The 49,020-nt window shown below is 46.6% G+C and carries 34 protein-coding genes; 12 read left to right on the top strand and 22 right to left on the bottom strand.

The annotated features are described in order from the left end of the window. Positions 1–169: 169 nt before the first annotated feature. The 6 genes from HNR77_RS26225 to HNR77_RS26200 all read right to left on the bottom strand — a co-directional run bounded on the left by HNR77_RS26225 (position 170) and on the right by HNR77_RS26200 (position 9,246). On the bottom strand, positions 170–2,953 hold the full coding sequence (locus HNR77_RS26225) for an alpha-mannosidase (RefSeq protein WP_184190575.1): 2,784 nt from the start codon (positions 2,951–2,953) through the stop codon (positions 170–172). A gap of 12 nt (positions 2,954–2,965) precedes the next feature. After that, on the bottom strand, positions 2,966–3,790 hold the full coding sequence (locus tag HNR77_RS26220; protein ID WP_111273418.1) for a carbohydrate ABC transporter permease: 825 nt from the start codon (positions 3,788–3,790) through the stop codon (positions 2,966–2,968). 22 nt (positions 3,791–3,812) lie between these two features. Continuing rightward, positions 3,813–4,679: a carbohydrate ABC transporter permease gene (locus tag HNR77_RS26215; RefSeq protein WP_184190573.1), complete on the bottom strand. Its 867-nt coding sequence runs from the start codon at positions 4,677–4,679 to the stop codon at positions 3,813–3,815. A 298-nt stretch (positions 4,680–4,977) separates the two neighbouring features. Further along, positions 4,978–6,357: an extracellular solute-binding protein gene (locus HNR77_RS26210; protein ID WP_184190571.1), complete on the bottom strand. Its 1,380-nt coding sequence runs from the start codon at positions 6,355–6,357 to the stop codon at positions 4,978–4,980. A gap of 130 nt (positions 6,358–6,487) precedes the next feature. Further along, positions 6,488–7,789, bottom strand: a complete 1,302-nt coding sequence (locus HNR77_RS26205; RefSeq protein ID WP_184190569.1) for a glycoside hydrolase family 125 protein — start codon at positions 7,787–7,789, stop codon at positions 6,488–6,490. A gap of 269 nt (positions 7,790–8,058) precedes the next feature. Then, positions 8,059–9,246, bottom strand: a complete 1,188-nt coding sequence (locus HNR77_RS26200) for a GntR family transcriptional regulator (protein ID WP_311768679.1) — start codon at positions 9,244–9,246, stop codon at positions 8,059–8,061. A gap of 656 nt (positions 9,247–9,902) precedes the next feature. Here HNR77_RS26200 and HNR77_RS26195 point away from each other — a divergent pair. Further along, positions 9,903–10,094 (top strand): hypothetical protein, encoded by a 192-nt coding sequence (locus HNR77_RS26195; RefSeq protein ID WP_184190565.1) that lies wholly within the window; start codon positions 9,903–9,905, stop codon positions 10,092–10,094. A gap of 709 nt (positions 10,095–10,803) precedes the next feature. On the opposite strand, the gene HNR77_RS26190 is transcribed toward HNR77_RS26195, so the two are convergent. Together HNR77_RS26190 and HNR77_RS26185 are read right to left on the bottom strand one after the other, a co-directional pair. Beyond that, positions 10,804–16,125 carry a S8 family peptidase gene (locus HNR77_RS26190; protein WP_184190564.1) on the bottom strand — a complete coding sequence of 1,774 codons (5,322 nt, stop codon included), beginning with the start codon at positions 16,123–16,125 and terminating at the stop codon, positions 10,804–10,806. 720 nt (positions 16,126–16,845) lie between these two features. Further along, entirely contained in the window at positions 16,846–18,303 is a 1,458-nt protein-coding gene (locus HNR77_RS26185) for an alpha-L-fucosidase (RefSeq protein ID WP_184190562.1), read from the bottom strand. A gap of 119 nt (positions 18,304–18,422) precedes the next feature. Between HNR77_RS26185 and HNR77_RS26180 the strand changes: the two genes are divergently transcribed. After that, entirely contained in the window at positions 18,423–19,259 is an 837-nt protein-coding gene (locus HNR77_RS26180; RefSeq protein ID WP_184190560.1) for an AraC family transcriptional regulator, read from the top strand. 104 nt (positions 19,260–19,363) lie between these two features. After that, positions 19,364–19,504 carry a hypothetical protein gene (locus tag HNR77_RS26175; protein ID WP_184190558.1) on the top strand — a complete coding sequence of 47 codons (141 nt, stop codon included), beginning with the start codon at positions 19,364–19,366 and terminating at the stop codon, positions 19,502–19,504. 131 nt (positions 19,505–19,635) lie between these two features. On the opposite strand, the gene HNR77_RS26170 is transcribed toward HNR77_RS26175, so the two are convergent. Both HNR77_RS26170 and HNR77_RS26165 read right to left on the bottom strand, forming a co-directional pair. After that, entirely contained in the window at positions 19,636–19,929 is a 294-nt protein-coding gene (locus HNR77_RS26170) for a DUF3817 domain-containing protein (RefSeq protein ID WP_111273416.1), read from the bottom strand. Between the two features lie 221 nt (positions 19,930–20,150). Continuing rightward, the gene (locus tag HNR77_RS26165) at positions 20,151–21,125 is read right to left on the bottom strand and encodes a LacI family DNA-binding transcriptional regulator (RefSeq protein ID WP_184190556.1); all 975 of its coding nucleotides are present in this window, start codon (positions 21,123–21,125) and stop codon (positions 20,151–20,153) included. 166 nt (positions 21,126–21,291) lie between these two features. Between HNR77_RS26165 and HNR77_RS26160 the strand changes: the two genes are divergently transcribed. Next, on the top strand, positions 21,292–22,725 hold the full coding sequence (locus tag HNR77_RS26160) for a glycoside hydrolase family 1 protein (protein WP_184190554.1): 1,434 nt from the start codon (positions 21,292–21,294) through the stop codon (positions 22,723–22,725). Between the two features lie 127 nt (positions 22,726–22,852). Here the strand turns inward: HNR77_RS26160 and HNR77_RS26155 are convergent, their stop codons facing one another. Together HNR77_RS26155 and HNR77_RS26150 are read right to left on the bottom strand one after the other, a co-directional pair. Further along, positions 22,853–24,016 (bottom strand): MFS transporter, encoded by a 1,164-nt coding sequence (locus HNR77_RS26155; protein ID WP_184190553.1) that lies wholly within the window; start codon positions 24,014–24,016, stop codon positions 22,853–22,855. 122 nt (positions 24,017–24,138) lie between these two features. After that, positions 24,139–24,891: a TrmB family transcriptional regulator gene (locus HNR77_RS26150; protein ID WP_184190583.1), complete on the bottom strand. Its 753-nt coding sequence runs from the start codon at positions 24,889–24,891 to the stop codon at positions 24,139–24,141. A gap of 193 nt (positions 24,892–25,084) precedes the next feature. Between HNR77_RS26150 and HNR77_RS26145 the strand changes: the two genes are divergently transcribed. The 3 genes from HNR77_RS26145 (at position 25,085) to HNR77_RS26135 (ending at position 27,457) form a co-directional block, all read left to right on the top strand. After that, a complete protein-coding gene (locus HNR77_RS26145) occupies positions 25,085–25,213 on the top strand; it encodes a DUF4023 family protein (RefSeq protein ID WP_090924048.1) in 129 nt (42 codons plus the stop codon). 197 nt (positions 25,214–25,410) lie between these two features. Continuing rightward, positions 25,411–26,073, top strand: a complete 663-nt coding sequence (locus tag HNR77_RS26140) for a potassium channel family protein (RefSeq protein ID WP_184190551.1) — start codon at positions 25,411–25,413, stop codon at positions 26,071–26,073. A 43-nt stretch (positions 26,074–26,116) separates the two neighbouring features. Then, complete coding sequence (locus HNR77_RS26135) at positions 26,117–27,457, top strand: TrkH family potassium uptake protein (protein WP_260410920.1); 1,341 nt, start codon at positions 26,117–26,119, stop codon at positions 27,455–27,457. 89 nt (positions 27,458–27,546) lie between these two features. Here HNR77_RS26135 and HNR77_RS26130 read toward each other — a convergent pair whose 3' ends face one another. After that, complete coding sequence (locus HNR77_RS26130) at positions 27,547–28,104, bottom strand: helix-turn-helix domain-containing protein (protein ID WP_184190547.1); 558 nt, start codon at positions 28,102–28,104, stop codon at positions 27,547–27,549. Positions 28,105–28,243: 139 nt separating this feature from the next. On the opposite strand from HNR77_RS26130, the gene HNR77_RS26125 reads away from it, so the two are divergent. After that, a complete protein-coding gene (locus tag HNR77_RS26125; RefSeq protein ID WP_184190545.1) occupies positions 28,244–28,834 on the top strand; it encodes a LysE family transporter in 591 nt (196 codons plus the stop codon). A 46-nt stretch (positions 28,835–28,880) separates the two neighbouring features. Here the strand turns inward: HNR77_RS26125 and HNR77_RS26120 are convergent, their stop codons facing one another. Then, positions 28,881–29,858 (bottom strand): MBL fold metallo-hydrolase, encoded by a 978-nt coding sequence (locus HNR77_RS26120; protein WP_184190543.1) that lies wholly within the window; start codon positions 29,856–29,858, stop codon positions 28,881–28,883. A gap of 231 nt (positions 29,859–30,089) precedes the next feature. Between HNR77_RS26120 and HNR77_RS26115 the strand changes: the two genes are divergently transcribed. Next, positions 30,090–31,070, top strand: a complete 981-nt coding sequence (locus HNR77_RS26115) for an alpha/beta hydrolase (protein ID WP_184190541.1) — start codon at positions 30,090–30,092, stop codon at positions 31,068–31,070. A gap of 118 nt (positions 31,071–31,188) precedes the next feature. Here the strand turns inward: HNR77_RS26115 and HNR77_RS26110 are convergent, their stop codons facing one another. Together HNR77_RS26110 and HNR77_RS26105 are read right to left on the bottom strand one after the other, a co-directional pair. Further along, positions 31,189–32,670, bottom strand: a complete 1,482-nt coding sequence (locus HNR77_RS26110) for a DHA2 family efflux MFS transporter permease subunit (RefSeq protein ID WP_184190581.1) — start codon at positions 32,668–32,670, stop codon at positions 31,189–31,191. Between the two features lie 63 nt (positions 32,671–32,733). Continuing rightward, on the bottom strand, positions 32,734–33,321 hold the full coding sequence (locus HNR77_RS26105; RefSeq protein WP_184190539.1) for a TetR/AcrR family transcriptional regulator: 588 nt from the start codon (positions 33,319–33,321) through the stop codon (positions 32,734–32,736). Positions 33,322–33,580: 259 nt separating this feature from the next. On the opposite strand from HNR77_RS26105, the gene HNR77_RS26100 reads away from it, so the two are divergent. Then, positions 33,581–35,203 (top strand): collagen-like domain-containing protein, encoded by a 1,623-nt coding sequence (locus tag HNR77_RS26100; RefSeq protein WP_184190537.1) that lies wholly within the window; start codon positions 33,581–33,583, stop codon positions 35,201–35,203. 149 nt (positions 35,204–35,352) lie between these two features. Here the strand turns inward: HNR77_RS26100 and HNR77_RS26095 are convergent, their stop codons facing one another. Then, positions 35,353–36,294: an NAD(P)/FAD-dependent oxidoreductase gene (locus tag HNR77_RS26095; protein ID WP_184190535.1), complete on the bottom strand. Its 942-nt coding sequence runs from the start codon at positions 36,292–36,294 to the stop codon at positions 35,353–35,355. 441 nt (positions 36,295–36,735) lie between these two features. On the opposite strand from HNR77_RS26095, the gene cyoE reads away from it, so the two are divergent. Next, entirely contained in the window at positions 36,736–37,665 is a 930-nt protein-coding gene (gene cyoE, locus HNR77_RS26090) for a heme o synthase (RefSeq protein WP_260410914.1), read from the top strand. A 94-nt stretch (positions 37,666–37,759) separates the two neighbouring features. On the opposite strand, the gene HNR77_RS26085 is transcribed toward cyoE, so the two are convergent. The 3 genes from HNR77_RS26085 to HNR77_RS26075 all read right to left on the bottom strand — a co-directional run bounded on the left by HNR77_RS26085 (position 37,760) and on the right by HNR77_RS26075 (position 43,088). Continuing rightward, complete coding sequence (locus tag HNR77_RS26085) at positions 37,760–39,529, bottom strand: ABC transporter ATP-binding protein (protein ID WP_184190533.1); 1,770 nt, start codon at positions 39,527–39,529, stop codon at positions 37,760–37,762. Then, complete coding sequence (locus HNR77_RS26080; protein ID WP_184190532.1) at positions 39,526–41,271, bottom strand: ABC transporter ATP-binding protein; 1,746 nt, start codon at positions 41,269–41,271, stop codon at positions 39,526–39,528. Before HNR77_RS26080 ends, HNR77_RS26085 begins: the two co-directional genes overlap by 4 nt. A 578-nt stretch (positions 41,272–41,849) precedes the next feature. Beyond that, positions 41,850–43,088: an MDR family MFS transporter gene (locus HNR77_RS26075; protein WP_184190530.1), complete on the bottom strand. Its 1,239-nt coding sequence runs from the start codon at positions 43,086–43,088 to the stop codon at positions 41,850–41,852. A 163-nt stretch (positions 43,089–43,251) separates the two neighbouring features. Between HNR77_RS26075 and HNR77_RS26070 the strand changes: the two genes are divergently transcribed. After that, positions 43,252–45,021, top strand: coding sequence for an ABC transporter substrate-binding protein (locus HNR77_RS26070; RefSeq protein ID WP_184190528.1), 1,770 nt, complete (start codon positions 43,252–43,254; stop codon positions 45,019–45,021). Positions 45,022–45,156: 135 nt separating this feature from the next. On the opposite strand, the gene HNR77_RS26065 is transcribed toward HNR77_RS26070, so the two are convergent. Next, entirely contained in the window at positions 45,157–47,565 is a 2,409-nt protein-coding gene (locus HNR77_RS26065; protein WP_184190577.1) for a polyprenyl synthetase family protein, read from the bottom strand. Positions 47,566–47,667: 102 nt separating this feature from the next. Beyond that, positions 47,668–48,468, bottom strand: a complete 801-nt coding sequence (locus HNR77_RS26060) for a sulfite exporter TauE/SafE family protein (protein WP_184190526.1) — start codon at positions 48,466–48,468, stop codon at positions 47,668–47,670. Positions 48,469–49,020: the final 552 nt, after the last annotated feature.

Raw genomic sequence — 49,020 nt, 5'->3', positions numbered from 1 at the left:
GACGGACACCCTTGCCCTTGGCTAACAGTTCCTACTGCCAAGCCTGTAGCGGACTTTCACCGCCAAGTTATCGCCCGTGCCGGGCGCACTATAAAAAGCCGCACATAGGCGGCTTCTTATATGGTCTGGATCATCAAGCTTCTGGCAATTGTGATTGCCCTTCAAGGCCTTAACGCAGTTTATAACCTTGTGTAACAATTTTATGTCCCGATACCGTCTGAGAAATCTCTTCGAGTGTAACCTTCACCCGCTCAAGCACATCGCTCTCATATGCGGCAGTACACTCAAAACCTGTCTGCACTTGCAGCTCGGCCGGATCAGCAGTTAAGTTAAACCAGCGAGCAATAACATCGCCCGTTTCTTCTGCGATTTTGAAGGTGGAGAAAGCGAGTGTTGAACGTTCGCTGTTCCAGTCAAGCCACTGTTTGCAAGGCGGTAATATCGTTTTGTCTCCGTTCATTCCGTCTACCAGCTGCGCTTCCTTCGCATACGTATGAGCAAGGGCCCCCAGCTGCACCGACGTCCAAGGTATAGGGTACATATAGGCGCTTGCACAAGCACCTGATTTCGCTGCATCTCCTGCAAACGGAATAATCGCATATTCCACCGACTGAGGGCCTTGGCATTGGGCTTCCGGTGTCTCAAATACTCCCCAATCTCCCAGCTCGGACGAAGCTCGAAGCAAAGTGACAGCAATGGTGCTTCCCGAAGAATTCTGCAAAATCTCGTATTCATTCAGTCCTTTGCTCGCAACCATCAGCCCTGTGCTTCCATCCGTCACATATACAAATGCCTGCTGATGCTGCGCATTGCTGGGATTCACCCATTCCTTCGCCGGAGCATTCGGACGTTTGGCGACTTCAAAGATGGAATCGGCATAATGACTATCGGTCACAAGGCCGGACGGGAACAGTGCACGCAGACGATGATCCGTAGCCTGATTATCAAAATCAGTTCTTACCTTGAGCAGATCGCTGCCAGCTTCCAGTATATACGTGGTTGTGATCTTGAGGGGAACCGTCTGCTGAACACGCTGCGCCTTCCGCTCCGTAAACGGAACCATATAGCGCTTCTCCTGCTCGAACAGCTCATCTGCCCCGGCCGGAATGTTCCAGTGCAGTACACTTTCGATAACAGCACGATATGGTGGATACTGCACAAGACGGAGCTCAGCCTTGAGATGTTCCGTTGTAATTGCCTGCTCCCCTTCTGGTTGGCGGTATACATACTCGTTACCGATATCACCCGTATTTTCATAGGCATTCAGTCCATCATATTCCTTGCCGGACCGTTTATCCAGCAATGTGACCGTTCCGTTATCCTCCACGGTGACACGCAGATATTGATTTTCCATCACATTCCCTTGAGCTTGCACTGCGTGCACCGAATGGCTTTCCTGTTCCCTGGCCGGCACCAGACCATAGGTCTGATAACCCAGTGCGGGAACCTGCTTCGCCTGGAAAGTCACCTTGACCTTACGAGCCATATATGGCTGCCGGAAGCGGTCTTTCGGAAGCTCATAACCGAAGTGAACCCCAAGATCCTCAATCTCTGCTTCATATAGATTACCTGCTGAATCGACGACCTGATATGCTGGCAGCGCGGCTTCTTCAAGTTTGCGCGCAAGCGCCTGCGGATTCGGTCCTTCCGGGAAAAAGGCTTTATCTACAACAAGTTCCTGTTCAATGATGCCGTTTCTTGTCCACCCCGCTGTGTTCAAAACGGTGAACAGCACCGCATCCTCTCCCCAGGCTTCGCTCTGCTGCACATTAATGGATTCGCCAATCGCCTGAGCGGTCTGGGACACCAGCTTCTCTGCCAGCTGCCTGCTCTTGGCAAACCGGGTGACCATCTCGCGGTGCACCTCATCTACACTGCAGCCGCAGATGCTGTCATGCGGATGATTCTGCATAAGCATCTTCCAGGCATGGGTGAGCAGATGATGCGGGTATGACTTTACCCCGGCGGCATGAGCTATGGCTGCAAGGGGCTCCGCTACCTTTTCCAATAACGTCTGGCCTTGCTGGTTTAGCTGCTTCAGATATACCCGCGCAGAGGCTGTATTCACCAGTGTTCCCCATCCATCCGTATGCTGACTGCGAAGCTCCCCTTCAATGGTTGCCAGGTTGTCTGGTACGTGCCGGGATACCGCCTCAATGTAATCATCAAAATTGGAATGTATAAATTTCACGTCAGGATACAGCTCGGAAGCGGTACGAAGAGCCGCAGGCAGATCCGTCTGAATCGGCTGGTGATCACATCCGTTCATGAAGAGCAGATGTGGTGTCGAAGCAAACTTCTCGGCATCCTGCAGATTTTTGTCCCAATACACTTTGGCCTGCTCCAGGTCCACAGGAACCTCCATTCCGTTGCAGTACCAGTTCGCAAACAGAATACCGAGCACCTCCGAGCCGTCCGGGGAACGCCAGATCATCTCTGAATACGGGGATTCATACGCTTCTGCATCCACAACAGCGTTGTTGAATCCGGTCGGCTTCACGCCGCGCCCGAAGATTGCATTCTGAATGTCGGCCTGCTGCAAAATCTGGGGAGCCTGTCCCATATTACCGAATGAATCGGGGAAATAACCGGTTTTGGAGATAACCCCGAAAGGTTTGGCATCCCGATGCCCGATAAGCAAATTTCTCAGATTGGCTTCACTGCTCGTCAGAAACTCATCCTGCAGGACATACCACGGTCCAAATTGAATGCGTCCCTCACGAATATAACGATCCAGTCTCTCCTGCTGCTCCGGTCTCACCTGTAAATAATCCTCACGGATAATCGTCTGCCCATCCAGATGGAAATAACGATATTCCGGGTCCTGATCGAGTGTATCCAGCAGCTTGTCCATCAGCTCCACCAGCAACACATGATGATGCTCATAAGGCATATACCATTCCCGATCCCAGTGAGTGTGTGAGATCAGATGTGCTGTTTTTTGGTTTGTCATCTGTGTTTCCTCCTATCCTTTTGTTGCGCCGCCCATGCTGAAGCCTTTGGACATATAACGCTGGGAGAAAATATAAAGCACAACGGAAGGCATCGTATACAGCATCGAGAAAGCGGCAAGTCTGCCGTACTCTACCATGCCGTGGCTGCCGAAGAATTGATAGATCGTAACGGAAGCAGGCAATTTCTCCGGAGTCTGAAGCAGTATATACGGTACAAAAAAGTTACCCCAGCTGCCTGAAAAGGTAAAGATGGCGATCGTTGCAATGCCTGGCAGCATCAATGGAGCGACAATACTGCGCAAGCCTCTCCAGACTGACGCACCGTCAATCCAGGCGGATTCCTCCAGATCAATCGGAACCGAATCCATGAAATTTTTCATCATCCAGATACCATAAGGAAGAGAGGAAGCCGTCAGAAACAGCATCGTCGCCAGGATGGAGTTCTGCATTTTGAAGAATAGAAACATCTGAAATACGGGAACCATCACCGCTGTAATCGGCAGGGCCGTCATAAACAAAATGGATAACAAAAAGCTTTTCTTAAACCGCATCTCGTAACGGGAAAGTGGATAAGCCGCCAGAACAGATACAGCCACCACAAGTACCGCCTGTCCTCCTGACAGAATCAGACCTACACCGAACGAGCGCAGATTGCTTTCATCACCAAGCACATCCTTGAAATTTTGCAGCGTCCAGGTTGCAGGCATTTTGATGCCTTGCTGTGCATTGGGATCAAAGGACGCGAGAATAATCCAGAGCAGCGGCAGCAAGAAGCACAGGCCGAGGAAAACGAGAATGCCGTACTGTATTTTACGTTGCAGACCGTGTTTGACCATCATAAGCACACCTCCTTCATCGTTACACTTTCACTTTCATGGAACGGATATAGAACAGGCTTGCAATAATGCCGATAAACAGCAGCACAAGGGATATCGCCGTTCCGTAGCCAAATTGATAATTTACAAATGCCTGATTATACATAAAGATAGGCAGGGTCTGTGTAGACGTGCCAGGGCCGCCCCCGGTCATTGTATAGATCAGAGTAAAGACTCCCAGCGTCTGCAGCGTAACCAGCATCATATTCGTGACGATAGAGCCTTTCACCATCGGAACGGTGATGTGGCGTATAATCTGAAATCCGGTGGAGCCGTCAATAATCGCGGCCTCTTCGACTTCCTTGGGGATATCATCCAGTGCCGACTGATATACCATCATGGAAAACGCCGTTCCGTGCCAGATGTTGGCGATAATGACACTGACCATCGGGAAGCTGAACAGCCAGGAGATTGGACTCACGCCGAACCAGCCCAGAATCTGATTCAAGGAGCCGTTATCACTGAAAAAAGCGACCATACAGAACGCCACAACAATCTCGGGCGTTACCCAGCCAGCGATAACGATAATGCCGATGATGCGGCGAAACGTTATATTTTTTTCCTTCATTAGCAGGGCAAGAATAAATCCGAGCACGACCTGACCGATGACCGCGGAGAAGATTAGAAATACAAGTGTACGCCACACGCTGATTCGAAAATCCGGGTCCTGAAACATGTTTACAAAGTTCTGGAATCCGACGAATTCCAGGCTTTTGGCTGCTGCACCGGTCAAAGCCATATTAGTAAAAGCAAAACAGATCGTTAATACAATCGGCACGATAAAAAACACCAGCAGCAGTGTAACGGAAGGCATCAGAAACAGAAATGCTCCCGGGGCTTTTCTTTTCATACGTCACTCTCCATTCGAACCGGAAAAAGGGGAGTTGTTCGCTCCCCCTCCGACTATATCGATGTTGTTATCACCCCTATATAAGTTGAACCAACGATATATTTACACATCCACTCCGATGACAGAATAACCTTCCAATCGCTGTTATCCCCGGATTTTTTTGATTCCCTTTTTCAAAGGGGAAAATCCGTTGATAAAGGCGAACACTTCGTTTTTTCAGTTTTTTCTGCCTCTCCGTTATTGTGTAAATGAGTAGTCCAACTTATATAGACATCTACTTTACATCTTTTGCAAGTCATTACTTCTCTTCGATATGTTCCGCACCCACTGCACGTGAGACATTATCCTTAAACTGCTTGATTGCATCTTCTGGCGTCAGTTTGCCCGAAGCGATGCTCTCCACAATGCTCTGCAACTGTGCCGATACCGCTGCATATTGATCGTTCGTTGGGCGGAAGTGAGCCACATTCAACAGCTCCTGTGCTTCCTTCGTGTACGGACGATCCGTATAACCTGCCACCTCTGTTGAATCATTGCGTGAACTCAGACTGCCTTCGGCTACAACACGTGCCGTTGCATTTTCTTTATTCATGAGGAACTCCATAAACTTCCAGGCTGCTTCCTTGTTTTTGGATTGGGCAGGAATAGACCACGCCCAGCCTCCCGACATGGTTGTTGATCCTGGCGCCTGACCATTCTGTGTCGGGAACGGTGCAAATCCGATTTTATCCTCCACATTCGGAATCGGAGCAGCGCCATTCTCCGCCCAAGTTGAACCAGCCCAGCTTCCGTCTACCGCCATCGCCAGCTTGCCTTGCGGAAATTGCTGCTGGAACGCTATGCTTCCTGCTTGTCCGTTAAGCGCCACTTGCATTGTAGGTCCTGTTTTATCCTTATTGAACACTTGATCAATGAATTTGAATGAGTCCAGCAGGCCAGGGCTGTTCACAATCCATTTCTTCGCTGCATCGTCATATAAGGTGTCGGCCGTTCCGTACAGCAGCATTTCGAGCGTCTGCATCGTAACGCCTTCGCCGTTTGCTTTGCCTACAATGAGGTTCAGCGGTGTTACACCAGGAAGCTTCTGCTTGATAGTACGTGCTGCTTCAAGAACCTCATCCCAGTTCGCAGGCTTGAAAGGAACAGGCAGTCCCGCCTGCTGGAACAGCTCTTTGTTATACCAGATGCCGCGTGTATCCGATGTCGCCGGAATACCGTAAACTTTGCCATCTTCCCCGGTGACTCCAGCCTTGAGGTTGTCAATGATCTTGCCGTTCCAGTCGGACCATCCTTTCACCTGCTCGTCCAAAGGCTGCAGATAACCTGCCGCTGCATCCGATTTCAGGATGGAAGTATCCTCGGCAATAACGTCAGGCGCAGTATCCGGCGACTTCATCTGTAATACCATTTTGGAGGTGTAGTCACCTTCGCTTGCAAGCACTGGCGCGATATTGATCTCAATGTCGGGATTGTCCTTCTCAAATTGCTCTACGAGTCCAGACTTGAAAAACTTCGTCAGTGTATCCTCCGACCCGGAGGAACGGAATGACACGGTCACTTGTTGTTTGCCATCGCTGGACGCACCCGTGGAAGAGCTGCCGCTTGAGCATGCAGTTGTCAGAATAAGCAAAGAAGTCATTACAGCTGCCACTGGCATTTTCATCGAAAATTTTCTCATGTCTCGGTCTCCCCTTGCCCGGAATTATCCGAATTCCGAACGATATGATATACTCGCAGGTCCTCTTCTCTCCGCTTTACAACTTCTCTTTTTTCGTCTATACGACATTAATTCATCCAGTTTCTAACGGTTATTTCTTGATGCGGAAGCCGCAGTAATCCATCACAAGCTCGCAGTATAACATATTGGACCAGGAAAACCACGGACGTGTGTACTCATGCGGATCATTCGCCGAGAAGCCTTCATGTGTCAGTCCAGTACCCGCATCTGTCTTCTGAATAAGCTCCAGCATATTCATCTTCTCCTGCATATCCACAGAGGTTAACCCCTGCATGGATAATGCGATATGCCATATATACCCTTCCGGGGTGTGCGGACTTCCTATACCGGAAGCAGCCAAGCCTTCATAGAAATACGGGTTCGCATTGGACAAAATAAACCGGCGTGTATTCTGATAGATCTCGTCATCCTCCGTAACGTAGCCGAGGTAGGGCAGAGACAGGAGACTTGGCACATTGGCATCATCCATCAGGTTGTAATTACCGTTGCCATCCGTTTCATACGCATAGATCATGCCATATTCGGGATGCTCCACAATTCCGTATTTTCGAATACCCTCATCGATCTGTTCCGCAAGCTCCCGAGCTGTTTCAGCCATTTCATTGTCCTGCAGTACCTTCAGCGCAATCTCCTGCACGTATCGCAGTGCCACGACCGCAAACATATTGGATGGAATCAGATAACCATATTCACAACGGTCGTCACTTGGACGGAAGCCCGACCAGGTCATACCCGTATACACAGTCTCTGTCCCGCGGCCCTCTCGGGTCAGCGTGTCCGTCTCCGGTGCGTCCAGACGCTGGAACGTATAGGGAGAACGATTCTCATGATGCTGCTCCACCTGCCATAAAGCCATAATCCGGCATACTGCTTCGCGGAACTTCTCATTAAACTGATCGATTCTGCCCGTGTTTCTCCAGAGCAGGTAACTGAGCTGAATCGGATACGCCAGGGAATCAATCTCATATTTTCGTTCCCAGATCCAGTCATTCATTTCCGTAAGGTCCGTTTGATGTCCGCTGCCGCTCTCTGTTTCGTTAAAAGCGTTTGCATAAGGGTCCAGCAAAATATACCTCAGCTGCCTTTCGACCAGACCCGCAATCATGTCAGACAGCTCCTGATCCTCGGAAGCAGGAATCAGATATGGTCTGACCTGAGCGGCAGAATCCCTGAGCCACATCGCCGGAATGTCCCCGGTAATGACAAAAGTCGTACCATCTTCCTTACGCTGAATCGTTGTTGTTAATGTATTGGTAAAACAGCTTCCGAACATCTCCACAAGTTTGGGATGATCCGGCAGGTGACCTTTTACTTTATTGATCATCTGCTGAATGGAAGGAGAAATGTCCTGTTCTTTTCTCGTTGTCTCCATAGGTCCTCCTTTGTAAAACCAAATAATGAACCGCTTTCATTATCCTAAAACGAATTAAATGTTATGTCAATATATTTATTTATATATCATCATGTTATTTGGTGAGAAACAAGATAAATGGTATGTTAACTTTTGTAAATACAGGTAATCTGAACATATGCATCTTACTCTCCACTGCCAATTCACGAGCATACAAAATCGTGGCCAGCTTGAATCTGTACAACAAAAAGAGACCTTGTCACCAAGGCCTCCCCCTCATATCAATCATGTCATTTCGGTTCAAATACAGCATTTTCCCTTACCTTGCTTGTTGATGTGCCCTTCACCAATGCCGCAGGCAGCACGATGCGCTTCACACCACCCGATTCCTGTCCCTGCATATGCTGCAGCACCATGTCAAACGCCTGTGCTCCCATTTCAAACTGGTTCTGCTTGAGATGCGTAATTCGGCTGTGTCTCTCCGTATGCGGACTGTCAAAGCACAGGATGGACAGCTGCTCCGGCACAAGCATGCCAATCTGCTCCGCGGCCTCCAAAGCAAGCAAAGCAATGTCATACTCAGCTGCAAATACAGCGGTAATCTGCGGGTACTTCCTGAAATGTGCAGCCAGTGCTTGAACATCGCGAACCTTGGCTTCAGGGTCAAATTCACTTGGCAAGGACGACAGAATAGACTCTACCCACAGCTCGCGATTGACCAGCACACCCCGATCATTATGGGCTTCAATAAAACCTTCAATCCGTTCCTCAATCGTCGTAGTATTCACTGGAGGCTGTGTCAGAAAAGCGATGTGCTGATGTCCCAGTTCAAACAAATACGTCGTGCCTTCTCTCGCAGCTCCAACGTTGTCTGTGCTGACCGAAGATGCTGGAATGCCCTTTAAATATCGATCGATCATCACAAACGGAAACTTGCTAACGACCAGCTTCAAAATTTCGTCGCTGAAATACTCCCCCTGCGCAGGGAAAATGATCATACCATCTACACCAAGCTCCAGCAGCTCACGAATGCACTGCTCCTCCTGCTCAGGTATACCAAAGGAACGTCTGAGCACCAGAAAGCTGTCATGCTGCCGCGAAGCCTCCTCCATCCCGTACAACAGCTCCGTACCGTACATATCACTGAAATTGGTGATGACCAGACCGATCAGCAGCTTGCGATTCTGCTCTTTTCCGGTCATCGGTGAAGCACTACGCCCAAGTCCATCCAGGGTTACAGCTGTATCCGCCACAAAAGAACCACGTCCAGGCTGCCGAACAATCAGCTGTTCATTCGCCAGCATCTCCAGCGCTTTCTTCGTCGTAATCCGGCTTACGCCAAACTCGTCACATAACTCTTTTTCCGATGGAACACGATCACCAACTTTATATTGCTGCAGCTGTATTCGTTCTCGCAACGATTCAAAGATCTGTTCATACATCGGCTTGGAAGCCGAGTCTTTCCCCAATACAAGCACCTCCATAAACACCTTAACTGCATAAGTCTTATATCCTAATATATCATGTTATATCATTAAAGTGAAGGAAAGATCAATATTATTGTATGTATGCGTACTTTTATCCTTGGAATAGCTTATTCACTGGAGCTCTATCTAAGTTGAGCTAAAGAATTTACACAGTCCACTCCGATGACAGAATAACCTTCCAATCGCTGTTATCCCCAGATTTTTTCTGTCCTCTCCGTTCACGTGTAAATGAATAGTTCAACTTATATAGAATCGAACATGGAATGCTTATTTCGAAAATGTGTACCAAGGTCAACCTCCTCGTTTGCTGTTCATCTGTGCAGACATTTCCTACGCCCTGTTTGCTATACGTTTTTGGGGCTTGGACAAAAAAGAAACGGCACAGGACTTTTCCCATACCGTGCGGTTCAGATTCATTTTTACTCTGAGTTTTGTGTTTGGGCTAAACTTAATAACATTGCTTTGTTAACATGTATTAAATTCAAGATTGCAGATTGTTTTGGATACTGTGTCTGCTATGTTATTTAGAAATATAGATTCTTTTTGAAAAAGTATATCCGAGATTTCCCCAGAGAAAATATGAAATAACACCAACAATTAAACTAAAAATGTAAAGGTTTGAGTAAAGTGCTATCAAAATAAATATCATGGATAAAGATATTGTTATCGAGCTCAATTTTAGCAAAACTCTATTTGAAGGGAGTCGCGTATTTTTTTTTGTTAATGGTAAAAATGCTGGATATAACCCAACCAAAAATCCAAGAACACAAAGTGGTAACATTGGATTCACAAGCCTTACAAAGCTACTGTTTGGATACTCAGTAGTTAAATATATTTGATAACGTATAGAAAAATGAAGAGCACACAATAGAATAACTAAAAATAATATAATCTTAAAAACATTTATAATAAGATTTGATATTTCCAACACCGCCTTCAAAGCAAATTGTCGACTTAATATACCATATTTTGTTATGGCAACAAAGCATGGGATCTGATTGCCGATGCAAATTATAGCTACATCAAGCTTATTGGTAATTATGCGGGACACATCGAAGTTCGTTTTACTGGAACAGGTAACTGGTATATTCATGATACATATATTGGTGATTCTCATTATTGAGTATACGTAACTGATCAAATAGGCTGTCTCAAAGTCATAAAATGGCTGGGGACAGCCTTTTTCTTTTCCGGCCAAACTAGCGTGATATTTCTTTCAGAGTCAGCGCATGTAACTACGTGCCGTGCTTCAAAGCATGCCAAAATGGAGTATAAAGACACGTCAAAGGCTCTGTGATCCTGCATACTAAATGCAATCTTCCTGTGAAGTTTATTGTCGCAACCGAGATAGCTGACTATTTTAAGCATAGACGTCATAATAGTTTGTATTCGTGACAACTCATCGTTCCAGTCAAAAAACCGGCACCCTGTTTCCAGAGTGCCGGTTTTAGTTTCTACTGCTGATATGCATGTATCACCGATTCAATTTTTCAGCAGCGTGTTTCACATTCCTTTTTGCTCTGAACGTCCACATGTACGCCGATTCGTTCAGGACTCCAAGCTGTCAGCAGGACTTGTATCTGAATTTGTATCCGCTGGTGCTGTCTCCGTCCCGCTCCCCGTTTCTTCTTCTACAGCAGGCGTCCCTTGTCCCGGTTCTACTCCTTGCGGGGCAATAACGAACAAACGCCCTGCTGCCTGAGCCTCGACTTTGTTTCCAGCTTCATCCTGCGCACGAATCACAATGATTCCGCCTTCAAGCACAAGAGATGAAGGTGTTGTATATGTGCCTGAGTACAACCCCGGCTCCGTTTCCACGAGCGGGATTTCTCCCGCAGCTTCCGCGTTCAGATTCAGCGGCAGCTGAATTCGGAATGAAGCTTGCAGTCCGGGCTTGCTTTTGAACGAAACGGTAACACTTTCTCCTGCTGTAATATTTACGTCCTCCGCAGGTGTAATATCTCTCAATTCCGGCGCTTCCGTCTCAACGTATACGGTACGTGTTACCGTTGTTTTATTTCCCGCAAGATCGGTTGCTGTAATGGTGATTACATTCTCGCCCTCATTCACCAATACCCGATGACTGAACTTTTTGTCTCTGTCCACTTGTACGGTCTGGCCATTTACGGTGACCTTATCAAGGTAGGTTTCGACCACACTGCCTGTCACATGAACCACTTCCGTATTGGTCCGACTTCCTTCCGCGGGACTGACAATCGTCAGCTGCGGTTGGGTCTGATCTAGAATAAGGATGACCGGCAGCGACCGATCTGTTGCTTTGCCATCAATGATCGCTTCCGCTGTAATGACATTAACCCCTGCCTTTAATTTCACTCCATATGAGAATTTGCCATTGTTTACAGTTGTGGTTCCTGCGGCATCTTTACCATTATAAAACTTGATCTGCGCCCCGGAAGCAGGAGATGTTCCCGAGATGGTATAAGTGGACTGATTCGTGTACGTATTCACTGGCTGCGTAAGCACCGGGGCATTGACCGGATATTTAACAACCGCACGAATCATGTAATTCCCCTCTTCAGCAGGTGATGCACTCCACGCACCACTTACACGCTGCCAGCTCCGAGCCGCATATTCGCCATCTTCATCCGTAGCCAGACCAGGTGCGCTTGTACCCGCCAAGGTCTGGATATAGACAATGTAGAAGTCACCTGTCACAACAATCGGATCAGGGAACTCCACCGTAGTCCATTGATCATTACGCAGCGCTGTGCCATCGAACGGACCGGCCAGCAATTGGCCAGGTGCTCCGGCTGCTCCTGTTGCATCATACACAGCATATTTGAAGGCTGTACCGCCAGGTACAGGCCATTCTGTATTCCAGAATCGGAACGAGGCTCCTGTAACTTGTGCTGTCTCCATCTCAGGAGTCATGCGAACAGCCCAGGCATTATCAGCAGCATTGAATGCTCTTGCATTCTCGGCTGATCCGTCATCATAAGCAATTTCACCCGGGAAACCGATGAACGGCTTCAAGGCGATATCCTTCTCTGCTGTGCCGTTGCCAGGTACGGTTACAGTAACCTTTTGGCTGTAGTAATCTTTTGCGCGAACGGATAACGTATAATCTCCTTCCAGCAGCTGAAGCGCAAACCGCCCATCTGCTCCAGTACGAACCTCTGCAACGTTGGCATCTTCAATCACAAGCACCGAAGCGTCAGCCACAGGCTGTCCTGTGCGCTCATCCTTCACAATGCCTTTGACTTCCCCATAAGGAATTTCTTCCAGATTAAAGTTGGCCTTGGCCCCGCTGCCATCCGTGATCGTCACCGTTTTCGTTTGCGGATAATACCCGTATGCTTCAGCCTTTAACGTATAATCTCCGGCAACATGTGTGAAGCTGTACTTGCCAGTGGACGAATCGGTTTTCACAGAACGCCCGGTTTCTAACACAGTAACGGTTGCGCTTGCCGGCAGACTCTGCGGCTGTACCGAGCCTGTTCCCGGTTTTTCGACCGATGGCTCCTGAGCCTTGGTTTTGTTGAATTCCGCTTTATCTGTTCGTGTAATTTTGTACCATGGGTTCTCATAGGACGGTTTAGGCTTGTCGGTACCGAGCACAACAGCATCATCCGCTGTCACGGCCTCCGTTGTTGCTCCCAGCACCCGGAAATCATCAATAAACCAGCCTGTTCTCACAACACTGTTATCCGAGGTCAAGCGGAAACGGAATTGAACCTCATGTCCAGTCAATGCACTCAGCTCATAGAAAACAGGCGTCCACTGCTTTCCATTGGTGCTATGGGAGAACTTGCCGAGCTCCGTCCAGGTTGTACCCCCATCTTTCGTTGCTTCGACATAGCCGAAATCATACCCGCTCTCGATCTCGTACCAGTGATTAAACGTCAGCGTTGCGCTGGATACATCGGTCAGATCAATAACTGGTGATACAAGTGAGTAGTTGGAGCCATTCTCATAGGTGTTATCCAGATCGGTCGCCCACACATTAGGCGGGGATACAGCACTCAGAGGGCCGGTTAACGGAACACCCCGCTCCCACTCATCCTTCGTTCCTGCATGTGTCCAGCCATTGTCATCGTTCCCGTCAAACGAGTCGATATAGATGTCCTCAGGCACTTCCACCTGAATGGATACTTCATTGGATTTTTCACTTTCATTGCCGCTATAATCAAGCGCTGCTACGGTGTAATAATACGTTTTATCTGATGCTGTCGTCGTGTCAATATACGTTGTATTTCTCACGACACCTAGCGACTCGGCATAAGAACCTGCCGTTTCAGAACGATAGATCACATAGGACTCCAGATCCTCATCTTCCGAACCTGTCCAGTTCAGCGTAACATTGCCCAGAATATCCGACGTTGCTGTAAGTGCTGAAGGCGCTTCAGGAGCGATATCGTCCAATTCCTGCACCTCAAAGTCATCAATATACCAGCCAGCCTTCTGTACAGAGCCATCGCTCGTCAGATTAAACTGGATAAACACCTGCTGACCGGCGTAAGGACGCAAATCGATATACTGTGTTTTCCACTCACCGCTTGCGCCTGTATAGCTAAGCAGCTCCTCAAAAACATAATCACTATCCTCGGAAGCAATATAGACCTTACCGAAGTCGAGATTGTTCTCCAGATCGTACCAATGCTTGAAGGTTAACAAAGCACCTTCAGGACTCTCGGTCAGGTCGATCGGCGGAGGAGTCAAGTAAGCATTGCTATTCGGCAGATACGTGCCCTGCAGATTCGTCGCAATGACCTTTTCCCCGGAATAAGCCGCCCGCGGCCCGCTCACAGGTGCCCCCCATACCCAGGTGCTTCCTGTTCCCCCGGTAGTAAAACCAAGCTGATCCTCTTCGAAGTCCTGCAAATATCCAGGCTGTATACCGTTTGAGACAGCAATACTGTATACTTCGCTTTCAAAACCGTTATTGCCATAATCATTCACGCGAATATAATATTCTACGCCCGCCGGCTCAATCAGAAAAGCAGGAATCGTAGCCGTATAAGTGCCGTCCTTGCTATCTCCCTCAATCCGGTTCATCGGCAGATAAATGTATTGCTTCGTGCCTTTCGTTCTGGCAAAGGCTTCAACCGACACAACCGCAACATTATCTGTGACATGGGCCGTAAGCGGAATATCGAGACCCGTAAATGCGGAGTTAACAGGCGTATGCTGCAGTACCGGCTCCTCCAGATCATCTCCGGCAGTAACCACTCTTCCCGATACGGTACCGATTCCTTCAAGAACCGAACCAACAGCATCCAGCGCGTTGATAATTCCGTATCCGTAACCGTTGTTCGGGGATACCGGATACTGGCTGTCGGTTCGCGGTGTAGCTGTATCCATAATAATCTGCTCCAGCTGATCCACATTAAGCGAGTGGTTCGCTTGAAGCAACAGTGCAGCAAGTGCCGTTGTATGCGGCCCTGCCATGGATGTGCCGTTCCATCCACCTTCATATGTACCTCCCGGCACGGCTGAACGAATGTTCACACCAGGGGCGGATACCTCCGGTTTAATCTCATCATACGGGGATGGACCCAGCAATGAGAAGGAGGCCAGATTCCCGTTAATATCCGTTGCACCTGTAGCAAAGCTCTCAGGATAGTTTGCAGGGTTGGCTACCGAACCGGGCCCGCCCGGATTCGTCAAACGTACGTTGCCCGCAGAGAATTCAGGGAAAATCTGGGCATCACGCCAAGCCTGAACCATGGGACGAAACCATTCATCGAGACCTGCTCCACCGCCCCATGAATTGTTCACAACGTCTGGTGCGAGCTCAGGGTGCAGATTGCCTTCAGCATCGACTGGTGCAATCAGCCACTGACCGCCATCGAGAATAATTGCATCCGTGGTCTCTGGATTGAAAATACGTACCCCGATCCACTTGGCACCGGGTGCAACCCCGATCCGGTTCGTTCCATCCGCTTCAGAACCTACCATTGTTCCCATCGTGTGAGTTCCATGTCCATCTGCATCAGCAGGAAGTGCAGCGCCGCTGTGCGGATCGTACCAGCTTAGCTCAGGATCAACGATATTGCCCGAAGCGTCCAGACCGCGCCACTTGCTGCGCAGCGCCGGATGAGTGTAATCCACCCCGCTGTCCAGATTGGCAACAACGATGCCTGTTCCGTCAATGCCTCGCTCCCACACCGCAGGTGCATTGATGTAGTCAATGTTCCATTCTACATTTTGCGTCTGCTTCTTCACCTTGGAGTCGGCTTCTTTGACCGCAGTGGACTGTGCAGCCGATTCTTTGACATCTGTTTCCTTGACCGCAGGTTCCTTCGCCGGGGATTGTGCCGCACCCTTCGATGAAGCAGCAGCCGAAGTCTGATTCTCAGGCTGCTTGCTGACTTCTGCCTTTTGCAGATAACGCGTTTCATTTGGCAGGATTTTCTCTACCTCCGGCAGCAGCGCAATTTGCTCCATCACTTCTTTGGTACTCGTAACCGCGAGAGAATTCACGATGAAATAGCTTTTATATTCTTTGACTTTGCCTGAATTTACTTCCTTATCGAGATAGTGTTCAATGGAATATTGTGTCCGTGAGGCCGTTTCGCGCAGTGAGCTGACCACGGAATTACGTACAGACAGCTTGGTTGCCGCAGGGGTTTCTTTGGCAATCGAAGCTTTCTGCATCGCTTGTTTGGATACAGCCGCGGTATCCACCTGCTCCTTCATTTTGACAAGGTAGGTGACATATTCGCTGCCCTCGAATTCTTTGGTTAACTTCGCATTCACTTTGGAGGTTGAAACCTCGGCCAGACTGGACTTCATATCCTTGCTGGATGAGCTTCTGTCTTGTGCAGCAACCGGTTGAACAATTGAAAATGCAAGGAGAAGCGACAGTCCCATAGAGACGGGCTTGCGTAATTTTTTTAACTTTATCAAACTTTTCCACTCCCTTTACCCGGTTTTGTCATTTGCTCTAGTACAGCTACCCTTCTCTGTGAATGAACACACAAGATGATTACACAGCAAAATGTCTGAAAATGATGTTCCGCATCTGATGTTGATGTCACATACAGCCTCACCTCCTTTACAATTTCGGTTAAGGAAAATAAGGAACGCTAACACTTTTAATTGTCCAATGGTCAAAAGCAAGTTGCAGAAAACCTATTAAAAAAGACAGCATGCGGATCAAAGCGTCGGAGTCTCTCAGGCTTATGCAAGGTTCGTGAAAGGTGAATGGAGTGCCTGTAAGCATTCTTTTGGAGGATATTCAGGAGCGTTAGCAGAACGCTTGCCAAGAAGTGGTGAGTAAATCCGGGTAAACATAACGGGTTGGTCAGGCGAATACGTCGACAATTACCTATAAAAGTTAATTTTAACTCTAAATTGGATTTTATTGGTATAGTATAGATTTAAAGATTGATATGCACAAGTACTTTCTTGAAAAAAATAGAAAATAAGTCTATATCATGCTTTCAAATACCTATTTTCACCAAGATTGAAGCCCGACACTTTCGCATATGCGAAAGATTTATAAAGCCTTCCCTTTTTTAAGCTATGTCTGAATATCTATTATCTTCGGACCTGTGAAACGAAAAAAAGAACCGGCGCATCCGCCGATCCCCATCATACTCAATACTCCAATATTCACTCTTGCCCTTAATCCAGCTCAATTTTGAACACAACCGGAGCACTGGACTTCACACCCGCTGCAGTAATGGTCAGTGCTTCTTCATTTCTCTCCCAATGCGGCTGCTCCTCATACCCAACAATTTGAACCTGTCGAATGATCCCGTGAAAATGAGCGGAGCCTTCCTTCAGCGCTTTAATATGCACAATGCCATTATCCGGGTAAACCATAACCGTTGCATACAGATAATGGTCTTTTACCGTAAAACGAATATCCTCACTCGTAAAAGCCTTCGTATCTCCATCCGTAAACTGCCCTTCCTTCACCTCTGTCGGTCCTTCGCCATAGGTACGCCAGAACGATGTATCGTAGATTGCTTCGCCGTTGATATCCAGCCATTTACCGATGCTTAGCAAAATATCCTGATCCTTTTCAGGTATCGTTCCATCTGCTTTCGGACCAATATTCAACAGCAGACTTCCATTTTTACTTACGATATCCACGAGATCCCGTATAATCTCTTCAGCTGTTTTATAGTGATTATTTTCGGTATAACACCAGGAATTTCGCGCAACGGCCGTATCGGTTTGCCAAAAATAAGGCTTGAGTTCCGCGAACTGCCCTCGCTCCACATCGGGAACGGCTGTGCCAAACATGAATGCCTCATGCTTGTAATTGATAGCAACGGGAATTCCCCATTCCTCGCCTTTGTTATAATAATACGCCGCAAATTTTTTGAGATATGGCTTGAAGGCAGCATTTTGAATCCACCAGTCAAAGTAAAAAATACTCGGCTGATACTCATCCACCAGCTCGCAGCATCGAATGAGCCAGTCCTCCAGATACTCTTGCGAAGGGGGCGAGCCGTACAAGTCTTGATGATCCGGCTCCGGCATCGCTGGCCAGTAGAAATCGCCACGCTGCATCGGCTCCTGAATGTCAGACTCAATTTCTTTCCCGTGGGACATAAAGAACCAGTGCTCCGCCCGGTGTGAGGATACACAGAAGGTCAATCCCTGCTTCTCATACGCCGCTTTCATCTCTCCAAGCACATCCCGTTTGGGTCCCATTTCATATGTGTTATAGTGAGAGATAGAGCTCTTGTACATCTGGAAACCGTCATGGTGCTCTGCGACAGGCATAACGTATCTTGCACCTGCTTGTTTGAACAGGGTCGCCCATTCATCGGCATCAAACTTTTCTGCCTGAAACATTGGAATAAAGTCCTTATAACCAAAATCGCGATGCTTTCCATACGTTGCAAGATGGTGTTCATAGGCTTTGGACCCTTGTATATACATATTGCGTGAATACCACTCACTATCATAAGCCGGCACGGAATACACACCCCAATGGATGAAAATGCCGAATTTCGCCTTTTGATACCAATCAGGAACGCCAAATTGACGAAGTGAGGTCCAGTTATCCTTGAATTTACCGCTGGCAATGTTGGCCTCAATATGCTGTATATATTCGTTTTTATTCATGTGCTGTTCTCATCCTTCCCTTATTGGCTACATCTGTATTGTAGTGTGACGGGATGGTGATGCGAATGCAGAACATTAACCATTAGATGGACGATAATAACCTTCAGGGAGAGGTGCTCATGCATCATCAAACGCTGCTTGCCAATTACTTATCCAACCTTCAGGTTGAACTGTTTATGGTGAACTACAACCGCTGTGGACCGGACTGGAAAGATCTCGACTATACGCCAGACTATAGCAAGTTATACTGGATTTGCGAGGGTAAAGGCTGGCTCAAGATCGGCGATCAGGAGTACTACCCCAAGCCCGGGCAGCTCTTTCTGATGCCAGAGGGGGTAAAGCAGTCTTATTCCTCGATCAGTGATGAGCCTTTCCTCAAATACTGGTGTCATTTTTCGGCCAAGGTTGGAGGCATTAATCTGTTTCAGATTCTCAGGTTCCCGCATTTTGTAGAGGTGAATCAGCCTGCACAGTTCGAGGACACGTTCAAAAGCGTGCTGGCGTATGCGAATTCAGACGAGGTTTATGCTCATATGATGGCCAAAAGCAAACTGACGGAGCTGCTCTCCTATTACATCATGAGCCTCGATCTGGAGCAGATCACATACTTGAACGTGCCCGTAGTAGAAAAGCTTTCGACCGTGCTCACCTATATCGACACCAATATCGAAGATAACATGTCGGTTCAGGATTTGGCTCAGATGCTGCATATGCATCCGAACTATTTCATTCGTTTTTTCAAACAGCAGGTCGGCATGCCGCCTATACATTACATTACCAGCAAAAAAATAGATAAAGCCAAAGAGATGCTTCGCTGCACCTCGCTGACCATGACTCATATAGCTGATAATCTCGGATTCAGCGATTCTTATTACTTTTCGAGACAGTTCAAGAAACATACCGGGCTGAATCCGACCGAATATCGCAAGCAAATGACTGTTAACACCCCTACATGAAATGAATGAAATAAAATGAATTTATTACACAAAAATATTCCCATTCATTTCAATTATGGATTAAACTGGATATGTACTCACTTTTCAAGAAAGGAGGTTATGGTATGCGTAAAAAAATGCTGCTGCTCCTCGCTGCCATGTTTGTTGTCTCTTCATTCTCCGCCGCCTTGGCTTCGGCTGCATCATCAGACAACGGATATCGTGTGCTCTCTGATCGAGAGACCGGAACCGTTAAACCCAGATGATTACTGCCATGCGAAACCGATAACCATCTTGAGACATACATAACTTAGACAATCGTTACTGCTCTCATTCAAAAATGCACGCAAAACAACCTCCTGTGATCCGTTCAGGAGGTTGTTCAAAACGAACATAACTATTGCCAATCTCTCTTACGAAGATAGGACTCAAAAATGAATGTTCCAAAAGGAAGCAGCCCAGCCGCTACCCCCATGATCCAGCGCGATGCCTTCCAACGTTTGACCAGTCCGAGATGTGCAAGTGCAATAAGATAGAGTGGAAATAAAATACCGTGAATCATACCGAGAACGGCTACAGCTGAAGAGATATCAGCAAAATATTTCAGTGGCATGGCTATACATACGAGCAGCAGCAGTGATACTCCCTCCCATATTCCCGCAATTCTGAACCGGCCTGTAATTGTGTTCATTCGTTTTGTTCTCACCTTTCCGCAGCCTTGTTTGTGATTGTTTGTGAAATATGTAACTTATAACATGACGCTTTACAACGCTGTATTTCAACGCACACAACGTATGTAAGCTCTTTCTAAGTATAAGGCATGACCTTGATTTCGTTTTACTTCAAATTTGAATAATTATTGAACTGACGGATTAAACTTGCGCGAAACCGCTTTGCTTTCGGTCCTCGCTCTTATGTCGTTTTGCGTTCAATCAATCGATAATCCAGCGCTGTCGGCATCAGCTCGAGCTTCTCCTTGCCCAGCACTCTCCATAGATGGTAGAAAGCCTGTTTTGCTTGCTCTGCAATCGGATTATGAATCGTTGTTAATTCCAGTACACGTGACAATTCCGTATCATCAAAACCGACAATAGCAAGCTGCTCCGGAACCCGAATATGCTGTCTGCGCGCCTCGCTCAGAATGCCTATAGCTGCGTAATCATTGGAGCACAGCACGGCCTGCGGCATCTCTCCCTGCTCCATCATGTGACCCAAGGCAGCTTCACCGTCAGAAGAAGTAAACACGGAATACTGATAAGCTTCCCTCCAAACGGGTAAACCCTGGCTGTTCATAAACGCTTCATAAGCTTCACGGCGACTATGTGTATTCAGACTGCCAATTCGACCAAACACATTGGCAATGCGAGTGTAACCCCTGGATACCAGGTGCTCCAGCGCCAGCCTGTACCCTTGCGCCTGATCCATCGCAACCGAGGGAATATCGTCATTCGCCATCCGCTGCCACGATATAATCGGTCCATAGTGCATATAACCCTTCAATTCACGCGGATCATTAACACAGGTTACGATAAGCAGACCATCCACCCGTTTACTCCGCAAATCCTCAAAGGCTTGCATCTCGGTCTGTTTATCACTGCGGGACATGTACACAATGGTTTGAAAACCGTAGTCCATCGCCGTATCCATAAACTGGTTAATAAAGGTTAAACTAAGCTCGTCAATCATCGCTGTAACGATGCCAATCTGCTTGGTCTGTCCGGTAGACAGCGAAACTGCATTGCGATTCGGAATATAATCCAGTTCATTCATAATTTCGGTAATGATACGTCTCGCTTCATCGCTAACATGAGGTGAACGGTTGATTACACGGGATACCGTCGCCCTGGAATAGCCGGAACGCTTCATAATTTCATCAAATTTGGACATGCCGATGCTCCTTTTCTACCTACATACTCCTATAACTAGTATGCCTGAACTGCGCTGCAAAAGTAAAACTTGACGTGTAACCCGTTACAACGTTTAAGCTTTTTCTAACAGGACGAATACACTTTTTTGCGTCCAACAATGATCATTATGAAATGGAGCGATATACATGAGCAAATTATCCGTTCAAACCTATTCATTTCCCGAAAACTTTCTTTGGGGCGGCGCTATTGCTGCCAACCAGGCAGAAGGTGCTTACAATCAAGGAGGTAAAGGTCTGTCGACACAGGACGTAGCCCCCAAAGGTGTTATGGGCCCAATCACGGAAGAACCTACAGCAGATAACATGAAGCTTGTCGGCATTGATCTATATCATCGTTACAAGGAAGATGTGAAGCTGTTCGCGGAGATGGGCTTCAAAGTATTCCGCACATCCATCGCCTGGTCCCGTATTTTCCCGAAAGGTGACGAGTTAGAGCCGAATGAGGAAGGCTTGCAATTTTACGATAATCTGTTTGATGAATGCCTTAAATACGGCATTGAACCTCTTGTTACATTATCTCACTATGAGACACCTCTGCATCTTGCTAAAGAATACGACGGCTGGGTGAACCGGAAGATGATCGGGTTCTATGAGCGCTATGCGACCACCGTTTTTAATCGTTACAAAAACAAAGTGAAATACTGGCTTACGTTTAACGAGATCAACTCCATCCTTGAATTTCCGTTCATGAGCGGCGGGATTTATACCCCTAAGGAGAAGCTGAGCAAGCAGGACCTGTATCAAGCCATCCACCACGAACTGGTGGCAAGTGCATCAGCCGTTAAGCTGTGTCATGAGATTATCCCGAATGCCAAGATCGGATGTATGATTTTAAGTATGCCAACCTACCCATTGACCCCGAACCCTGACGATGTGATCAAGGTTATGGAGTATGAGCACAGCAACTATTTCTTTGGTGATATGCATGTGCGCGGCCGTTACCCTGGATATATGAAACGTTACTTCCGTGAGAACGGCATTGAGATTCATATGGAGGAAGGCGATCAGGAAACACTGCTCAATACAGTGGATTTCATCTCCTTCAGCTATTATATGAGCACGTGTCAGACCGCCGATCCTGCGAAACAGATCGCTGGTGAAGGCAATCTGATCGGTGGTATACCTAACCCGTATTTGCCCGCTAGTGAGTGGGGCTGGCAGATTGACCCGCAAGGACTTCGTTATGTCCTGAACATGTTCTATGACCGTTACCAGAAGCCGCTATTTATCGTAGAAAATGGTCTTGGCGCTGTAGACGAATTGATTACAGGTGCTGACGGCGAAAAAACCGTAGAAGACGACTATCGCATTCAATATCTGAACGACCATCTGGTTCAGGTTGGTGAAGCACTTGAAGACGGTGTAGACATTATGGGTTACACATCATGGGGCTGTATTGATGTCGTAAGTGCCTCCTCCGCTCAATTGAAAAAGCGGTACGGCTTTATCTATGTTGACCGTCATGATGATGGCTCAGGCACATTGGAGCGTTACCGCAAAAAATCCTTCCACTGGTATAAAGAGATTATCGCCAGCAATGGAAAAAGCCTGAAGCGATAAGCTTCAAGGCTAAAGTTAGAGACCTTCTTACGGAAGCGAAGAGTCAGGAAAAGCTGTGATAGCTCATTGTCACAGCAACCTTGACAACGTCTTCCGTTGGAGGGTCTTTTTTTCTACGTTAAATCAATCAGGCCACAGCATGAATATGTTTTTCTTTCATATTGACTGCAACAAGGGCAGAACCAAGTCCAACACACACAAGGATTGAGCCAACCCAGCCCGTATTCATAATGGAGGAGTGATCAATGACAAGCCCGCCGATATAGGTTCCCAGCGCAATCCCCGCATGAGCAATACCTGAGTTGGTGCTAATCAGAATTTCCGAGGTTTCCGGTGACGTCTTGATGATCAGACTGTTCTGCACAGGAGTTACCGTCCAGCTCAGCGCTCCCCATATACTTAACAGCAGCAGAAAAGCAATCAAAGGCAGCCCGGTGCTAAACGGAATTACAGCCATACTGATCATGAATGGAATGAGCACCATCACAATCGCTTTGGCCGGATGCAGACGATCCGATAACATGCCACCCATTCCGCCTCCTGCAACAGCGGCAAGTCCAAACATCATGTAGATCAAGGTAATCGCCGTTGGACTGGCACCTATGGTCGCCTGAAGAAACGGTGTGAAGTACGCATATAATGTCAAATGACCCGCTAGTACAAGCAATGTAGTGATATGAATAGCCAGCATTTTCGGATTCCATAACGCCTTGAGCTGATTTTGAAGGCTCACCGCAGGAGCAGGCTGTACACGATTCATCGCCATACCAATGGCTGCCATCACAAATACAGTCAGAATGGCAATCAGCATAAACACCTCACGCCAGCCGAGTGCATTGCCTACAAAGATGCCAATCGGCACACCAAGAATCAGTGATGCACTTCCCCCCATTGTAATTGTGCCAACCGCACGCCCTTTATACTCGGGCTCCACGATGCGGGAGGCTAACGTTAAAGACAGCACAAAAATCAGTGAGCCTGCTGCAGCTCCCAGCATTCGTCCAGCCATCAACATGTAAAAGTTCACGCTAAAAGCGGAGATCAGGTTACTGATCAGAAACACAAGCAGCGTGTACATATATACTTTTTTACGTTCGAAACGTGCCGTCACATTGAGCAGAATAGGAGCGGACAACGCATAGACCAGTGAAAAGATTGAAATTAAATATCCTGCCTTCGCCAAGGACAAATGCAGATCCGTTGCGATCAGGTCCATAATGCCGCCCAGAATCAGTTCAACCGTGCCGACAACAAAGGCCGCAATTGCCAAAACATATACCTTTTTATTCATTGCTTCGAATCCCCCTAATAAGTTACAACTACGATAGTAACCTATGAAGAAAGAAAGATCAATGTATAATTTCAATCTTTTCAAAATACAAAGAAAAAACTATTCTGCAAGAGAATAGTTTGCTAATAGATTAGTCTGGTGAGCAGGCGTTCAATTTCTTCATCCTGCAGCAGCTGTTCCCCGTATTTTTTTGTAATCTGTGTCAAGGCCACATCATGATAGAAATAATCAGTCATTGCTTTGACAATCGGCTTGGACATCGTTTTGATTGCTTTCCACGATTCATGTTCTACACCGGCAAACAGCAGATACGTGTGATCCACAATCAGCAGTTGTGAGGGCTCAGGGGCATCGAGCAACGGGATCAGTGAATATTTGCGAGTGAGAGAGCTTTCCAGGCCGCCCACAGCAAGCACTTCTACATACACTCCCTGTCTCTCCTTCTGCTCCAGCAGCTTGCGGTATCTCTCCATCCTCTCGTTCCATGCCAGAAAAAGAATCGACGAATCGGCCTCTTCAATCAGCTGCTCGATGTTTGAAGCGATGGAGGACTCGTCTTTTAATGTCCAGATATGTTCATCAGTGAACGTTCGCTTGATTTTATATTGTTTCAGGGCTTCAATATCGTTCTCAAAATCCATCTTGATTTTATGAATGACCGTCTGCAGGTCAACCGCCATATACAATTTCTTCTTTCCATCCATCGTTGTCAGCACAATGCCCTTATCAATTAACCGATTAAGCACTTCATAGATTTTGGCCTTGGGCACATTGGAGGCTGCTACAATCGTTGTTGCATCAAGCGGCTCATCCTGCGCCATAATAGCCTCATAGACCTGACTTTCATATTGGGTAAAACCGAATTTTTGCAGCATATGCAGTTCAAGACGTCCCTTCTGTTTTTTCTGTCCTCTTCGTTCACGTGTAAATGAGTAGTTCAACTTATCTAGTTTAATTTCCTCTGCGTTGGCTGTCCAGTTTGCCAGTGCACTCTAATAAAATGGCGTTCTCATGGTTATATTAGAACTGATTCCCCTACTCGCTTTTTTGGAAAGGAGCATACAACAGATGGAAAGTACACAGGAATTTGTGAAAAAGGTTAATGAAAATGCCGAGAAAGCTCGCCACAACAAAAACAACGGCAAGGGAACACCGGGTGACAAGCTCCCGAACAAGCAGCATTCCACGAACAAATAAACAAAAGACAACTGACATAAAAACGGTGCCTTCTCATAAAAGCGCATCGTTTTTGCCTTTCCTTCAGGGTATAATGGTTTTGTAAAATTGGCAGGATGACTTATAAATGAAACCCTATCGCCCATAAAACGTAATATTTACCTGGTGAAATTCACGAGAAATACATTCTTTATTCTACATTTAAATGAGGGAATACGATGACAAAACAGTTTATGGTGCTTGGTTTGGGACGTTTCGGCGCAAGTTTAACACGAACATTGATTAATAACGGACATGAGGTACTCGCAGTAGACAAAAACGAAACTCTCGTTCAAGAAATGTCTACGGTAGCAACTCATGTCGTTCAGGCTGACTGTACGGACAAATCTGTCCTTCAAGAACTTGGAGCCAGCAATTTTTCACATGCCATCGTGGCCATCGGTGAAGATCTTCAAGCCAGCATTCTAGCTACACTCCTGCTCAAGGAGCTTCATGTACCCAAAGTTACGGCAAAAGCAAAAAACGATAATCATGGCAGTGTGTTAGCCAAAATTGGTGCTGACCAGATTGTATATCCCGAACGCGATATGGCAACCAGGCTAGGTAACCAACTGAGCTCAGATAATATGATTGATTCGATTGAACTATCCCCTGATTACAATTTGGTTGAGTTCAAAGCACCAGCAAGGATGAATCAGAAAACATTACTTGAACTCAATATTCGAGCTAATTATGGTTGTACCGTCATTGCAATAAAAGCGGGAAATAAAATGAACATATCTCCACTTGCAGAAGATAAGGTACATACCGGGGACACGCTCTTGCTAATTGGCAGTAATGAAAACATCCGGGATCTGGAGAGTGATTATGAACGAAACTAACAAAAAAAACGTTGTACCTGCACTCTTGTCCAAAATTGAAACTATGGTGAGTACACTAAAAAACAAGACCAATCCCCCTCAGCTCATTATGATCATTTTTTTCACTCTGATCTGGATTGGCGCCATATTATTAGCACTTCCAATCTCCTCAAAGAGCGGTACATCTATTGGATTACTTGATGCGCTGTTCACTGCAACCTCGGCAATTTGTGTTAATGGATTGGTTGTACTTGATACGGGAAGTGTATTTTCTACGTTTGGTCAAGTGATTATAATGATATTAATTCAAGTGGGCGGCTTGGGCTTTATGACCTTGGGTGTGATGGTTGCCATCATACTCGGTAAACGTATCGGATTAAAGCAGCGACTTCTCATTCAGCAGGCTGCCAACACTTCCTCTGCTCAAGGATTGGTCAAACTGTCACTGTATATCGTGTTGATCGCTTTTGCTTTTGAAGCTCTTTCTACGATAATTTTGACTTTACGATGGCAAGGTGAGCTGGGACTGAGCCAATCGTTGTATTATGCTCTGTTTCACTCGGTATCTGCCTTCAATAATGCGGGTTTTTCCTTATGGTCGGACAGCCTGTCTCCCTTCGTTGGTGACCCGATCGTGAATATAACGATTATTACCCTTTTTATTATAGGAGGGCTGGGTTACATGGTAGTTGTGGACATTTTCCGTAAACGCTCATGGCGAAAGCTATCTTTGCATTCCAAAATAGTTTTAGTGGGAAGTTTTTCGTTGTATTTGATTGGTTTCATCGTTATATTTTCCCTTGAAAATTGGAATCCCTCCACCTTTTCCAATCTGTCATGGGGAGAACGCATCTGGGCCGCTTTGTTTCAAGGCACCGCCCCACGGAGCTCCGGATTTAATACCATTCATATTGGAAGTATGCTGGCAACATCACAGTTTTTTATCATTATTCTCATGTTTATTGGGGCTTCGTCTGGCGGAACAGGCGGAGGAATCAAGATCAATACCTTCGTGGTTCTTGTCTTGGCAACAATCCAAACCTTTCGTGGCGGTGGACAAGTTCATGCTTTTGAACGTAAAATAGCAGGCGAAACCGTTATGCGGGCCCTTGCCGTTGTCATGAGTTCATTGGCATTTGTATTGGGCATTTCCATTCTACTCTCGATAACTGAAGGAATTTTAGAAAATCATTTTCTGGATGTTCTCTTTGAAGCAACTTCTGCTTTCAGTACAACCGGACTCTCGATGGGTCTGACTAGTGAACTGAGTGTTCCAGGCAAACTGATCGTTATCTTCACAATGTTTGCCGGACGATTAGGACCGTTAACGCTAGCTTTTGCGTTAGCACAGAAAAAACACAAGTCCAAAATCGGTTATGCAGAAGACCATGTGCTTATTGGCTAAAACTTCAAACAAGGCTGTGCTGACGCCAGCATGGACTGCTCCTGTGCAGATCTGTGCTGGCGTTTACATTCTCATCTTTTACCTGAGGCTTAGGATCGGGGATAATGAATGACCATGCTTAGTTTACTCGAATCTGCGCCAGGGTTGAAGTAAGCATGCGGCTGATCTGCCTTGAAACGGATCGAATCCCCTTGCCGCAACTTATATTCAGCTTCCCCTACTTTGATCGTTATTTCCCCTTTATATACCGTGATGAATTCCTCAGCTCCTTCGACATGTGGCTCCGCACTCAACGATGCCTTCTCATCCATCTCCATCATGTACATTTCAGAACGTCTTTCCTCCTCAAATGAAAAATGTGGATAAATCCGAATGCGTCCCTCATCCTCTTGCAGGACTTTGATATCCTCCCTCATGAGAACCGTTGTATCGGACTTCGGTTCATCAATTAAGGTCGTGAATGATATCTTCAACCCGTTCGCAATTTTCCATACGGTTGCGATGGACGGATTGGATTCCCCACGCTCAATCTGACCAAGCATTGTTTTGCTTATACCTGACAATTCCGCTACCTTGTCCAGACTAAGTTTTCTTTGTTCCCTGATTAACTTGAAGTTCCGAGCCAAAATCAAATTAATATTTTCCATCAACAGACACCCCCTATTTACTCATTAACACACCACTTGTGCTTTACATAGTACATATTGTACAATTATAGTGCACGAACATTATAACGTACTTTTTGTACACTATAACATACTTTTTCTATTTATCGAAGGAGGACACATGGATATCTTGGCTTTAATAACGTACGCCATTGTAGCTTCGTTTACACCGGGACCCAACAACATCATTTCCATGACACATGCAGGAAACCAGGGATTCAGAAGCACGTTTCCTTTTATTAGCGGTGTTGCTGGCGGATGCTTTCTCATCATGATACTGTGCAGTTATTTCAACCTTGCTCTTTATCAATATATTCCGATGATCACGCCGCTCTTGAATGTATTCGGATTTATTTACATGCTCTATCTGGCCATCATGATCCTGAAGAAAAATACGTCCGCTGAGCGTGAGAGTATGGGCGAGCAAAAACAGCATTTTTCCTTTTGGTCCGGATTCACCCTCCAGTTGATTAATCCCAAAGTCATCCTATACGGGCTTACAGCTTTGTCGGTATTCGTCCTGCCCCATACGCAGGCACAGCAGCAGTTCCTGCTGTACTCAATCCTGCTCACACTGATCGGCATCAGTGCGAATCTAAGCTGGGCTTTGGGTGGACATTTGCTTCAGCCATTTCTGTTAAAATACGAACGTGCTTTTCACATCTGCATGAGTCTGCTGTTAATCTGTACCGCGATTTCTTTGATAAGATAAAGCAAAAGCGTTCACTCCTCTACGTGAGTTGAACGCTTTAACCATATTAATCCTTTGTCTGTCTCCACCAAGGCCCGGTTGTCACCACTTGCTCATTGATTACCACCGTCTCGCCAATTTTGGGAGTAGCTATGCGGACCTGAGCGGTCCGTGCCGCCCGGGTTACTCGCTCTGCCGGTTCATTCCAGGCATGATAAGCAAGCGTAAATGCTCCCCAATGTATCGGAATCAACAACTGACCGCCTACATCCAGATGGGCTTGTACCGTTTCCTCAGGCATCATATGAATATTCGACCAGCGCTTGTCATATTGGCCACATTCCATCAATGTCACATCAAACGGCCCGTACTTGCTTCCGATTTCTTTGAAATGAGGTCCATATCCGCTGTCACCGCTGAAAAATACTTTTGTTCCCTCTCCAATAATAACCCATGAGCACCACAACGTTGAATTCCGGTCCAATAAACCTCTGCCCGAAAAATGACGAGCCGGCATACAGGCAAATGTTAAACCCTTGAAGGTAAATTCATCTCCCCATTGATGCTCTGTAATCTGATCCGCGGGTACGCCCCACTTGATCAACCTTTTGCGCACACCAAGTGGAACGATGAAACGTTTGGTTTTATTTTTCAAACTGCGAATCGAAGCAGCATCAAGATGATCATAATGATCATGGGAGATCACGATGGCATCCAGTATAGGGAAGTCTTCGGGCTGCATCGGCAGCTCGCGACTGAAGCGTCTCGTTCCCACCCAGGATACAGGTGATGGGCGCTCACCCAGCATGGGATCAAAGAGCAAGCGATGTCCCGCAATCTCAAGTAAAAAAGCGGAGTGGCCAAACCATGTCACCTGTGAAAGCTTGGAGAATTCCGACGCCGAAGCTTGCAAATACCGCTCTACGGGTATGCTGCCAGACGGCCTCCGCTCCACATTTTTACGCAAAGAGTCCCGCAATATACTGGTTAATGACTTCATGTCCATACCGGCGGTTGTTGGAATCTGATTCTCATATTTTGTCATATGCAGCCCTTCCGATCTTTATCATATGCAGTCCTTCTGATCTTTGTATTTCACGGCTGGCCGTAAAAATTTTTATTATATTTTCATATTAATTCATCGCGTGGCGATATTCAATTTTGTACAAAGCAGACGTTATTTGAGCAGTTAAGATAGAATTAAGACTCTGTTTTCACTCGTATAAGACTGGGCTTATATGATATAGAAAAACCAAGAGAGAGCGTGAGAGCATCCATGAGCAAAAAATGGCGCAAAAGACTAGTAAAATTTCTGATCGTTGATCTATCCCTGATTATTATTCTGTTAGGTTCCGGTTTGATCTATCAGCAGGTCGGTACATCGAAAGATGAAAAATCATTTACACCCCCTGGCAAGCTGTATGAAATACATGGCAATAAGATGCACCTTTATACAGGTGGAGAAGGCGATGTAACCATTGTTCTTGCCTCAGGCTGGGGAACAGCGAATCCTTATGTAGACTATTACCCCTTATATGAAAAGCTTGCCCCGAATGCAAAGTTTGCTGTATACGACCGCTTCGGATATGGCTATAGTGACAAGACGGATAAAACGCGTGATGTGGATACGGTAGCTGATGAATTACATGAATTGCTGCAGGTTTCCGGGCAGAAGCCACCTTATGTGCTTGTCGCTCACTCCCTTGGCTCATTAGAGACGATTCGATTCGCACAGAAGTATCCCGATCTGGTCAAAGGCATCGTTATGATTGACGGCGGAAGTCCTGAATACTATGAAAATGATCTGGATAACCCGGCAGACACCGTTGGCGGTTTCGGGAATCAATTCAGAATCAAAACGGGCCTGTTCCGATTGAGCATGCAAAGTCAACAAGTGGTTGATGCATCAAACGCCAACCGTAATGAGCTAAAACTTATACCCGCTGATCTGAAAAAGGCTGATAAAACGGCTCTGCTGCTGAACTATGGCAATGCGAATACAATCGATGAGTTACGTGAAGCGAATGCGAATGCTCAAGCTGTTATCGCTAATAAAAAACCACTGCCTTTCCCTCTTACGATTCTGACCGCAGATTATTTTGGCAAGGCAGAACCAGATTGGGTAAAAACACAGACGGAATTCAAGTCCTGGTCCACCCAATTTAAACAAGTCCTTGTCAAAGATACAGAGCACTATATTCATCAGTATCACCCCGACATTGTGGCAGATGAAATTTTGGAGATCGTTAAGAAATAACGGTTTCGGCGGTACATGGAATGACAGCATCATCTGAAAGTATAGTTCCAGACAGTAAGAAAAAAGAGCGATGTTCCCTTGCAAACCAGGGAACATCGCTCTTTTTCAATTATTCAATTTAGTGCATCGAGCTTTGTTGTTTCTCAGCCGAGCCTACCTTTACTCTTTTTACAAATAATGCAATGAGTAAACCAATCAGGGCCAGAATCAGTGCAAAGACAAATGCGTTCTGTACACCTGACGTGAAACCTGCCAGCATATTTTCCGGGCTCTGCGGATTATCCACGCCCTTCAGGTAACGTGCTTGTCCTGCACTCAGAATACTTACGGCAACAGCTGTACCAATCGCACCGGAAACCTGCTGCAACGTATTCATAATTGCTGTACCATGCGGATAGTACTGGCGCGGCAGCTGGTTCAGACCGTTTGTTTGTGCAGGCATCATCACCATTGAAATACCAACCATCATAAAGACATGCATCATAATAATGTTGATCAGCGGAGTTGTAGGCTCAATGGTTGTGTAGAGATACAATACAATGGCCACAACAGACATTCCGATAATAACCAGCCATCTCGGGCCAAACTTGTCAAACAAACGCCCCATGACTGGAGACAAAAATCCATTCAACAAGCTGCCTGGAAGTAAAACCAGTCCTGCAGTAAGTGGTGTAACCGCCATTCCCTGCTGCAAATACATTGGCAAAACCAGCATGGACGACAGAATCATCATCATACAGATAAACACCAGCAGCAGCCCAATTGTAAACATCGGATATTTGAAGGCTCTCAGATCCATCACTGGCTCTTTCATACTCAATTGACGGATGCTGAACAAAAGCAATGCGACAATACCAATGACCAGCGTGGCAATAACGACAGGACTGGTCCATCCCCCGCCCGCTTCTCCATGTCCTCCAGCACTGCTGAAACCATAGACGATCCCACCAAAGCCGAGAGTAGACAAAACGATGGATAACACATCAATCTTGGGCTTGGTGAGCTTGGAAATGTTCGGCAAGAACAACAATCCGCACACCAGAGAGATCAGGAAAAACGGCAAAGAAATCCAGAAAATCCAGTGCCAGCTCAGATTAGCCAGAATCAAACCTGATATACTCGGGCCGCTTGCTGGCGCAAACATAATGACAAGGCCGATCAACCCCATAGCCGCGCCACGTTTCTCAATCGGGAAAATCACTAATATGGTGTTAAACATCAGTGGCAGCAATAGCGCTGTTCCCACTGCTTGTAACACACGGGCTATTAACAGCACTTCAAAGTTAGGTGCAAGTGCCGCAACGAATGTTCCTGCAATGGAGAACACAAGCGAGGTTGTAAACAGCTGTCTGGTCGTAAACCATTGCAGCAGCAAACCCGAAACGGGCACCAGAATACCAAGCACAAGCAGGTATCCTGTAGTTAACCATTGAATAGTCGTTGGGCCAACTTCAAGCAGACCCATCAGTGGTGTCAAAGCGACATTCAGAGCGGTCTCACCGAATAAACCTATGAACCCGCTCAGCAGCATGGCGAACAAAATCGGGAACACCTTATACTGCTGTGTTTCTTGTTGTTTCTCTCCTGTTCCAGCTTTCATGGAAGCTTCCACGATTCCATCCTCCTCATTCTTATCCAACGGTTTCTCTTCTCTTGAGATAATTTACTGTTTCTGTGCAGCAATCTTTGCTACGACTGACAAATAATCAGCGGCCGTCAACAGGGGCTGTTTATCCTGATTGGTCAGACAGATAATCAATGCACCCTCCATCAGAGAAATCACAAGCAATGCTGTCTCACGAGCCTTCTCTTCAGCAATCCCGTCCAACATGAGATGTTTGGCAATAATATCCTGCCACTCGGCAAATACGTTCTGCGAAGCGGTACGTAGCTGTTGACTGATACAGGAAGTTTCTACAGCAGCCCAAAAGCTGAAGGGCATAAATCCCGTATAACCCAAGGCTTCAGCTTCACTCGCCGTATCATAAATGAATTGCCGGATACCTTCTGCAGTCGTCTCATGGGCCGCGAAGGTTTCCTCAAACTTCTGCACGATATGAGCATTAGCTGATTGAATACATTCGAGAGCCAGTTCTTCCTTCCCCTGTGGAAAATAATGATATAACGAACCTTTTGGCGTGTTACTCTCCTTAATGATCTGATTCAGACCGGTCGCATGATATCCTTGTGAAAAAAACAGTCTAGCTGCTGTGCCAACAATAAGCTCTCTGGCATTCGACTTTTCACTCAAAGAAAGCCACTTCCTTCAATAAATTATAACAATCGGTCTATATAATTAAAATCGTTTAACGGCGACATGTCAATGTTTTATTTCAAATTTTACAGAAAAATAACATCCTCTTTTCAAAACGAAGCAACGAAGCTTTGGACTGGTCATTGACTCGTACTATAAAATGCATGTGAATATTACTCCGGTGACACAGAATACACTTACATAAGCAGAGTTTTGTATCCTATTTGCATTTATTTTTAAAAAGGAGGAGATATATTTGGCTGTATTGCTAACAGGCCCGATTGACAACAGCCCTGTTAATGGAATTAGGCCTACGCAGACTGTATCCATCAAGATTGAAAATGAAAACCCTGTAACTGCAGCTACGGTGCTAATACAAGGCTATGTACTGAGCGGAGTACGCACTTTGTATGTGAGTGAACAAATTACCCTTTTGCCGAACGCTGTAGTGACACGCAGTTTTTATGCTGACCTGGACAGTTTCGAGTATGTCATTACCATAACTGAACCTAGCCCTGAAGACGTTCTTGTTTCCTTCTGGGGCAAAAACAGTGACGGAGCACTGATCGCCGCCCATCGGCTTGTTTACTCCGAATGGGCCGGGAGCGAGAACACGGCCGGAACTACAGGCGCGACTGGGGCTACAGGTGCTACGGGAGTGACGGGAACCACAGGTGCAGCGGGAATAACAGGTGCTACCGGTGCGACTGGTGTAACCGGTACAGCTGGTGCAGCAGGTGTTACTGGCGTCACAGGGGTTACGGGCACAACTGGAAATACCGGATTAACTGGCTCCACTGGTCTGACGGGAGCAACGGGTACAACGGGCCCGACTGGCTTTACAGGCACAACAGGTGCTACTGGCAATCCTGGAGTAACTGGTGCGACTGGTCTGACGGGAAATACCGGAGCCACTGGAAATACTGGAGCGACTGGAGACACTGGTCCTTCCGGTGGTCCAGAAGGACCGACAGGCGCGACTGGGGATACTGGAGCTACGGGTGTGACAGGTGCTACGGGCCCGACCGGTATAACCGGAGTAACCGGAGGTATCGGTCCGACTGGAGCCACGGGTCCTGCAGGGGCAACTGGTATTACAGGTACAACAGGAGCCACGGGTGTGACAGGTGTGACAGGCGCAACCGGTATTACAGGCGCTACAGGTACGTTTGAACCTAATCCGTTTAATGTATATGTCTTGCAGGGAGCCGTTGGGGGAAATGGAACACAAGCCAGTCCGTTTGGAACAATTCAGCAAGGTGTAACCGCAGTGTCGCCAACAGGGACAGTTCATGTCCTCGGTGGAACATATCCGATTACATCAAACATTACAATTAATAAGGCCGGAGTAACTCTTAAGGGCTATCCTAGTACCATCATTCTTTTGCAGGCTGCTGTCATCCCGTTTACAATCATCGGAAGTGGAGTAACGGTAGACGGCTTCACAATGACAAGTGACAACCCGTATGCAGTCGAGTTCATTCAGCTGGGCGGTACCAATCATACCGTGAAAAACAATACGATATTCGGCCCTCCTCAAGCGGGCCCGTCTACTGGCTGGGTTGTCAATCGCGGACTGGTAACCCAGATCGGCAATATGACTGGACTCATCGTAAGAAACAATATTTTCTACTCTCTTCGACAGCCAGCTTATTTTAACCCGAATACCACCGGAGAGATTGTTAATAATGTCGTTTATAACACACGTGGGTTTGTCAACGATCAGGCCATTATGGTGTACTCCGGCAACTCCTGGGGAAGCCCAGAGAATGCAGTAGATATCGCTTTGTTGCCGGGAACCATCACAGGTCCTCCGTTTGACCCGATTACTGAGCTTAGCGCGAACAACAGTACAGCAACCATTCAGGATTCCAGATAACAATACATTCAGCATTCCATATTACAATATAAAATAGATGAAAACCGTCAGCATCATTCCCTGGTAAGAATGACCAGCTGACGGTTTCCTTTGCGCTTTTCTTGTGATATTATCTTTGTTTTTGTGATGTTACCTTTATTTTTGTGCCCTTACCCTATAATCCGTGTATCATCACTGGAGTCCCATCTTTCAAAATTCAACTCATTGTTTATGCTGACTGCAGTTAATGCACCTAACGAAGCTGCTGCGATCGCCTGATACATTTCGGATGCAGCATCTCCAGCACTGAAAACACCAGGCACTGACGTTTTGCCTTGTGCATCAACGATGATAGTGCCTGTATCGGTCACCTCACATCCAAGTGCCTTGGGCACATCCGAGCCTGTATGAAGCTTGGGCTGAAAGAAAATCCCTGAACAAGGTATTATGGTGCCATCGTTTAGTTCGACTGTACGAACCATCCCCTCTTCAGATACGATCGAATGAACAGGTGCTTCATATACCTGAATGCCATGACGAGAAAGCTCAAGCATCTGTTCCTCGGGCAAAGTCCCATCCCCATTCGTACACAGCACATAATCCTTCGTCCAACCTGCGATCAATTTGGCCATATGTAACACCTTGTCCGCACTGGCAATTATAACAAGCTTCTGATCCCGCAGTTCCCATCCATCGCAATACGGGCAAACAAATGCGCTTTTCCCATAAACCTCTTGTAAACCGTCAATGCCAAGAGGCAGGTCTCTTTTACCAACAGCAAACAATATTTTTCGGGCATGATAGAGCTTGTTCTCCCCTGTTTTAACTACAAATGCTCCATCCTGCCCGTTAATCTCGATCACTGTATCTGATGTAAACTGCACGGAAGGATATGACTTGATTTCTTCTGCTGCATATGCGCGAAATTGTTGAGGACTAACTCCGTCTCTCGTCAAAAATCCATGAGTCTCCTGAGTAACCCAATTACGGGGTTTCTGATTATCTAAGACAAGTACATGCTTTCGAGCTCGTCCTAGCACGAGTGCGGCGTTCAACCCTGCCGGTCCTCCTCCCACAATAATTACGTCAAATTGACTCTTGGTAGTATTCATCTCAAAACACCCTTTCCGGATATTCAATATCCTTAATTAAATCAAAAAGATAACCTTCTCTCTGCCTCATATTCATGTTGCATCAGAAGGTCTGTGAGATTTCTAATAGCATGAGATCATTCTATTGATGGAAAGTAATGTTCCACCTCCCAAAACAAAACCATTAGAGATATCTTATATCTACAATACAACGTTAATATTGTATTTGCAATATATTTCTTCTATTTCTACAATGAATACATGACAATCTTATGAAAAAATCGCGCGTAGCACAGAATTGTTGTTTTAACAATTAAAAAAGATCTTGTTTTTAAATTGTTCACAATCAATTGACATTATTTTAAATACTAAAACGTTATGCAAAGCACAATATGATTTGGATGATATAATAGGTACATATAATATGAAGTTTAAACAAGTATATATATAGGAAGTGAGTATTTGAAAACATTGAATAATGAGTCACAAACCAATATTAGCCTGGAGTACAACTCGATTCCGAAAATATTTTTCGATACGATCAAAATCGGAATTATCAAGTCCAACTTGATTGCCATGTTTGCAGGTTTAAGCTTAGCTTTATATGTATTTAATGCCTCTGTTCTTGCGAATATCGTTCCGATTGTACTATCATTCCTGGGATCCTCCTTCATTATTGGGGCAGCCGGGGTGTTCAACAACCTGTACGACCGGGACATTGATGCGATTATGGAGCGTACGAAAAAACGACCTACAGTAACCGGACGGGTAGATACCAAGTCAGGCTTGATTCTGGGGATTACCATCACGTTAATCGGGGCTGTCATGCTCTACATTGCTTCACCATCAGCCGCTGTGTTTGGTATTTTGGGATTGCTGCTGTATGTGTTCCCTTATACGATGTGGACGAAGCGTACAACAATCTACAATACCGAGGTTGGCAGTCTGTCTGGTGCAGTTCCACCACTAATCGGTTGGGCAGCTATTTCTCCAGAGCTCGGTCATTTTGAAATCTGGGCACTGGTTGTAACGATGTTATTATGGCAAATGCCTCACTTCTACGGTATCGCCATTCGCCGTTTCGATGAATACAAAGCTGCCGGCGTCCCTATGCTGCCTGTAGTGAAAGGCATTGGACGAACTTATGTACAATCTAACGTATATCTTGTATTGCTGCTGCTTTCCAGCTTCCTGTTCTGGCCAATGAGTCCGTTTATCGCTATTGTAGCTTTTCTGGTGACTCTCGCTTGGCTGATTCTGAGTGTGGCTACCTTTGACCCGAAAGACACGAAGAAGTGGTCCCAGCGCATGTTTATTTTCTCCATCAACCATATTACCATCATCTTCCTTGTAATCATTGCTTACTCTTTGATTGCTCAACTGATGAGATAAGAACAGTACAACGTTTCAAAAGAATAAAACAACCGTACAGATGCATCGCCTGCAATCAGGCGTTATCTGTACGGTTATTTTGTTTGTTTTATAGCTATCCTGCCTTCACTGGCATTTGTTCTCCCTGCCACAACAGCTGCATCTCTTCACTGCTCTCAAGCAGCTCCGCCAGCGTTCCTTCAGCTTCAATTCGTCCATCCTTCATGACGATAATATGATCTGCTTTGCTTAACGCTGCTTTACGATGAGATACTGCAATACAAGTGACGTCCTTCTCCTGAAACAATCCATCCCACACCTGCTGCTCCGTTTCGACATCAAGTGCACTGGACAGATCATCGAAGATAAATAAATCTGCCTCTGTCATTAACATTCGCGCAGTGGCTGACCGCTGAATCTGCCCCCCTGATAACATGACACCTCTTGGTCCCACCGGAGTCTCCAATCCCTGATCCAGCTGCTGAATGTCTTGATTCAGAACCGCGAGACGAATCGCCTTATTCAGCGTCTGCTCTGTATTCCCCTGCTTGCCCTGCACGATATTCTCCCGTAGTGAATCACTGAAAAGCCTTGGAACCTGAGGTGTATATGCGGCTCTTGGCGGCATTAGAAAAGTTGCCGGATCTACCTGCTCTCCATTCCAGACAATCTTGCCGTCTTGCTTGGGCAGTAGTCCGAGCAAGGTTCGAACAAGCGTTGATTTACCCGATCCGATCCGCCCGGTGATCACCAGGAACTGACCGCGTTTCAGCTTGAAATGAATGTCATGAATTCCATTTGCAGATTGTGCATACCGATAACTTAGATGACTCACTTCAAGCTCACGGAACTTCTCGTTCATGTTTCTGTGTTCACTCAGCAGCTCTGGCGGATCTTCATACAGATAGATTTCCCTATTCTCCATAATCTGATCCTCTTCTCCGGGGCGAAATAACGTACGCATACGATCATACGATACCTTTAGCCTTTTATGCTGGAATACCATGTACCCGAACAGTGAAATACTAAAGCCAATGTTGACGAGATAACTGGTGAACAATGCAAAATCACCCACCGTAAAGTGACCTGCCTTCATCTCGGACGCACACATCAGCAGAATTAGCCCGGTACAGATGCTTAACACATGCTGGTTGAGCGATTTCATCCACTGTTTGAACAGATTGTCTCGCAAGGCCGCTTGACGACGTTTTTCATTCAGTTCATTGAAACGTGCTGCAACATGGTCTTCGGCCTGACCCAGCTTGAGTGCCTGTACAGCCCCGAAGGTTTCCGCAATAAAACTGGTAATGCGCCCCGTAGCTTCCCGGTTCACTTGTGCATACTTTCTTGCACGGCTGCCTGACAGATTATTGAGCAGCGTTACGATCGCAAGCGGCAGTACGGCAACCAGCGTAATCTTCCAGTTGATATTTGCCATGATGATAATGGACACAACTGCAAAAACGAGCCGTCCCCAAAAATCCACCCAGGATTCAACATATTCGACCACTTCATCCACATCATCGCGGAAACGGCTCATCGCCTCTCCTGGCGATGCAGGTAAATTTCGCCCAGGCCAGCGCATGATGCCCGCCAGCATATTGGTTCGCAGAATGGCTTGAATGTGATACATGTAGGTTACCCAGGCATAAAACGCGACAAAAAACGTTCCCACCCGGGTAAATCGAAACAGTGCGATTACAATTAGAGGTACCGCAAGCCACATGTAGTCAGCCCGGCCTGTCGCTGTCCGGTCAAAGAACCACTGCATGCAAAGTCCCATGGCAAGCGGTAGCGAATGAAACACACACCACAGCAAACCATTCATCAAAAATAAATAAGGCTTATAACGAAATAAACGTCCTATAAACCCTGTTACATTCATGCCAGTTCCTCCTCTCGGCCCGTCACCAGAAGGCGTGCATAATGAGAGGCCGGATCATTGGCCAGCTCCTGTCTTGCCCCGAATTCCAACAGCTTGCCCTCACCCAGCACCATAATCTTATCCACCTTCTCCAGTGTGGCAAGCCGGTGCGCAATAATAATACCTGTGGATCGCTTCATTAATTCATCAATAGCAGATTGGAGCATACTCTCTGTGGCAGCGTCCAGCCGCGAGGACGGCTCATCCAGAATCACCAGACTAGGCTCTGTGAGAAACACACGGGTTAGAGCGAACAGCTGCGCTTCTCCAGCGGATAAAGAAGCTCCTCCTGCGTTAAGATGTGTATCCAGCCCATCAGGCTGTGCATCAATCCAGTGATGCAGCCCCAACCGTTCTGTCGTTTGTTGAATCATTGCATCGGACACATCTGAATTAAACAAGGTTAGATTGTCACGCAGCGTTCCATCAAACAGCTGTACATCCTGCGTTACCATCCCAACTCTACGATAGAGTGCCTGCATGGACAGTTTGGTAATGTCTGTTCCACCGATGCGAATCGTTCCCTGATCCAGATTGTACAGACGCAGCAATACGCGGCTAAGACTTGATTTACCACTTCCGGTACGGCCGATGATGCCCAGACGCTCTCCCGGCTTTACCTCAAACGTAATATTTTGAAGCACAGGTTTCTCTGCATTGTAATTGAAATGCACTTGATTGAATTCCAGCCCCAGTGGACCTTCAGGAAGCTGTTCTTCTGTCCCCTCCTGAATCTCGCTCCGCATCGACAGCAGCTCTCGGGAACGAAGCATACCTGACTTTGCCTTCTGGAATTCCTGTACCTGATCGCCAAGCAGCTCAATGGGGTCATTCAGCATCTGACTGTATTGATAGATCAGAAACAGGGTGCCCAGGCTGATCATGCCCTGCATGTAGTAGTGCACTCCCAGCAGCAGCACCACAGTAACCGATATAATAAACATGATGACCGTTGTATTCCATGGAACCACTCGCAGCATCCATGCTTTTCGTCCTTTAAGGAAGACCGTACGCATCGTGCGGTAGAAGCGATTCATCACATACGGCACATGTCCGTTGGCCTGTACATCCTCAATACCGGCAATGCGTTCCTCAATCAAGCTGAACAAGGAGGCACTGGCGGCACGCTCATTTTTGGAAGACTCCACTCCGAGATTTCGGATAATAACCATGAACAGAATGGATAACAGGGTAAATACCGTCATAACGATCGCTATTGGCACATTAATGGTGAACATAAAACCCAGAATGCCTGCAAGCAGCACAAAGCTTCCGATAACCTGCACAATAAACATCGAGAAGAAATTCGAGATACTGGTAACGTCACCATCTACACGCTCGATCATCTCGCCAGGTGTTTTTACATTATGAAAACGCATATCCAGTCTGAGACAGTGCTTCAGCAAATCTCCACGCATCCGGTTTGTAGCCCGCCAGGCAACATCATTACCCAAATAACTTACAGCAATGGTAATGAGCTGGTTTGTAACAGCAATCAACAGAAAGAGTCCAGCCAGCTTGATGAGATCACCCAGAATGCCTCCCCCTGCCGCAGTATCAATAAATCGCTGTATGATCTGTGGATTGAGCAGTTGAAGCCCTGTTGACGTAAGCAGCATAATCAGCAGCACGGCCAGCTTTCCTTTGACCGGCTTTAAATATTGCAGAAGCCACGCCATAGAACGTTTCTCAGTTTTGGGCATCGCCCTCACCCCTTAATTTGTTAAGTTCTAAACCTGTACTTTCGTTCGTGCTTTCCCTGCGTTTACTATGATGAATCATGCAGCAGTTTGCTATAATCCATCATGCCTTCTACGTTTACAAATTGTTTACTCTGAGTGACCATCGTACCTTCTCCCTTTCTTTTCATAAAATCAAGTCATGAACAACCGTATTTGCATATAAACGCTCCCTTGTTCCTGCTCCTTTCCATGTGAAGGGTTTGACGGAATGAAAAAAAGCCATAGATGAATGAAGTTCATCTACAGCTTGATATGAATGAAAAGCCAGCCAGAATAGGCATATTCCGACTTCTTCTCTGCATCTCAATATGAATGAGCGTCCAGACAGGATTGCAAAAAGCCGGACTGTCCAAACGTGGTCAACACGCTACCCGAATCATGTCACGATGCTTCTGCATATTCAGTTATCGCGATGCGTACCTGTCGTGGCTGACCAATCATTCGTTATCCCACCCGTTTCACATATTTGTTGTTTATTGTATTCGCTCATTCTTTATACGTCAACATAATTATTAACTGAAATGTTATTTACTTCATCCTCATACTCCGACTTGGACAGGCTCTGCCTGCTGTTTTTCTCTCATGACAAGGCGTTTGTGCGCTATAAGTAAAAAAGGAATGCCCAGTGCCTTAGTCAGCGCAATCGGGATAAATACCGATAGTCCGTTCGCCGCACCAAACTGGCTTAGCAGCAGTCCACCAATGACCGGAGCAGCCACATTTCCGATGTTGTTGAATCCGATCGTGCCAAAATAAGTGCCTTTGAATTCAGGCTTTGCAATCCGGTCAATCAGCATATCCATCATCGTGAACAGCAGCACTTCTCCAACAGTAAACAGAATAACACTCACCATCATCAGTGTGATCCCCTGGGCCATACCAAAGAGCAGCAGGCTCGCGGAAACGAGCAGATTACCCAGAATCAGCGGCACCAGCGGCGGTGCGTTGCGGAATGTGCGCACGAGCGGATACTGAACGACAAGCACTGTAACGGCATTGAGCGAAAGCATATACGAAAATATCAGGCTCCCATTTTCAAAAATGGGGCTTCTCGCCAAATACTGCGCAAGTGTGGAGCTAAAATGACCGTACCCCAGCACGCAAAAGGTAGTACCGATCAGTACGGGCAGAAATACCCGATCCCGCCCCGTTGTCATGAGCGCTTCGCGCAGGCGTGGTGCAGCAACCTCCTGATGTACAGGGAGATTGGCATGATGCAGCCTGAACTGCAGAAACAGGACTAAACCGTACATGATATACACCAGACCTGAGATCACAAAAGGAAACGTTGATTCCGATGAACCGAGCTGAAATCCGATGAGCGGTCCGAACACAACCCCCAAATTAATCGCAGCATATCTCAGATTAAAAACCAGCAGCTTGTTCTGCGGTGATGTAATATCAGATAAAAGTGCTCTTGACGTCGGTTCAAACACTGCTCGGCACAGTCCATTTAACGTATTGGCAACAAAAAATACCCACAGATGTTCTGCTGCCGAGAATATAAAAAATACAGCGGCCCAACTGAATACCGATACCAGCATCACGATTTTACGGCCGATCCGGTCAGATATATATCCCCCATAGAAGCTGACCAAAACTCCGGCGAGCGAGCTTACGGCCACAGTGACACCCGTTTGAGTCGGGGTTGCTTCAAGCACACGGGTTAAATAGATGGACAGAAACGGGATGCTCATCGACGTGACAAGCCGTCCAAACATCGTTCCAATAATAATCGTCCAGGCCAGGGGGTGAATTTGCTTTAAATATGACTTCATCTGCATTTCTCCTATCATGCTGCTTTTCTCTATTTCTTTATCTAACGACGTTAAAAAGGGATGTACTCTCTCCTCCTCATAGGTATAATTGTAAGAATAAAAGGGGGAAGTAAAAGTGTAAACATTCGTTGTCACTTTTCACCTTTATGAAGGAGCCGCGTTTATGGATACGATATATACTCACTTTCTGAGACTAGCTGACGCTGAGCAACTCGTACTGAAGCTGAATGAACCTGTCCGCGTTACGATTGAAATGCTTTCCGATGTCCTGTGTTGCACACCCCGAAATGTCAAGTTCATTCTGCGCAAGCTGGAAGAGCAGCAATTCATTCACTGGCATCCAGGGCGCGGACGAGGTCATCATTCCGAATTAACGCTGCTGCGAAGTTTGAACGAGGCCTTGGAGGTTCATTTCACCGAGCTTCTATGCAAAGGCAAGCTAAAGGAAGCTATTGAGCTGATCGGAAGTGTCAAAATCGATGAAGTCCTGCGGGAAAAACTAATGCTCACACTGCATCAGCAAATGGGCTTCCACAGTCGCTTGGAAACAGGGTCCGAACAGGATATTCTCCGCATGCTGAGATCACGCCAGCTCGGTGATCTGGACCCTGCTTCTGTCTATACAGCATTTGAGACATATTTATTAGGTCAAGTCTGTAGTACGCTGATTACGTATGATGCGGATACAAACACTTTTCTGCCTGCACTCGCACATACCTGGGAATGCAGCAGTGACCATCGGGAATGGGTGTTTTATTTGCGGAAAGGCGTTCGTTTCCATGACGGCCGTGTCATGACATCTCAAGATGTTCAGGCTTCCTTGAACCGCTTGTTTGAGTTAAATTGTTCTTCACTATGGCTGTATCGTGATATCGAGCGTGCAGAAACAGTTGGAGATTATGCTATCCGCTTTGTGCTGAAGCAAACCAATCGCTTTTTCCTGCATTTGTTCAGCTGTATTCGCATGACCGTGCTCCCGGCTGATTATGATTCCAACAAGACAATGGTGGGCACAGGACCATTTCAGATTACAGAGATGAGTGAAGAGGTCATTAAACTAACTGCGTTTGACGGCTACTATGGCATTCGTCCTCATCTGGATCAAGTTCACATCTGGTTTCTTCCTGAGCCCGCTTCTTATGACGGTTATTACGATCTGCCCGGTACCGATCATCTAAGTCTGTCTGGAAGCAGCCCGGAGCAGCCCCATTTGATTGACTATCCTGCTCTCGGATGCCAATACATGCTTTTTAATTTTCATGTGAAGGGCTGTCATCACCATCCTGCCTTTCGGCAAGCGATGCGCATCGTGTATGATTCGGTCACACTGGTGAACGACCTGGGTAAAAATCGAATTACACCTGCCAGCAGTTTCCTGCCCTGGCGAAGTGCGGCTGAGAACTGGAAAGCCAGAGCTCTGGATGAGGCAAGGGCATTACTTCAGCAAAGCGGTTATCAAGGTGAGCCTCTCCTGTTATCTCACAAAAAGAATAAGGACGCCGATGTGGCGGAGTGGCTCCAGAATCGTGCACGTCTGATCGGATTGAATATTGAGTTTGAACCCTTTGATGATTACCTAGATGTCGTGAAGGCTTCCCACGCCCCTTTAATTCTGAGAGAAGAAATACTTGAGGACGATTGGCAGTATGGAATGATCCATTTTTTTAAGAACAATGAAAATTGCTTACATCAATACCTGACTCCAGAGCTTCAATCCATTCTGGATGATGTACTGGCTCCCTTCCCTCAGGTTCCTCACGATAGGCGTACCGAGCTTCTGGAGCAGGCTGAAGCCTTGCTAAGAGAGAATGGCTGGCTGTTAACCGGATGTCATATGAATAAAAAGGCCGAGCTGCATCAGAGCATCTATGGCATGCAAACGTCCGAATTCGGTTTTCTGGATATCTCCAAGTTATGGATTAAAAATCCGTAACATTTATCCCCCAGATATTGAGTCCCCGGCACCCGGAGGACAGAGACTCTAGATGAAAGACATCAAAAACCCTCGCTCCGCTGTAACGGGCGAGGGTTTTGTTTATTTTTTATAATGTATTTCAATATGAGAATATTAACGTTCGCGGCCGACAAGATAATCCAGCAGATGTTTGAGAAAAGGAATCGGCTCCGGCATCCGGCGCAAGGCATCAAATGCCAAGCAGTAGTGTTCCCACATCGCCTTCTGTGCTCCCTGTTCCCCCAGAATCGAAACAAAGGTGGAGTTGTTGTTCCGTTCATCCTGGCCCGCCGGTTTGCCAAGTACTCGTTGATCCCCTGTATGATCCAGAAGGTCATCCCGGATCTGAAAGGCGATTCCAGCGTGGTACGCAAACGTCTTGAGCTCGGCGATCTCCTCGTCCTTCACTTGAGCCAGAATCGCGGGCATCACCAGAGCGGCCTCAAAGGCAATGCCTGTTTTGTAAAAACAGATTGCATTGAGTTCCTCCAGCGTGAGTATTTTCCCTCTTGAACCCAGATCCATGGCCTGCCCCATGCACATGTCCTCTGCTTTGACAGCAGAATATTGAATCAGCTTCAGTACATCTTGTGCATCAAATCGATGTAATGAGGACTGCTCCCGAATAGCTCGCTGGATCAGAAACAGACCCGTCAGCTCCGCAGTCGAGCTGTTATGAAGCTGATGAAGTGTCGAACGTCCTCTTCTAGTGGAAGCATTGTCCTGAGTGGGCAGATCATCAAAAATAAGCGAGGCAGTATGCATGAATTCCATGGACCGTAACAGGGGCATAATGGACGACTCTGGCAGTCCGTACTGCTCCACCCCCATCACCCAGGTCAGAATAGGGCGCAGACGTTTACCGTCACCTTGCAAACTATAATTCGCTGCATCTATTAGCGCAGTCTTCATATCGGGCTCCTCAGCCGATTTGCTGATCTGCAGCTCAACGTTGATTCGTTCACGAACCGTTTGGATGGTCTGCTGGAACGCTTCCTTCTGCTGCTTATCCCTGCTAAGCTGCTGAACCACTTCATCACGTAACAATTTGTCCAGAAAATCTACATCATCCGCTTTACGCACCATCTGCTGCACGATATGGTTGAGTTCCGGCTGTCCTGCTGCAAAAATCCCCATAACCTCATCATATTTTGCCTGTCCCAGCCGTACTCTACTTCGCTTCAGCCCGTTGATGGCACGATCCAGTATCACCTCGCGAGCCTTGGGATTGGACTGGTAGACATCATGAATCAAGTAGGAGATAACAGCCCAGTACAGTTCATACGGATTGATCAGATCAGGACGAAGATCACGGTATTTCAAATAATACGTGTACGGGGTCACCGCTCCAGCCTGCAGATCATCAAACATATCGGCAAAATCATCCGCAAGCTGATTATATATCCCGTAGTGGAAGGTGCGCAGATCAAAGCCTTCATCTTCCGAAGCACTAAGAACGGAACGTACGATGAGCCGGGACGAGGCAGATTTAATGATAATTGGAATGTATAACTCCTCGTTGGTATAGTGCGCATTGGTTATTTTTTTGCCGCGGTCAATCTCTTGGGAATGAAAGAAAACATAGGATTGTTCAAAAAAAGTCTGCTGCATCTCCGCACGCTGGTAGTTTCGAATATACTCGAACGCCTCTCGAAGCTCGGCATGGACATAATGAATCACTTCAAGCTGAGGTCCCTCCCATTCTTCCAGATCAGGCACAATTCCTGTAAGAAGCGCTTTCTGAATCATGGCGGAGTATTGTTTCTTTTGCTGTGCGTTCAGCGCCTGAGAATCGAGAAGATCATCGACAAAAGGATAGGTAAGCCCATAGGAGTATCCAAGTCGAATCGCTGCATCCAATCTCTCAATCCGTTCCTCTCTTGGCGTCTGCTCCGTCAACTCATCATACACGTGCAGGACAACACCAAGAATAATTTTGATCAGTTTTCGCTGTGCTTGTGCTGCATCCAGTTCCTCTGGAATGTTGGCTGCCACATGTTTTAATTTGTCCATCACCCAGATGACCGCTTCTTCAACATGTTCACGCTGCCCCCACCGGTATAGTGCCACAGGACTGATATAATCCGGCTGCTGGTGTTCACTTGCATTTCTCGTAAAATATTTTTGCGTGTCCTGGATCGTACGACGAATATTCTCTTGTGTTTTGGGCGAATCCAACGCCTGGCCCAAATCACGCATATAAATATAGGAGATGCTTCTATCAAGATAATCCTCCAGCTTGCCCGTCACATTTAACCAGTGCATGTATTTCTGAATATCTCTGGAATTCGGTTTTCGTTTGCCAGGCAGCCAGGCTAACCAATTAAATCGCCGGATATGCTTCTTCTGCCACTCCTTGAAATCTTCCGCAAGTGTATCCATATGTGTATTCTTCAGCAGTCGCTGTGAGAGTGTCGTAAAATAATGAGATGCTTTCTGCTCCGCGAGCCGATACGCTTCATCAGCACCAGCGTTAACATTCGCTTTTGCATTCGTACCAGCTTTATCGTCAGTCTCATCCATAAGTAAGTTGTTCATCGGTTGCATCCCTCAACTTCAGTTAAAGTTAAACATGGTCCGGTCATGTTCATATCCTATATACGGGATCACAGCCATTTGGTTACGCTAATTAAAGATGGAGAACCATACTTTAAATGCCGTTATAGCAATGAGCAGCAGCAAAGCATATCGAAGGAAACGCACATTGATCATAGAACTTGCTCTGGAACCAAGCGAAGCACCGATCAGACTTCCAAGCACCGTATAAATAATCGGCTCTACAGGAATGTCTCCAGCAGTAATTTTTCCAATAACACCGCCGGTCGCAGAGATGAACACAATAGCGAGTGATGATGCAATGGTCGTCCGAACCGGGATTTGTAAAACGGTAAGCATAATCGGAATAAGCACAAATGCGCCCCCAGCCCCGACAATCCCTGATACAATGCCAACGGCAAATGAGGTGCTCGCTGCGATGGTTTTATTAAATGACAAAACCTCGTTCGCATCCATGCTGCCCTTGCTGGGAATCAGCATCAGCACAATAGCAATCACAGCAAGAATGCCATAGACCAGGTGTATCATACGTTCGTCCAGCATACCTGAGATAAAAGCGCCAATCAGACTGCCCGCAAGGATACTGCTTCCCATAACCAGCACCAATTCAGAATGAATGACTGCCCCTCCCGCCGTACCTGCCTTGGCTTTCCTGCGAAATGCAAGTACACCAGCAAGTGAAGCAAAGAAAACCTGAAACATGCTGATCGCCGACACCTGATGAGCTGTGAAGGGTTGCAGCCCTGCCATCTCAGGCACGTACAGCAGCAGCGGGAAGTTGATAATCGCTCCCCCAATGCCGAGGAGCCCAGAGAAAAATGAACCGATCAGACCCAGTATAAACATGATGATAAACAGCAGAAGATCCATCGGTTAGACGCTTCCTTTCAGAGGATAGTATAGCGAAATGAATGGTGAAAACATTAGAATAAAACGCCAAAATTGAAGCAGAAAAAAAGTATACATCACTCATTATTTCGGGTATAATACTTAAAACCAAGTAAATTAATCAGAAATGAGTGATTAAGCATGTTCAACGTGTTGAAGACACTTTTCGTCAATACCTGTCCTCGCTGTAACGAAAAATTACAAGCACATCACGATGCGCTATGCTCCGTCAAAACGTGCACTCATTGTCACTACAAAGAAGAAAGCTACGGCTCGCTCGGAGTCCGTATAGTGTATGACAACACCACAAATGGATAAAACGAGACACATAATGATATTGTATCACGAACCGGGAAATTTCGGGATGATTCGACATTTTCAAAAAGGCTTGTGATATATGTCTTGTGATGTATGTATAGAAAAAAGGCACCGGATGCATACGAGGCCACTGAAAAAGTCCATTCCATGTTAAAGGTACAGCTCTCAAGAAAATTGTGGAGACTGTACCTTTTTCGCTTATAATTAAAGTATCAT

The sequence above is a fragment of the Paenibacillus sp. JGP012 genome, assembly GCF_014203995.1.
In the GTDB taxonomy this organism is placed as follows: Bacteria; Bacillota; Bacilli; order Paenibacillales; family Paenibacillaceae; genus Paenibacillus; species Paenibacillus silvae.
The sequence above is the reverse complement of the archived record's forward strand: the minus strand, read 5'-3'. Positions and strand labels throughout refer to the sequence as shown.

Excerpts from the sequence above, each read along its gene's own strand:
- HNR77_RS26225 (WP_184190575.1), bottom strand. The coding sequence starts at position 2,953 with ATGACAAACCAAAAAACAGCACATCTGATCTCACACACTCACTGGGAT.
- HNR77_RS26220 (WP_111273418.1), bottom strand. The coding sequence starts at position 3,790 with ATGGTCAAACACGGTCTGCAACGTAAAATACAGTACGGCATTCTCGTT.
- HNR77_RS26215 (WP_184190573.1), bottom strand. The coding sequence starts at position 4,679 with ATGAAAAGAAAAGCCCCGGGAGCATTTCTGTTTCTGATGCCTTCCGTT.
- HNR77_RS26210 (WP_184190571.1), bottom strand. The coding sequence starts at position 6,357 with ATGAGAAAATTTTCGATGAAAATGCCAGTGGCAGCTGTAATGACTTCT.
- HNR77_RS26205 (WP_184190569.1), bottom strand. The coding sequence starts at position 7,789 with ATGGAGACAACGAGAAAAGAACAGGACATTTCTCCTTCCATTCAGCAG.
- HNR77_RS26195 (WP_184190565.1), top strand. The coding sequence starts at position 9,903 with ATGGATAAAGATATTGTTATCGAGCTCAATTTTAGCAAAACTCTATTT.
- HNR77_RS26185 (WP_184190562.1), bottom strand. The coding sequence starts at position 18,303 with ATGAATAAAAACGAATATATACAGCATATTGAGGCCAACATTGCCAGC.
- HNR77_RS26180 (WP_184190560.1), top strand. The coding sequence starts at position 18,423 with ATGCATCATCAAACGCTGCTTGCCAATTACTTATCCAACCTTCAGGTT.
- HNR77_RS26175 (WP_184190558.1), top strand. The coding sequence starts at position 19,364 with ATGCGTAAAAAAATGCTGCTGCTCCTCGCTGCCATGTTTGTTGTCTCT.
- HNR77_RS26170 (WP_111273416.1), bottom strand. The coding sequence starts at position 19,929 with ATGAACACAATTACAGGCCGGTTCAGAATTGCGGGAATATGGGAGGGA.
- HNR77_RS26165 (WP_184190556.1), bottom strand. The coding sequence starts at position 21,125 with ATGTCCAAATTTGATGAAATTATGAAGCGTTCCGGCTATTCCAGGGCG.
- HNR77_RS26160 (WP_184190554.1), top strand. The coding sequence starts at position 21,292 with ATGAGCAAATTATCCGTTCAAACCTATTCATTTCCCGAAAACTTTCTT.
- HNR77_RS26155 (WP_184190553.1), bottom strand. The coding sequence starts at position 24,016 with ATGAATAAAAAGGTATATGTTTTGGCAATTGCGGCCTTTGTTGTCGGC.
- HNR77_RS26150 (WP_184190583.1), bottom strand. The coding sequence starts at position 24,891 with ATGCTGCAAAAATTCGGTTTTACCCAATATGAAAGTCAGGTCTATGAG.
- HNR77_RS26145 (WP_090924048.1), top strand. The coding sequence starts at position 25,085 with ATGGAAAGTACACAGGAATTTGTGAAAAAGGTTAATGAAAATGCCGAG.
- HNR77_RS26140 (WP_184190551.1), top strand. The coding sequence starts at position 25,411 with ATGACAAAACAGTTTATGGTGCTTGGTTTGGGACGTTTCGGCGCAAGT.
- HNR77_RS26135 (WP_260410920.1), top strand. The coding sequence starts at position 26,117 with ATGGTGAGTACACTAAAAAACAAGACCAATCCCCCTCAGCTCATTATG.
- HNR77_RS26130 (WP_184190547.1), bottom strand. The coding sequence starts at position 28,104 with ATGGAAAATATTAATTTGATTTTGGCTCGGAACTTCAAGTTAATCAGG.
- HNR77_RS26125 (WP_184190545.1), top strand. The coding sequence starts at position 28,244 with ATGGATATCTTGGCTTTAATAACGTACGCCATTGTAGCTTCGTTTACA.
- HNR77_RS26120 (WP_184190543.1), bottom strand. The coding sequence starts at position 29,858 with ATGACAAAATATGAGAATCAGATTCCAACAACCGCCGGTATGGACATG.
- HNR77_RS26115 (WP_184190541.1), top strand. The coding sequence starts at position 30,090 with ATGAGCAAAAAATGGCGCAAAAGACTAGTAAAATTTCTGATCGTTGAT.
- HNR77_RS26110 (WP_184190581.1), bottom strand. The coding sequence starts at position 32,670 with ATGAAAGCTGGAACAGGAGAGAAACAACAAGAAACACAGCAGTATAAG.
- HNR77_RS26095 (WP_184190535.1), bottom strand. The coding sequence starts at position 36,294 with ATGAATACTACCAAGAGTCAATTTGACGTAATTATTGTGGGAGGAGGA.
- HNR77_RS26085 (WP_184190533.1), bottom strand. The coding sequence starts at position 39,529 with ATGAATGTAACAGGGTTTATAGGACGTTTATTTCGTTATAAGCCTTAT.
- HNR77_RS26080 (WP_184190532.1), bottom strand. The coding sequence starts at position 41,271 with ATGCCCAAAACTGAGAAACGTTCTATGGCGTGGCTTCTGCAATATTTA.
- HNR77_RS26075 (WP_184190530.1), bottom strand. The coding sequence starts at position 43,088 with ATGAAGTCATATTTAAAGCAAATTCACCCCCTGGCCTGGACGATTATT.
- HNR77_RS26070 (WP_184190528.1), top strand. The coding sequence starts at position 43,252 with ATGGATACGATATATACTCACTTTCTGAGACTAGCTGACGCTGAGCAA.
- HNR77_RS26065 (WP_184190577.1), bottom strand. The coding sequence starts at position 47,565 with ATGGATGAGACTGACGATAAAGCTGGTACGAATGCAAAAGCGAATGTT.
- HNR77_RS26060 (WP_184190526.1), bottom strand. The coding sequence starts at position 48,468 with ATGGATCTTCTGCTGTTTATCATCATGTTTATACTGGGTCTGATCGGT.